Origin of the sequence: Micromonospora sp. NPDC005172, from assembly GCF_040608555.1 — a bacterium.
Taxonomy (GTDB): domain Bacteria; phylum Actinomycetota; class Actinomycetes; order Mycobacteriales; family Micromonosporaceae; genus Micromonospora.
The window spans coordinates 1-57,671 of sequence record NZ_JBEXIL010000015.1 but is presented as its reverse complement, the minus strand read 5'-3'; the positions used below and the strand labels follow the sequence as shown (position 1 = coordinate 57,671).

Here is a 57,671-nt window from a genome sequence, read left to right as displayed (position 1 = left end):
GGATCTCGCACCGCAACACCGGCAAGGCCACCGGCGATCCGGTCTGCGAGGCGCTGCTGGCCCGGGTCGCCGCCGACGAGAACCTGCACATGGTCTTCTACCGCAACCTGCTCGCCGCCGCCTTCGAGCTGGCCCCGAGTCAGGCCATGCGGGCCGTCGCCGACGTGGTCGCCGACTTCCAGATGCCCGGCAACGGCATCGAGGGCTTCGCCCGCAAGTCGGTGGCGATCGCCCTCGCCGGCATCTACGACCTGCGCCAGCACCGTGACGAGGTGTTGCAGCCGGTCCTGCGCCAGTGGGACGTCTTCAACGTGACCGGCCTCAACGCCGACGGCGAAGCCGCCCGCGAGCAGCTGGCGGCCCAGCTCGACGTGCTGGAGAACGCCGCAGCCCGCTTCGAAGAAAAGCGCGACGCAAGAGCAGCCCGCCTCGCTACCCGCTAAACCCAACCCGCCCCGCCCCCCGTCCCCGCCCCCGCCCCCCGCCCCCCGCCCCGTCGATCTTGCACTTTCTGTCGTCGCAAATCAGGGCACAGCCCTCGTGTCGACCACTGAAACTGCAAGATCGGCGGCGAGGGGGCGGGGGTGGGGTGCGGGAGGGGAGGGGGGTTGGGGGTTTGGGGTCAGGGGAGGGGGAGGATCAGGCAGGTGCTTGTCGCGTGGGCGACCAGGCGATTGTCCGTGTCGGTCAGGCGGGCTTCGGCCAGGGCGGTGCGGCGTCCACGTTGCAGGACCGTGCCCTCGCAGCGCAGCGTGCCGCTGGTGACGGTGACCGGGCGGAGGAACTTCACGTTGAGGTCCAGCGAGGTGTAGCCGACCCCGGCGGGCAGCGTGGTGTGCACGGCGCACGCGGCGGCGGTGTCCAACAGCGTCGAGAGGACGCCGCCGTGCACGGTGCCCAGCGGGTTGTAGTGGAACTCCTGCGGGACCAGCTCGACGACGACCCGCCCCTCGTCGGCCTCCAACCGAGCCATGTCGATCAGGTGCATCACCGGCGGCGCGGCCAGCTCGCCGGCGATCATCGCGCGGAGCATGTCGAGACCGCTGCGCTGGCCGACCTGGGCGGCGTTGGCCGCCGGGTCCGACCAGGTGAAGGTACGGCTTCGCGCCGGCTCCTGAGTCTGTGTCATGGACGCAGCCTGGCAGGGCGTTGCTGAGTCTGTCAACGAGACCTAGGCTGGTCGGATGAGGCCCGTGGCACTGGACTGGTCGGTGGAGAACTGCACCGTCTCCCGCGCGATGGAGATTCTCGGCGAGCGGTGGACCATGGTGGTGCTGCGGGAGGTCTTCAGCGGCGTACGACGCTTCGACGACATGCGTGTCCGCACCGGCGTGCCGAGGCAGGTTCTCACCAACCGTCTGGCCCTGCTCGTCGAGCGGGGCGTCCTGCGTCGCGAGCCGTACCGGGAGCCCGGCAGTCGACTGCGCCACGAGTACCGGCTGACCGAGATGGGCATGGCCCTCTGGCCGGTGCTGGTCGCCGTGCTCGGGTGGGGTGACCGCTACCTGGCCGACGCCGAGGGTCCGCCGTTGAGCGTCGAGCACCGTGACTGCGGCGCGCCGGTACGCGTCGAGCTGCGCTGCGCCGACGGGCACGCGGTCGCCGACGCCCGCGACGTACTGCCCCGCCCGGGCCCCGGGGCGCGCCGCCGTACCGCCTGACGTCGCCCGCCCGTCTCGGGGGCGACTCGGCGTCGCACGCCTCCACCCACGGGGTGGATCGGCGTCGTACCCGTCCGCCCGTTGTGGCATGGACGGCCTCCGTCGGCGGATGGTGTCCGAAAGAGATCCGCTGGTTCCCGGAGTGTGACGCCAGATGCCCGCGAGCGTGTCCGTGGTGTTGCGGCGGTGTCATCGATGGGGGTCGACGAATTCGGGCGAAACCTGGTCTTGTCAATGATCTTAAGTATGTGAATACTTCAGTTCACTCGACCGGTTTTCGCAGATCGGCCGGGTTGCCCTCGGGTCAGCCACCCCCGGCCAGACCCGCCTCTCCCGCCCAGGAGGTTTGTTACATGCGACCCACGAGGTCATCATTCCGCGTTGCGGCGACCGTTGCCGTGAGCGGAACCCTGGTCGTCGGCTCGCTCATCGGCGCACCCGCCCAGGCCGCCCCCGCCGCCTCGCCCGACGCCGGCGCGGCCCTGTCCGCTCAGCTCGGCGACCGCTCCGCCGGCTCGTACATCGACGCCAGCGGCAAGACCGTCGTCACGGTGACCGACGCCGCCGCCGCCCGCACGGCCAGCAAGGCCGGAGCGAGCGTCAAGTACGTCACCCGTGGCGCCGCCGAGCTCAACCGGGCGACCGCCGAGCTGGAGCGCTCGGCGAAGATCCCAGGCACCGCCTGGTGGAGCGACCCGATCACCAACCAGGTGGTCGTTTCCGTCGACAGCACCGTCACCGGCGCCAAGCTGGAGCGGGTCAAGGCCGCCGCCGCGCGCGCCAACGGCGCGGTGCGGGTCGAGGCCGAGGCCGGCGTGCTCAGCACTCGGATCTCCGGTGGCCAGGCCATCTACACCGGCGGCTACCGCTGCTCGCTCGGCTTCAACGTGCGCAGCGGCAGCACCTACTACTTCCTGACCGCCGGGCACTGCACCAACCTCGGCACCAACTGGTACTCGAACTCCAGCCAGACGACCCTGCTGGGCACCCGTACCGGCACCAGCTTCCCGGGCAACGACTACGGCATCGTGCGGCACAGCAACTCCGCGAACGCCGCCGGTAACGTCTACCTCTACAACGGCAGCTACCGGGACATCACCGGCTCCGGCAACGCGTCTGTCGGCCAGTCGGTGCAGCGCTCCGGCAGCACCACCGGCCTGCGCAGCGGCTCGGTGAGCGCGACCAACGCCACGGTGAACTACGCCGAGGGCTCGGTCTCCGGCCTGATCCGCACCAACGTCTGCGCCGAGGGCGGCGACAGCGGTGGCTCGCTCTTCTCCGGTGGCACCGCGCTCGGCCTCACCTCCGGCGGCAGCGGCAACTGCAGCAGCGGTGGCACGACCTACTTCCAGCCGGTCACCGAGGCCCTGAGCCGCTACGGCGTCAGCGTCTTCTGATCGACGTACCGCACGCGGGCCGCCGGAGCACTCCGGCGGCCCGCGTCGCGCGTCCGGGCTCGCCGGGGGTCGCCCTACGCGATCCGATCCGGTCCGTCGGTCGGCAGCAGCGGATCCGGGGGTACGACACCGGTCGCCGGCACTGCCGGCCCGAGCGACGTGGTGCCGGCGGCCCAGTCGAGGTGCGCCCGGCGCGCCGAGAGCACCGCCAGCAGCGGCCAGAGTGAGACGCCCACCGCCGTCGCCCGCTCGGCCAGGCCGGTCCGGGACCCGCTGGTCACCTCGAACGCGAACCAGCCGAACAGGGCGAGCAGCACGAGCGTCGCGCTCAACGCCACGCCGCGACGGAACGCCCAGGGCGGTTGCGACGCCCGTGGGTGCGCGATGTCCGGGCCGCGCGGTAGCCGAAGCGCCGATCCGGCGGGCCAGAGTGCCAGCGCCAGGACGGCGACGGTCGCCGCGATGCCGTGGCTGAGTGAGCCGCCGACCGTCGGCCGGGGAAAGGCGACGAGCGCGATTGTCGCCACGCCGCCGACGGCCAGCAGGAAGCGGCTGGGCAGACCGGCCGCGTGCAGCACGGCGGCGATCGCCAGGTAACAGCAGCCGAGCAGCACCAGCGCAGTGATCATGATCCAGGCGTCGGTGGCGTCGTGCCCGGCCAGTTCGCTGATGGTGTCCCGGACCGGGTCGTACCCGGCGGGCTGCCGGGCGCCGGCGACCGTCCAGCCGCCCACCAGCAGCACCGGCGCGGCGACCGCCGTGGCGACGCCCCAGTTCGGTACGGCGCGCATCTGGCCACGGTAACCGGCGTGAAGGGCCCGAAGAGCCGGGTTCGCCGGCTCGCCCACCAGCGAATCACGCCGGCCTGACGGGTGCCCCGGAGCGCAGCGGGTCACCCCTGACAGAATGCGGGGTGAGGACTGTTCCACGATGAGGAGTTGCCAGCCGTGATCCGTACCCACAATGCCGGAAGCCTGCGCGCCGCGGACGCCGGCTCGACGGTGACGCTCGCCGGGTGGGTGGCCCGCCGACGCGACCACGGCGGCGTCATCTTCGTCGACCTGCGCGACGGCTCCGGCGTGGTCCAGGTGGTGTTCCGCGAGGAGGACGCGCACGCGCTGCGCAACGAGTTCTGCGTGAAGGTCGTCGGCGAGGTGACCCGCCGCCCGGCCGGCAACGAGAACCCCGACCTGCCCACCGGTGAGGTCGAGGTGACCGTCACCGAGCTGGAGGTGCTCTCCGAGGCCGCGCCGCTGCCGCTGCCCGTGGACGACCAGGTCGAGGCCGGCGACGACATCCGGCTCAAGTACCGCTACCTGGACCTGCGCCGCAGCGGCCCGGCGAACGCGCTGCGGCTGCGCTCGCGTGCCAGCCATCTCGCCCGGGGCGTGCTGCACGAGCGGGACTTCCTGGAGATCGAGACGCCGACGCTGACCCGCTCGACGCCCGAGGGTGCCCGCGACTTCCTGGTGCCGGTGCGGTTGCAGCCAGGCAGCTGGTACGCGCTGCCGCAGTCGCCGCAGCTGTTCAAGCAGCTCCTGATGGTCGGCGGCATGGAGCGGTACTACCAGATCGCCCGCTGCTACCGCGACGAGGACTTCCGCGCCGACCGGCAACCGGAGTTCACCCAGCTCGACATCGAGATGTCCTTCGTGACCGAGGACGACGTGATCGACCTCGGCGAGGCGATCGTCTCGGCGCTGTGGAAGGACCTGGCCGGGCACGAGATCACCCGGCCGATCCCGCGGATCACCTGGCACGACGCCATGGCCCGGTACGGCTCGGACAAGCCGGACCTGCGCTACGGCGTCGAGCTGACCGAGCTGACCGACTATCTGCGCGGCACCGAGTTCCGGGTGTTCGCCGGCGCGATCGACGCGGGCGGCTACGTCGGCGCGGTCGTGATGCCGGGCGGCGCGAGCCAGACCCGCAAGGAGCTGGACGGCTGGCAGGACTGGGCGAAGGCGCGCGGCGCGCGGGGCCTCGCGTACGTGGTGCTGGACGCCGAGACCGGCGAGGCACGCGGCCCGGTGGCGAAGAACCTCTCCGCCGAGCACCTGGGCGGGCTCGCCGACGCGGTCGGCGCCAAGCCGGGCGACGCGGTGTTCTTCGCGGCGAGCGCCACCGCCCGGGAGGCGCAGGAGCTGCTGGGCGCGGCCCGCGTCGAGATCGCCAAGCGGTCCGGCCTGATCGACGAGAGCGCCTGGGCGTTCTGCTGGGTCGTCGACGCGCCGATGTTCGAGCCGGCCTCCGACCAGGGGAATGGCGCGGCGGGCGGCTGGACGGCCGTGCACCACCCGTTCACCTCGCCGAACTCGGAGTGGGTGGACCGGTTCGAGGAGGCGCCGGACCGCGCCCTGGCGTACGCGTACGACATCGTCTGCAACGGCAACGAGATCGGTGGCGGCTCGATCCGTATCCACCGGGGGGACGTGCAGCAGCGGGTCTTCGACCTGCTCGGCATCACCCCCGAGGAGGCGCAGGACAAGTTCGGCTTCCTGCTGGAGGCGTTCAAGTACGGCGCCCCGCCGCACGGCGGTATCGCGTTCGGCTGGGACCGGGTCTGCATGCTGCTGGCCGGCGCGGACTCCATCCGTGAGGTCATCGCGTTCCCGAAGACCCGTGGTGGCTTCGACCCGCTGACCGGCGCGCCCACCCCGATCACCGGCCAGCAGCGCACCGAGGCCGGCATCGACGCCAAGCCCAAGCCGGCCGCCACCGCCCACACCGGCACCGCCGGCCCGGCAGCCCCGGTGGCCGACCCGGTCTGACCCCCGGCCCCCGCACCCCCGGCCCCTGCTTGGTTGATCAAGAGGTTTGCGTCATCATCGCCCCGCGAGATGACGCAAACCTCTTGATCGTCGATGGGGGAGTGGGCTGGAATGCGGGTTCTTGTTGTCGGGGGCAGCGGGTTTCTGGGTCGGGAGGTCTGTCGGCGGGGGGTCAGCGCCGGGTTCTCGGTGGTGGGGACGTATCACTCCGGGTCCGTCGGGGTGGCTGGTGTTGACGGGCGGCGGCTGGACGTGACCGACCGCGCCGCCGCGCGCGCTGGTCGCCGAGGTGCGGCCGGACACCGTGGTCGCGACCCCCTACCGGTACGACGACTGGACGGTCACCGCCGACGGGGCCGCGCACGTCGCCCTCGCCGCCGCCGAGGTGGGGGCGCGGCTGGTGCACCTGTCCAGCGACGCGCTGCACGGTGGCCGTCCCACGCCGTACGCCGACGACGACCCGCCCAGCCCGGTCAACGCGTACGGGGCCGCGAAGGCGGCGGCGGAGACCGCTGTGCGGGCGATCGACCCCGGTGCGTACCTCGCTGATCCTCGGGGAGGGCAGTAAGCAGATCCAGCTCTGCCGCGAGGCGCTGGCCGGTCGGGCCGTTCTGTTCACCGACGAGTTCCGCTGCCCGGTCGACGTCGGCGACCTGGCCGACGCCGTGCTGGAGTTGGCCGGCTCGTCGTACGCCGGGCTGCTCAACGTGGCCGGCGCGGACGCGGTCAGTCGGGCCGAGCTGGGTCTGCTGGTCGCCGAGCGGTTCGGTCTGGACGCGACGGGCCTGAAGACCGCCACGGCCGCCGCCGCTGGCGTGGTCCGCCCCTGCGACGTACGCCTCGACTCCGCCCGCGCCGCCGGTCTGCTGCGGACGCGGCTGCGCGGGGTTCGGGAACTCCTGACCTGACGTCCTGCACACTTCCTATGCACAACTCTTGTGCATAGGAAGTGTGCAGAGATAGTGTGCAGTCATGGCGAATGACGAAGCGACCCGGCGGCCCGCCCCGCGGGAGGTGCGGATCGACAAACGGCAGGTCCGGGTGCTCGCGCACCCGCTGCGGATGCGACTGGTCGGTGCCCTGCGGGTGAGCGGGCCTGCCACCGCCACCACCCTCGCCGCGCTGCTCGGCACCAACACCGGCGCGACCAGCTATCACCTGCGCCAACTCGCCGAGGTCGGGCTGGTCACCGAGGATCCCGACCGGGGCAGCGGACGGCAGCGCTGGTGGCAGGCCGCGCACGACGTCACGAGCTGGGAGCCGAGCGACTTCGACGACGACCCCGACGCCCGTGCCGCGATCGAGTGGATCCAGGGCGACCAGGTGCGACTCCTCGTCGAACACGCCGATCGCTGGTTCGCCACCCAGCACGAGTGGTCCCCCGCCTGGCGGGACGCCTTCGGCATGGGCGACATCTTCCTGACCGTCCCGCCCGAGCGGCTGGAGGCGCTCAAGGCGGAGGTGTGGCAGGTGCTGGAGCGGTACCACCGGGAGGCCGAGTCGGTCGACGCGGCCGAGCCCGCCGACCCGCAGGCCCGCCCGGTGCAGGTCTTCCTGGCCGCCTACCCCCTGCTGGACGGTCCCCGATGAGCGCGAGGAGTGAGCCGGGGTTGCGAGCCCCGCAGTCGCGAATCGGGGTGGCGTCGTGAGCGCGCTGACCGTACGCCAGGTCCGGCGTCGTTACCTCACCCTCTACGGCCTGCGCTGGCTGCCCACGGGGTTGATGATCCCGGTGATGATCCTGCTGATGCAGGAGCGCGGCCTGTCGCTGCCGCAGATCGGCCTGGTCAGCACCGCGCAGGGGCTGCTGGTGCTCGCGCTGGAGCTGCCCACCGGTGGGTTCGCCGACGCCCTCGGCCGCAAGCCGGTCCTGCTCGCCGCCGGAGCCCTCAACCTCGCCTCCCTCGCGGTGTTCGCGGTGGCCGACTCGTTCGCCCTGTTCTTCCTGGTCTGGGCCCTGCAGGGCGTCTACCGCGCGCTGGACAGCGGCCCGCTGGAGTCCTGGTACGTCGACGCGACACTGGCCGCCGACCCGCAGGCCGAGTACGAGAAGGGCCTCGGGTACGCAGGCACCGTCGTCGGTGTGGCCATCGGCGGCGGCGCGCTGCTCAGCGGTGGCCTGGTCGCGCTCGGGCCGGTCGGTCCGGTCAGCGCGCTCACCGTGCCGGTGCTGGCCGCGATCGTCGCCCAGGCGGCCGCATTCGTCGCGCTGCTCGTCCTGCTGGTCGAGGAGCGGCCGGCCACCGGGGTCGCGGCGGTGCGGGCGTCGGTGGTCCAGGCGCCTCGGATGATCGGCGAGGCGGTCGGGCTGCTGCGCCGGTCCCGGGTGCTGCTGGCCCTGGTGGCGGTGGAGCTGTTCTGGGGCTTCGGCATGGTCACGTTCGAGTCGTTGCTGCCGGTCCGGCTCGCCGAGGTGATCGGCAACCCGGACCGGGCCGCCGCGCTCCTCGGGCCGGCCAGCTCGGCCGCCTGGATCGCCAGCGCGGCCGGCGCGGCACTGACCCCGCTGCTGCTGCGCTGGTTCGGGGCGGCTCCGGGCGCGGCCCTGCTGCGCATCCTGCAGGGCGTCACGGTGGTCGGGATGGGGCTGTTCGCCGGGCCGGTCGGCGTGCTGGTGGCCTACCTGGCCTGCTACGCCGTGCACGGCGCGTCGAACCCCCTGCACAGTGGTCTGCTGCACCGCCAGGTCGACGGCCCGTACCGGACCAGCGTGCTCTCGCTGAACTCGATGATGGGACAGCCGGCCGCAGCGTTCGGCGGGGTGGTGCTGACCGCGCTCGCGGCCGCCACCAGCGTGGGTACGGCGATGGTGGTCGGCGCGGTCGTGCTGGCCGTCGCCGCTCCGCTCTACCTGCCCGCCTGGCGGGCCGCCTCCGACCCGGCCGGCGTTCGGCCCGCGTCGGACCCGGCTGTCCCTCGGCCCGCGTCGGACCCGGCCGGCGAACAGGTCGCGGTGAACCCGGCCGGCCCTCGGACCGCCGACGCCCTGCCCGGCCCGCGCCGCGACGGCACGGACCCCACCGCCGCCGTTCCGGTCGAGCGGCGTTAGCGCTCGGGGCCGAGGCGGATCGAGGTACGGGACAGGGTGCTGGTGAAGCCGAGGCGACGGTAGAGACGGACCGCCCCGACGTTGTCCGGGTAGACGCCCAGCGCGACGGTGTCGTGCCGGGACAGCAGCGCCCGGGTCATGCCGGCGGTCAGCGCCGCGCCCAGCCCTCGACCGCGCTGGTCGGGGGCGACCGTCAGGCCGGCCAGGAACCCGATGTCACCCCGGCTGCGGTCCGCGCCGCACGCCACCACACGGTCGCCGGCTCGGATGCCGTACCAGTCGACGACGGTCGGGTCGCCCGGACGCGTGGTGGTGCTCGGGAACGCCTCGTCGACGAGCGCCTCCAGCGCAGGGCGATCGGCGGCGGTCAGCCGTACGACCCGCTGCTCGTCCGGCTGGCGTGGGGGAGCGACGGTGGTCCAGTGGAAGTCCCAGTCGACGTGGTGGGCCACCGCCACCCGCCCGACCGCCAGAGCGGGGTCGAATCGGGGCAGGTGCAGCCGGTGCTCCGGCCGTAGCAGCCCCTCGGCGACCAGCGAGGCGCAGAAATCCAGCACCGGTCCGGCCGGGCCGACGGCGTCGGCGCCGAAGCCGCGCTCGGGTGGCAGCAACCACAGCACGGCGCCGCCGCGCCGCCAGCCGCGCGCCGGGATGCCCGGCGTGAGCGAGAGCCGGACGAACGGATGCGCGTCGGCGGCGGCCAGGATCGTGGCCCGGTCGTGGAGCGCCTGGTCCTCGATGATCATGCTGGTCAGCCTAGGAGCCGGCGTACCGGGCGACCGCGCCGGGCCGCCAGTGCGCCTCGCGCCTCGCGCCTCGCGCCCGAGATCAGCACAACTTCCGGGATGTTGCTGCCTCAGCGGCGCCGGAAACAGCAACATCCCGGACGTTGCGCGGATCTTGATGGGGGAGCCGTCCGCACCCGATCCACGGTGGAGATTGGCGAGCCGACCGATTGGGTACATCACGCGCCGACCCACTGGGAACCCCCACCGGAGGACCGACATGCTCGCCATTCTCGCGGCCATCGTCTTTGGCTTCGCACTGCTGCTCGACCTGCTCGACACCGACTTCGGCGCGCCCGACCTGTTCAACTGGAACACCCTCGTACTCATCGGCCTCTTCCTGCTCTCGCTCTACCTCGGCGGCGTCGGCAGCGGCCCGCGCGGCGGTGGCGGCGGTGGCGGCGGTCGCTGGTACCGGGGTCGCCGTCCCGGTCGTGGCTGACCGAGACCGATCAGCGGTGGCCCGGCCCGCAGCGCGATTCCAGCGTCGCGGGTCGGGCCCGGTACTGTCTTCGTGATGGAGTCCGACGCTCTCTTCTCCCTCGGTGCCCCCACCGGGTCGCGCGGCGCGCCCGAGGGTCCCGCCGGTGTCGACGGCTTCACTCCGGTAGCGGACGATTCGCCCCTGCCTGTCCGCATGCGGCCCGCGAGCCTGGACGAATTGATCGGGCAGGACCACCTGCTCGCCCCCGGCGCGCCGCTGCGGCAACTGGTCTCCGGCGGCGCCGGGATGTCGGTCATCCTGTGGGGACCGCCGGGAAGCGGCAAGACCACCATCGCGCACCTGGTGGCCGGTGCCACCGACCGCCGCTTCGTCGCCCTGTCGGCGCTGTCCGCCGGCGTCAAGGACGTCCGCGCGGTGATCGAGACGGCCCGCCGCCAGCGCCGTTCGGGCGGCCCGCAGACGGTGCTGTTCATCGACGAGGTGCACCGGTTCAGCAAGACCCAGCAGGATTCGCTGCTCGCCGCCGTCGAGGACCGCACGGTCACGCTGCTCGCGGCGACCACCGAGAACCCGTACTTCTCGGTCATCTCACCTCTGCTCTCGCGGTGCGTGCTGCTCACCCTGCAACCGCTCGACGACGATGCCGTACGCGGCCTGCTGCGCCGCGCCGTCGCCGACGAGCGTGGCCTCGGCGGCACGCTCACCCTGGCCGCCGAAGCCGAGGACCATCTCGTCCGGCTCGCCTCCGGTGACGTCCGCAAGGCGTTGACCGCGCTGGAGGCGGCGGCCGCCTCCGCCTCGGCCCTCGGCGTCGAGCGCATCGACCTGGCCACCGCCGAGCAGGCGGTCGACGTGGCGGCGGTGCGCTACGACCGTGACGGCGACGCCCACTACGACGTGGTCAGCGCGTTCATCAAGAGCATGCGTGGCTCGGACGTCGACGCCGCGGTGCACTGGCTGGCCCGGATGCTGGTCGCCGGTGAGGACGCCCGGTTAATCGCCCGGCGGCTGGTGATCTTCGCCAGCGAGGACGTGGGCATGGCCGATCCCACCGCGTTGAGCGTGGCCACCGCCGCCGCGCACGCGGTGGAGTACGTCGGCCTGCCCGAGGTGCAGCTCAATCTCGCCCAGGCCGTGATCCACCTGGCCACCGCGCCGAAGTCGAACTCGGCCACCACCGCGATCGGCGCGGCCATCGCCGACGTACGGGCCGGTCGGGGTGGTTCGGTACCCCGGGGTCTGCGCGACGCGCACTACGCCGGTGCCCGCGGTCTGGGTCACGGCACCGGCTACCGATACCCGCACGATGACCAGCGCGGCGTCGTCACCCAGCAGTACGTCCCCGACGACCTCGTGGGCGTCGACTACTACCAGCCCGGCCCGCACGGTGCGGAACGGTCCGTGGCGACGCGGCTGCCGTTGCTGCGCCGGATCGTACGCGGGCTGCCGGCACCACCGGCCCGCCCGGAAGCCCCGACCGCCGCGCCACCCGCGGCGACCGCCGTAGCCGGGTCGTCCGACGGCTCACCGGTAACGCCGCAGGCCGCGCCAGCGCTTGCCGTTCGGAACGGTCGGGCGGCGACGGGTGTGGACGGTCCCGGCACGACGCAGGACGACGGCACGAACGCCGCAGGAGAGGGTCAACAGTGAGATCGCGTGGTGCGGACCGCCCCGACGAGGGCCCGGACGAGCGGCGTGATCCCCGCGCCAAGGGCCGCCGCTGGGGTCGAGGGCGAGCCGAGGCCGAGCCGGAGGAGCCGGTGGCCGGCGAGGAGTTCGGCTGGATCGACGACCTGCGCTCGGCCAAGCAGCAGCGCGGCGAGTTGAGTCCGGACGGCATGCCCGCCGAGCCCGTACCCCCGCGTACCGGCCTGCCCACGCCGCCGGACGCGCCGCCCGGCCCACGTCGCCCGGACGCCGAGGCCGCCGGGGCGCGCCGCCCGGTCGACGGACCCTGGCCGGGCGAGGCGCCCCCACCCGATCGTCGCCCGGACGCCCGCCCGCCCGCCGATCGGCCGCCTGTCGAGCGTCCGCGTGATGCCGGGCCGCCCGGCGTCCCCGACCAGCCGGCATCGCGTGGCCCACAGCCGGTTCCCGGTGTCGGCCCGCACCCCGCCGCCCCGCCCCGCACACCGCCGGCCGCCCGTCCAGGCGCGGGTGACCCGGCGAACCCCGCAAGCTCCCGCCCGGCCTCCGGCGCTCCCACCGGCCCGACGCGACCGCGTCCGACCGTGGGCCCGTCCGGCCCGCCCCCGGGGTCACCGGCCGCGGGTGCTCCGACCAGCCCCCGTCCAGAGATTCCCGCGCCGACCGGCCGGGCGGAAGCCGTTCCGCCGCTGCGCCGGCCGGACGCCGTACCGCCGGGTCGTCGACCCGCGCCCGATCCGAGTGAGGGCGGCCGGGCGCGCAGCGGTGACGGACTGCCCCCGCCGGGACGGCGTACGACCGAATCGGCCCGCCCCGCCGCCGGCGCTCCCCGCTTCGACGGGCCTGCGCCCGGCGTCGTCGCGCAGGTCGCCGACGGTCTGCGACCCGACCCCGCGATCGCTCATGACCCGCGTACGGCCCGGCGTCGTCCCGGGCCCGTCGACCCGGGGGCACCGGAGCCAGGCCGCCCCGCCGGGGGCGGCCACCGCCGTGCCGCCGAACCGGACGAGCCGGTGGTGCCCCGCTCGGGTAACGCTCCACCGTTGCCCGGCGCGACGCCCACCGGCGCTGTCCCCACCGGCGGCACGGCCACCGATGGCACCGGTCGCCGTCGAGCGGTAGCCGACGAGCAGGACCGACGCGTGCCGACCGGCGCTGAGCCGCAGCCGGACCTGCGGGACCGTCCGGAACGACCGGCCGACTGGCTGCGCCAGGCCGGCCGGTTGCCGCACACCGACCCGGGCCTGCCGGTGGTCAACCGCCGAGGGAACGCCCCACCGGCCGGCGAGCGGCCCGTCGGCCGACGGGCCGCCACACCGCCTGCCGGTGACCTGAACGACCGCTCCGGTGGTCCGCTCGCCGTACCCGATCCGGCCGCGGAGCGTGCCACCGGCCGCCGTGCCGCCGGGCCGCCCGCCGACCCGGGCGCGGACGCGCCCACCGGCCGCCGGGCCGCCCGTGCTCCGGAATCCACCGGCGAGCACCCGACCGGTTCGGTGTCGCAGCCGTCGGTTGCTGGTGAGCGTCCCGTCGGCCGCCGGGGTGCCCCGGGGACCGCCCCGGACCCGATCAACCGACGTCGCCGCCCGTCAGCCGACCCCGCTTCCGAGGGACGGCCCGGCCCGGCGGGCGAGCGCGGCGACGACCCGTACGCCGGTCCGCCCGGCGGCGGACGACCCGCGCCCGGCGCTCCCGTGCGGGGCGCCCGCTCCGGCCCGCCCGGCGGTCGGGCCCGGCTCGCGCCCGGTGACGCGCCGGTCTCCGGCGCCGGCCGCCGTGGGCCCGACGGTGCACCCCGCCCCGACGTCGCCAACACCGACGGTCCGGCGCGTTCGGCGGTGCCGCCGGGTGCCGGCCCCGACGGTCCGTCCCGGTCCCGCCCCGACGGTCCGGCGCGCGCCGCTGTTCCGCCGGGCGGTCCGGACGCCGCGGCCCGCGCCGCTGCCCCACCCGGAGTCGATCCGCAGCGTGCGGCCCGTGGGGCGGCACGACCGGGCGTCGGTCCGGATGGTCCACCTCGGCCCGGTACGGCCCGGCCGCGCCCGGACGGCCCGGCGCGCGCTGCCGTCCCGCCGGGCGTCGGTCCGGATGGTCCGTCCCGTCCCGACGGTCCGCCACGTCCGGACGGTCCGGCGCGCGCCGCCGTCCGCCCGCCAGGGGTCGCCCAGCCACCTGGCGGTGACGTCCGTCCGGGCGCCGAGCAGACTGGCCCCGGGTCGCCCGTGGCCGCCCGTGCCGCTGCCCCGCGACCGGCGGACCGCGCTGCCGGCCGGGCCCTGCCGCCGCCTCGCGAGGGTGTCCGCCCCGAGCCCACCGGTGTCGCCAGCGTGCCGCCGTCCGGCCGTCCCGGCGAGCCGGTCGCCCGCGCCGCCGTCGTGCCCCCGGCCACGGCGGGTCCGCTGGACCGGCCGCCCTCCGAGCCGACCGATGGGCCGCCGGCGCTGCGCGCGGCTGGCCACGACGGCTCGGACGACGACGATGCGGCCCCGGGCGCCCGATCCGAGCAGCACCGGCAGTCGCGTGAACGACGTCGGCTGCGGGTCGCCGTCCTGGCGCTGGTCAGCGTCGTGCTGCTCGGTGCGGTGCCACTCTTCTTCGGCATCCGCACGCTGGGCAGGGACCCGGTCTTCGACAATCTGGACCAGCTCGCCGTGCCCGCGTGGGCCGCGACGAAGACGGTCGACGACGTCAGCGGCAGCCGCTGGTGCCTGCTCGACTGTCGGCTACGCGAGCGCACGGTCACCTCGGAGAAGTCGCCGGAGGAGACGGCGACGGTCTACGAGGAGGCGCTGCGCAACGACGGTTGGCGACCGTGGAAGGTGAGCCGCTGCCCCGAGCAGGGGACGAAGGGCAGCTACACGTGCTGGCGTCAGGACGAGCTGACGCTTGACCTGTGGGTGCGCGCGCCGGCCTGCGTGCCGCCGCCGGTCGACGGGGAGCCGGCGATCGTGCCGTCACCCGCACCGTCGGCCGCTGCGGGGGAGTGCACCGGCTCGTTGGTGTCGGTGAAGGTGCGCAACGCGATCGACGACGAGCGGACCAGGCCGCAGCCCAGCACCGATCCGTCACTGACCGGGGAGGATCCGTTCCCGACGGTCAGCGGCGATCCGCTGGGCGACGTGACACCCTCACCGTCCTGAGCCGCTCTCCATCACGGACGGTAGGGTCTGGGGCTGGCGGACCCACCCGCGCCCGTCGACGGGCGACGGCCCGGTGGGTTCGGTGGGCACCACGGTTGTTGCGTTCCGAGGACGTCGGGTCCGGCGGAAATCTGCTTGAGGAGGACACGCGTGGGCGACATTTTAGAGGTCGCGGCGCTGATCGCGGCGAGCGCGTTCGCGGTGCTGGTGCTCATCCTGACGCTGCCGATCCTGCGGCTGCGGCACACGGTGGACGCCACCACCCGGATGATCAACGACCTCAACGACCGGACGGCACCGCTGCTCGGCGACGTCAACACCACGGTGAAGAACGTCAACATCGCTCTGGAGCAGGTGCAGACCTCGCTCGACGGTGTGAACCTGCAGCTGGCCAAGGTCGACACGATGACCAGCCACGCCCAGAACGTCACCGCCAACGTCGCCAACCTGGCGACGGTGGTCTCCGCCGCAGCCGCGAACCCGCTGGTCAAGGTCGCCGCGTTCGGCTACAGCGTGCGCCGGGCCGCTGCGAGCCGTCGGCACGCCGAGACCGAGCGCGAGGTGCGCGACACCATCAAGCAGCAGCGGCGGGCCGCCCGGCGCGGCAACCGCTGACCGGCCCGGCCACAGGAGGTAGCACGACATGAAGCGTCTGTTCTGGCTCGGCATCGGCGTGGCCGTGGGCGTGGTGGTGGTCCGCAGGGCGACCCGGACCGCACAGGCGTACACCCCGGCCGGCATCGCCAGCTCGTTGTCGGAATCCGCTGGCAGCCTGGCGGAGTCGGTGCGTAGCTTCGTGGAGGACGTCCGGGTCGGGATGGCCGAGCGCGAGCAGGAGATCCACCAGGCGTTCGTCCAGGGCGAGGCGTTCGACGACCAGTTCGCCGAGCTGCGGGAGTCCCCGCGGATCGGCGATCGAGAGATTTTTCCGGAGGAACACCAGCGATGAAGACGGCGGAGATCAAGCGGCGGTACCTCGCGCACTTCGAGGCGAACGGCCATGCCGTGGTGCCGTCCGCTCCGCTGCCCGCCATCAGCGACCCGAACCTGTTGTTCGTCAACGCCGGCATGGTGCAGTTCGTGCCCTACTTCCTGGGCCAGCAGACCCCGCCGTACCAGCGGGCGGTCAGCGTGCAGAAGTGCATCCGTACCCCGGACATCGACGAGGTCGGCAAGACCAGCCGGCACGGCACGTTCTTCCAGATGAACGGCAACTTCTCCTTCGGCGACTACTTCAAGGCCGGGGCGATTCCGCTGGCGTGGGAGTTGTCGACGAAGCCGGTCGCCGAGGGTGGTTACGGGCTTGATCCGGAGCGGATCTGGCCGACGATCTACCTGGACGACGACGAGGCGTACGAGATCTGGCGGTCGGTGGGTGTGCCGGCCGAGCGGATCGTGCGTCGGGGCAAGGCGGACAACTTCTGGTCGATGGGCATCCCCGGGCCGTGCGGTCCGTCGTCCGAGCTGTTCTACGACCGGGGCCCGGAGTACGGCGCCGAGGGTGGTCCGGCGGTCGACGAGGACCGGTACATGGAGTACTGGAACCTCGTGTTCATGCAGTTCGAGCGGGGTCCGGGCACCAACAAGGAGGACTACCCGATCCTGGGTGAGTTGCCGGCGAAGAACATCGACACCGGCATGGGCCTGGAGCGGATGGCCTCGATCCTGCAGGGCGTCGACAACCTGTACGAGATCGACGAGGTCCGGCCGATCCTGGCGCGGGCGGCGGAGCTGACCGGCAAGCGGTACGGCGCGCACTCCGGGCACGTGGCGAGCGAGTCGCACCCGGACGACGTGCGGCTGCGGGTGGTCGCGGATCACGTGCGGACCGCGCTGATGCTGATCGGTGACGGTGTGACCCCGTCGAACGAGGGTCGCGGGTACGTGCTGCGGCGGATCATGCGTCGGGCGATCCGGTCGATCCGGCTGCTGGGCTGGCAGGACCGGGCGCTGCCCGAGCTGCTGCCCGTCGCGCGGGACTGCATGGCGCCGTCGTACCCGGAGCTGGCGACCGACTTCGACCGGATCGCGCAGTACGCGTACGCCGAGGAGGAGGCGTTCCTGTCGACGCTGCGTGCCGGGACGACGATCCTGGACACGGCGATCGCCGAGACCCGCACGGCGGGTGGCACGGCGTTGTCCGGGGCGAAGGCGTTCCAATTGCACGACACGTACGGCTTCCCGATCGACCTGACCCTGGAGATCGCGGCCGAGCAGGGCCTGAAGGTCGACGACGAGGGCTTCCGCCGACTGATGGCCGACCAGCGTACCCGTGCCAAGGCCGACGCGCAGGCCCGCAAGACCGGGCACACCGACGTGTCGGCGTACCGGTCGGTGCTCGACGAGGGCGGCCCGGTGACGTTCACCGGCTACAGCGAGGTGGCCCGCGAGTCGCGGGTGCGCGCGCTGCTGGGCTCGGACGGGCGACGGGCGGCGGCGACCGAGGGCGAGACCGTCGAGTTGGTGCTCGACACGACCCCGTTCTACGCCGAGGGCGGCGGCCAGCAGCCGGACCACGGCATCATCACGGTCGGCGACGGTCAGGTCGAGGTGCTCGACGTGCAGCAGCCGGTGCCGGGCCTGATCGTGCACCGGGCCCGGGTGATCCGGGGCGAGGTGCACCCCGGCGACACCGGCTACGCCGAGATCGACGCCACCCGTCGACGGGCGATCTCCCGGTCGCACACCGCCACCCACCTGGTGCACCAGACCATGCGCAATTTCCTCGGCGAGTCGGCGACCCAGGCGGGTTCGCTGAACGCGCCGGGCCGCCTGCGGTTCGACTTCAACACCCCGACCGGTGTGTCGCCGACCGTCCTGCGCGACGTGGAGCAGCAGGTCAACGAGGTTTTGCTCGCCGACCTGGAGGTGCACGCCTTCATCACCTCGCTGGACGAGGCGCGGCGGATCGGCGCGATGGCGCTCTTCGGCGAGAAGTACGGCGAGGAGGTGCGGGTCGTCGAGGTGGGTGACTACGCCCGCGAGCTGTGCGGCGGCACGCACGTGGCCCGCTCGGCGCAGCTCGGTCTCGTGAAGATCCTCTCCGAGTCGTCGATCGGCTCCGGTGTGCGCCGGGTCGAGGCGCTGGTCGGCATGGACGCCTTCGGCTTCCTGGCCAAGGAACACCTGCTGGTGTCCCGGCTGGCCGAGCTGTACCGGGTGCCCAACGACCAGGTCGCCGACCGGGTGGAGCAGACCGTCACCCAGCTCCGCGACGCGGAGAAGGAGCTGGAGAAGCTGCGCGCCCAGCTCGTGCTCGGCGGGGCGGGTGCGCTCGCCGCGCAGGCCAAGGACGTGCGCGGAGTGGCGTACGTCGGCACCGAGGCGCCGGAGGGCGCGGCCGGTAACGACGTACGGACCCTGGCGCAGGAGATCCGCGGCAAGATCGACCCGGCGCGACCGGCGGTCGTCGCCGTGGCGGCCCGGGCGAACGGCAAGGCCTCGCTGGTGGTGGCGGTCAACGCGGCGGCCCGCAGTCGGGGCATCGCCGCGTCGGACCTGGTGAAGGCGGCGTTCTCCGGGCGCGGCGGGGGAAGCCCCGACCTGGCCCAGGGTGGCGGCCTGCCCGCGACCGAGGCGCCGAACCTCCTGCTCACGGTCGAGAAGGCGATCACCGAGGCGTGATGGACAGTCAGTGTCGACCAGGGCGGGCCATTCGGTCCGCCCTGGTTCGTCGACAGCCTACGGGTGACCGACGGTGACCGGGTTCACACGGGGCGTTCGCCTCGGTGTGGACGTCGGTCAGGTGCGCGTCGGCGTGTCGCGCTCCGATCCGCACGGGGTGCTGGCCACGCCGGTGGTCACCCTCGCCCGCGACCTCACCGCCGCGCCGGACGCGGTGCCGACCGACATTGCCCAGCTCGCGGCACTTGTGGTCGAGCACGAGGCCGTCGAGGTGGTCGTCGGTCTCCCGGTCAACCTGGCCGGTAAACACGGCCCGGCGGCGGTCAGTGTCAAGGCGTACGCTGACCGATTGGTCAATGTGATAGCGCCGATCCCGGTAACGCTTACCGACGAGAGGATGTCGACCGTGGTCGCTTCTCGTAGGCTTGCCGAGCGTGGCGTTCGTGGCAAGCGTCAACGTGCGGTTGTCGATCAGGCGGCCGCGGTGGAGATCCTGCAGAGCTGGCTGGATGCGCAGCGGAGGCGGACGTAATGATCGACGATCTGGACCTTGGGTTCGACGAGCCGGAGCGAGGTGAGAAGGGCCGGCACCGGCGTAGCTTCCGCAAGCGCAAGGGAGGCTCCGGCGGCAGCCGGGGCAAGACGTTCCTGGCTCTGTTGATGGCCCTGGTTCTGCTGGGTGCCATCGGCGGCGGCGCGTTCTACGGGTTCGACCGGATCCAGAACTACTTCGTCACGCCCGACTACGACGGCGCCGGGTCCGGTGAGATCACCGTCGAGATCAAGAACGGCGCGTTGCTGGCCGACATGGCCGACGCCCTGGTCGCGGCCGACGTGGTCAAGAGCCAGAAGGCGTTCATCGAGGCCGCCGAGGCCAACTCGCGCAGCAAGAACATCCAGCCGGGCACGTACAAGCTGCGCAAGCAGATGAGCGGCGCGAGTGCCGTGACGGCCATGCTCGACCTCAAGAACAAGATCGTCAACGGGTTGACCATTCCCGAGGGTCGCACCAGCAAGAACATCTACAAGCTGCTCTCCGACAAGACCAAGATCCCGGTCAAGGAGTTCGAGGCCGCCGCGAAGGACCCGGAGGGGCTCGGCGTCCCGGACTGGTGGTTCAAGCGCGACGACGGCAAGAAGGTCGTCAAGTCCGTTGAGGGCTTCCTCTACCCGGACACGTACGAGATCCCGCCGAAGGCCACCGCCGAGAGCATCCTCAAGCTGATGGTGGACAACTTCCTCTCGGTGACCGGTGAGATGAAGTTCGCCGACCGGGTGCAGAAGGAGCGCAAGGTCAGCCCGTACGAGGCGTTGATCGTGGCGTCGCTGGCCCAGGCCGAGGCCGGTAACAAGGACGACCTCGGCAAGGTCGCCCGGGTGGCCTACAACCGGGCGTACGGCGAGTTCCCGTGCAACTGCCTGGAGATGGACGTCACGGTCAACTACTACCTGGAGTCGATCGGCAAGCCGACCAAGTCGTCGAAGCAGATGACGGCGGCCGAGTTGGACGACCCGAAGAACCCCTACAACCGCAAGCTGTCCGGCATGATCCCGACCCCGATCAACAACCCGGGCAAGCAGGCCCTGGAGGGGGCGATGGCCACGCCGGTGGGCAAGTGGCTGTACTTCGTGGCGATCGACAAGCAGGGGCACTCGGCCTTCGCCGAGACATACGCCGAACACCAGCGCAACGAGGCCAGGGCCCGGGAGGCCGGCATCATCTGACGCTGCACACCGCGAAAAGGCTCCCTTTGCGGCGACCGGAGACATCGGTCGCGCTGGAAAGGGAGCCTTTTCGCGTCAGATCACCTGGGGTGCCACGGTCAGTGGCTCGTCCCCGTCCACGTGCCGGTGCGCGGGTTGAGGAACGTCAAGCAAATACCATCGCCACCGCCGGTGCTGGCTGGTGCGGTCGTCCGTGCGGTCGGTAGGGTCGAGGCGACGTGTACGAAGGGGCGGACATGACGCGGACCGGGACGGCCCGTCGGGCCGCGGTGCTGGGCAAACCCATCGCACACTCGCTCTCCCCGGTGATCCACACCGCCGGGTACGCCGCCGCCGGGTTGACCGGGTGGTCGTACACCCGGATCGAGTGCGCGGCCGCGGAGCTGCCGGATCTGGTCGCCGGCCTGGGCCCGGAGTGGGCCGGGCTGTCGGTGACGATGCCGGGCAAGGAGGCGGCGCTCGCCGTGGCCGACGCCGCGTCGCCCGTCGCCGTCGCGGTCGGCGCGGCCAACACGTTGGTACGCCGACAGGACGGCTCCTGGTACGCGGACAACACCGACGTCGGCGGCATGGTGGACGTGCTCACCGACGCCGGCGTCACCGCCGGCGCGGCGATGACCGTGCTCGGTGCGGGCGGGACGGCCCGCGCCGCGCTCGCCGCCGCCGCACGGTTGGCCTGTTCGTCGGTGACGGTGGTGGCCCGTCGGGCCGAGGCGGTCGAAGGCCTGCGACCGGTCGCCGAGGCGGTCGGCGTTGCGGTGAGCGCCGGCGCCTGGGTGGACGCCCGCCGCCACCTCGCGGCCGACGTGGTCGTCTCCACGGTGCCGAAGGGGGTGGCCGACTTCCTCGCCGGTGAGGCGGACTGGCACGCCGGCGGGGTCTACTTCGACGCGCTCTATGACCCGTGGCCGACCCCCCTGGCGGCGTCCGCGCTCGGGGCCGACGTGCGGGTGACGTCTGGACTGGATCTCCTTCTGGCTCAGGCGGTGGGCCAGTTCGAACAGTTCACTGGCGTACGCGCCCCGGTGGAGGCCATGCGCGCCGCGTTGAAGTCGGCCCGGCCCGACTGACACCCGGAGGTCCAACCTCTCCTTCCATCGACGACGGGCACCTTCGTGTGGCGTGCGCCCGTGGGCTGCACCTATGTCCGGTGCCCTCAGCTCTGGAGCGAAGCGGTAAATATCCGGGTTCGCCGTGAACCAAGGCCGGATCTGGCCCGTTTGGGGGCACGGCGATCTGGCTGTACGGGTGGGGGTGAGTGGGGATGAGTCAAGCGGGTCTTGATGGCGGGGCAACCGCCTGGGTGTTGGTGTCGGCCGTCTTGGTGCTCTTGATGACGCCAGGAGTGGCTTTCTTCTACGGTGGCATGGTTCGCGCCTCCAACGTCGCCGGAACCGTGATGCAGGGTTTCATGACGATCGGTGTCGTCACGGTCCTGTGGTTACTGCTCGGTTACTCCCTGGCCTTCGGGCCGAGCAACTCGGTCGTCGGCGGGTGGTCATTCGTCGGGCTCACCGATCTCGCGGCCGAGGTACCGGGGATCGACCTCGCCGGGGTACCGCCAATGGCCTTCGTGCTGTTCCAGATGATGTTCGCGGTGATCACCCCGGCGCTGATCCTCGGAGCTGGGGCGGAGCGATGGCGTTTCAGTGCCTCGATGATCTTCGTCGCGCTCTGGTCTCTGTTGGTCTACGCGCCGGTGGCGCACTGGCTGTTCTCGCCGCTTGGTTGGGCGCACCAGCTCGGCGCGCTCGACTTCGCCGGTGGAGCGGTGGTACACGCGAACGCCGGTGCGGCGGCGCTTGTCGTCGCTGCGCGTCTGGGGCGTCGGGCGCGCGCGGAGCACCGTCCGCACAACCTGCCGATGATGCTGCTCGGCACGGCGCTGCTCTGGGTCGGCTGGTTCGGCTTCAACGGGGGTTCGGCGCTCCGCGCCAACGACCTGGCCGTGCTCGCGGTCATCAACACGCAGGCGGCCGCCGCAGTGGCGATGATCGCCTGGGCGCTCGTGGAGCGACTTCGGTTCGGCAAGCCGACCACGCTGGGGGCCGCGTCCGGGGCAGTGGCCGGCCTGGTCGCGATCACTCCGGCGGCCGGGTACGTGACGCCTACGAGTGCGCTGCTGATCGGTCTCGCGGCAGGCGTCCTGTGCCACTTCGCAGTGGGGCTCAAGGCGCTCCTCCGACTCGACGACGCGCTCGACGTTGCCGCCGTCCATCTGGGCGGCGGGTTGATCGGCGCGCTCTCGGTCGGCCTCTTCGCCACCGCTTCGGTCAATCCTGGAATAGCGAACGGCCTGTTCTACGGGGGCGGGTACCGGCTGCTCGGAGTGCAGGCGCTGAGCGTCGGCGTGGTGGTCGTGTACTCCGCGGTGGTCTCCTTGATCATCATGGTCTTCGTGTCTCGGATTCGCGGCAACCGCATCGGTGGCCGCGCGGAGAGCGTCGGGGTGGACCTGTCACAGCATGGCGAGACCCCGTACGCGTTCCCGTCGACGCCGCAGCCGGCGGTCCGGTCGTGACCAAGCCAGTTGCCCTCCGCCAACGGCGTGGGCCATGGATCGCAGTCGCGTTGCTGCTGATCACCGTTCTGACCACGGTGTACGCGATGCTCGCCGTGCAGTCGCGCCGCCAGATCGACGCCGACGCAGCTCGGGTCACGAGCGAGCAGCAGGGATTGCGCTACCTGCGGGCAACCACCGACCTGATCAGCGAGTTGACCCGGCTCAGGGCGCAGACGGTGCGCAATACGGTGGTCAACCCCGGCGCGATCCAGCGGGCGGTCGGCGAGCTCGATGCGCTCGACGGACGCGAGGGTCAGGCGCTCGGCCTTGGCCAGCGTTGGTCCGGATTACGTCCGAAGGTCAAGCAGCTCGTGGACGACAGGCCGACCGGGCGTCAAGCGCTCGACCGGTACAGCGAGGTGCTCACTCTCGCGGTGGACATGGCCGCCAAGGTATTGCGTCTCGCACATCTGAACGGCAGTGCGGACAGCTACGGCAGCTTCCTTGCCGATGCGAGTTTCGTTCAGCTGCCCATCGTGCTGACCGGCGCGAATCTGGTGGCTGACCAGGCTTACCTCGGTGACAAGTCCGGGTCGACCGCGGTCGCCATCGCGGTGACCCGCGCGCAGGTGGCGGCTGCGGCCGCCGCGATTGAGGCCGGTCTGCGGGTCGTGACCGAAGCGGCTGGTCACGCTGCGCTGATCGAGCCCCTGGACTCGTTCCGCGACACCGTCAGCCGGTTCGGCGACACTGCGCTGGCCGGTACGGCCGGGAAGAACGCAAGCGCTGCCATGGCGGTACAGCTGCAGGACGCGAGCCTGAACGTGGCCGACGCGATGTCCAGCGAGCTGGATCGGCTACTCAAGGACACCGTTCGCTCCCTCGACAGGCTCCGGCAACAGCAAATGGCTATGGTGATCGTCGGGGCATTGGTTGGGCTGCTGCTGTTCTGGTGGGCGGTGCCCGCCCGCGAACGGGAGTCGGGTGACGAGCGGGACGAGGAGGTTGGCACGCAGCCGATCGCCGACATCGCGTCCCTGTCCGTCGCGATGCCGGAGGTTGATGCTCGGGAACTGCTCGCAACCGAAGAACTGCTTCGAGTCGGGCGCGGGGTACGACCTCGAGCGGATGACGAAGAGTTGTCAGATGCTTAGCGGACTCCGCGTTACGCAGCGACTCAGTCTCCTCTCGCTGCTGTCGGTGGCCGTGGCGCTGTGCGCCACCGTGCCGCTCGTCGCGCGGGGCATCGACCAGGCGCGCTCGGCTGCCGTCGTCGCGGACAGTGCGAAGACTGCGCGGTCGGTGAGTCGGCTGATCCGGGACCTACAGCGAGAGCGCCTGCTCGTCGTGGGACGGCTCGGCGGAGCGCCGGTCGGGCACGATGCGCTTCCTGTGCAGATGCAACAGGTGGACGACAGCTGGGAGAGCGTGGCACGTGTGCTGCCGTCCACCGCCGGCACCGAGCTCCGTACGGTGCTGGACCAACCGGGTCGCCTGCGAGAGCTTCGCGCCCCAGGTTCGGCGGGCGCCCGCGACGCGGCGAAGCTCGCCCTTGGCTACGACGATCTGATCCGGGAACTGCTCGATGGTCTACGGCTGACCGCCTCAGCAGGTGTCGACGCGTCGGGGCTGCGACGGACGGCGGCGGTGGATTCCCTGCTGCGACTGGATGAGGCGACCAGCCAGAGCCTCACCGCGGTGCTACTCGAGCTGGTGGACCCGAGCGAAGCCCAGCGGTGGGCGGCCTCGGCGGAGTCTGCGGCGGTGGTATATCGGGAGATTTTCCGGCAGCAGGGGGACGCGCACCACCAGGCGTTGGTAGCTGCGGCGGAGACAGGACCAACGTTCGGGCGAGCACGAGCGGCGGTGGCCGCTGTGACGAGTCGTCGCGCATCAGCACGGGTTCCTCCGATCAGTCGGCAGATGTCGATGGTTGAGGCTGCGCTCTCCACTCGGCAGGAGGTCCAGGACGAGATCACCCGCGATACGACGCAGCGGGCGGTGGACGCCGCCGTCGCTGCCCGCCGCGCCGCCGGCCTGGAGGTCGGGGTGGTCGCGGGACTGCTAACCGCGATCTGGCTCTTCGCTGTCGCGGTGAACAGGTCTGTGGCACGGCCCCTGCGGCGGATGACGCGCGCGGCCAACGCGGTAGCCGACCTCGCTGCTCACCAGATGACACGGATCAACGAGCTCGAGTACGACGAAGATGAACGTCAACCCAAGTTCGCCGCCGTGATGCTGCGGTCGGCTGATGAGATCGGCGAACTCGCATCAGCGTTCAACCGTGTGCAGGCGACCGCAGCGCTGCTGTTGCAGCAACAGGCACTCAACCGGCGCAACGTGTCGATGATGTTCGTCAACATCGCGAACCGCACTCGTAGCCTGGTCGAGCGGCAGGTAGCTCGTATCGACCAGTTGGAGCGCGACGAGTCCAGTGAAGAGCGGCTTGCCCAGTTGTACCAGTTGGACCACCTGACCAGCCGGCTCCGGCGGGGGACCGAGAGCCTGCTCGCGATCGCCGGCCGACGGGACGATGAGCAGTTGGGTGCGCACTCCCCGACACCTTTGATCGACGTCATTCGCTCCGCGATCGGCGAGATCGAGCGTTATGAGAATGTTCACCTGGAATCGGTGGCCAACGCAACGGTGGCGGCGGGTGCCGTGGCCGACCTGACCCTGATCCTTGCCGAGTTGCTGGAAAACGCGACATCATTCTCGCCGCCGTCCGCGCCAGTCGTCGTCTCGGCGAGCCTGACTTCGGAGTGCATGATTCGCATCGTCGACTCCGGTATCGGCATGAGGCCGGCCCGGATCGTCGAGGAGAACAGTCGACTTGTCTCGGTGGGACGGCCTGACGTCGCGCCGACCACCATGCTCGGATTGATCGTGGTGGGGCGGCTGGCCCGGAGGCACGGGATGACGGTACGGCTGATGCCGTCGCCGGTCACCGGGGTGACCGTCGAGGTCACGGTTCCGCAGCACATGTTGTTGCACCTGAACGTTGATCAACCGGCGGCCCGGCCGCCGCGAGGAGGGGCTGAGCCCGCGCCGGTGCGACGGGCAGCGCCGAATGCCCCCGCCCTCACCCCCGTCGCCGTGGGTGTCGAAGCGTCGCCTCGACCGCTGACCGAGGCGTTCGGTGACCGTGCCTTCAACTGGTGGACTGGCCGGTTGGACGCTGCTGCCGAGACGCCTGGCCATCAGGTTCGGCTGCCAACTGTTCCGCGTGGTGGTCAGCCCGAGACGACACCACCCCGAACGGCACCAGATTCGGAAGCTGCCGAAGTGCGTGCTGGGCTGCGGCGACGCCGGCCGGGTGCAACCCAGGCGACCCTGGACTGGGATGGTCCGGCCCGGTCCGAGCCCGCAGGTTGGAGCGGGCAGCACGAAACTCCGCCGTACCCATCCCGACGTCCGGAGGTGGAGCGCGCCGAGTTGGACGAGATGGTCCGTGCGGAGGCGCGAGCTGCGGGCGCGGTCGAGCCCGGTCCGCGTGGGCCAGGTCGTGACACGCAGACGTCAGCCGGGCGGGCCGCGGATATCGGGCCATTGCCGCCGCGCGTTGTCGACTTCTCGACGGCTCGCGGGACCGCGCAGGTCAGCCCCGGTGGTTTGCAACGGCGCCGCCCGGGAGAGCATCTCAACCTGGAGTTGGCCGAGGAACTCAGCGCCGACACACGCTATCGGGCGGCAGAGCCACCCACCGAAAGGCTGAGCGTGCGGCGTGATCCCGAGGCCGAACGGGCAGCACTCGACGATTTTCACGATGGGCTCGCTCGGGCGGCGACCCTCCACAACAACCGGAGCGGACGATGACAGCAGGCGGGCACCAGACAAGCAACGAGGCGCAGCAGTTCAACTGGCTGCTCGAGAGGTTCGCCAGCGATACCGCGGGCGTCCTGGAGGCGATCGCGGTCTCCTCCGACGGGTTGCTCGTGGCGCTCTCCGCCACCCTCTCTCGCACGGACGCCGACCGACTCTCCGCCATCACCTCCGCCCTCTCGAGCCTGGCGAGCGGCACCTCGCGTGTGTACGACCTCGGTGCCACGAACAAGGTCATCATCGACATGCAGCGGGGCTATCTGCTGGTCAGCGCTATCAACACACGTTGTTCACTCGGAGTGCTCGCGCAGAAGGACGCCAGCCTGGGCAACCTCGCCTATGAGATGGCGGTCTTCGCCAATCACGCCGGCCCGGTACTCACGCCGCAGCTCATTGACGAACTGAAGCTCACGGTCCGGGTCTGACCGGGGTGGTCGCGGACGGGGCTCACGAGACGGCAGGAGCACGACATCGCCAGGTGTCCCGGGTGCGGCCTTATCTGCTGACCGGCGGTCGAGTACGCCCCATGGGGGTGACGTTGAACATGGCAGCGCAGGTGATGGCTACCCGCGACGGCCTGCTAGGGGCGTCCCGCCTGCACTACGAGCATCGGGACATCGTGGAGTTCTGCAGGGAGTGGGTAGCGATCGCCGAGATCTCCGTCCACGTCGGGCTGCATCTCGGAGTCACGCGAGTACTGGTCGCCGACCTGATCGCGCTGAAATTTCTCACCACTCGCGGATTGGACCTCCCCGAGGACCGGCAGACGCAGATCATCGAAAGGGTTATCCGTGGACTTACCGCAATTCGCTGACCCGGCTGCCGAAAGCGCCCGGCCGCCCGTACCGGTGAAGATCGTCATCGCGGGTGGTTTCGGAGTGGGCAAGACCACTGCGGTCTCTCAGGTCTCCGAAGTTCCCGTGCTGACCACCGAGGCGCCGATGACCGAGGCCGCGGCCGCACTCGACCGCGCCGAGGAGGTGCCGGACAAGACGACCACGACAGTTGCGCTGGACTTTGGTCGCATCACCATCGACGACGAGATCAAGTTCTACCTCTTTGGCACGCCGGGCCAGGACCGTTTCGGTTTCATGTGGCGCGATCTCACCGAGGGGGCGCTCGGCGCTCTGGTGATTGTCGACGCGCGTCGCCTCGACGACTGTTATCCAGCAGTCGACTATTTCGAGCGAACCGGCATTCCCTTCGGGGTGGCCGTCAACCTGTTCGACGGCATGTTGACCCATGATCTTGACGATGTGCGGTGGGCTCTGGCGGTCTCCGACGACACGCCGCTGATCACCTTCGACGCCCGCGACCGTGGATCGGTGCTGGATGCACTGCTGGTGGTGCTGCGCCGCAGTCTGACGATGCCGCGGCGGGTGGGCCTACCGGTCGACGTTGCGGGCCTGTGAGTGAGGGCCCGATGCTGCTACCCCGCCGCGCCTCCGGGAGCGACTAGCCTTCCGCGAGCTTTCTTAGCTGAGAGTTAAGACGCGCTTACGGAAAACTGTCCTACCGACGACATGCCCTGGTCATCGATACGCTGCTGACGGTTATCGCACCAGACACAGGGAGTTCTCCTTGACCAGGCATGGACTGCACCGCATCACCCGGTTCCGCAACGGCCCCCGACGCAAGGCGATCGCCATCGGCGTCGTCGGCGGTTCGGTGGTGGCCGGCATCGTGGCGACCATGATGCCCCTGTTGGCAAGCGACGACCTGTCGATCCGCGCGGTGGCCGACACCACCGCGACAGTGGTCTCCCAGGACGGCGACAACTCCACCAAGGGGACCCTGGCGACCTGCGCGGCGCGCTGCGACGGCAACCCGCGCGGTGGTCGGGAGGCGGTCGTCGAGTTCGCGGTGACCACGCTCCCCGCCGCCGCCGTCAACGTCCGGGCGACCCTGCGCATGCACGCCTGGCAGCAGTTCGCCGCCACGGTGACCGCGCACGCCTCGTCGGTGAGCGCCCGCGAGGCGCGGCCGGCCCCGGCGAAGGCGGGAGCCGTGCTGGACACCGTGTCCGGTGTGGCCAAGGGCGCCAACGAGTGGGACGTCTCCAAGCTGGTCACCGGCAACGGCACCTTCACGGTGTCGCTGGCCCAGACCGGCCTGGAGACCCGCGTCTACTGGGCCTCGGTCGAGAACCGCAACACCGATCTGCGGCCCAGCCTGGTGATCAAGTACGACCTGGGCAGTGGGCCGACGTCGGCGCCGACCACGCGACCGGCGCCGCCGCCCTCGCCGACGGTCGCGCCGACGACAGCAGCACCCCGGCCCACGCCGACGGTGGCCCCGACGCGTACGCCGACGCCGACCGGGAGCCCCACCCTCCCGTCCGGCAAGTGCGGTCAGGTGTCCGACACGCTCGTGCCCTCCTGTGGCGCCTGGTGGGGGATGTACTCACCCGCCAACGCCGGCAGCGGCTGGGACCACGGTAAGGCGATCACCGACGTGGAAGCCCAGGTCGGGCGCAAGTTCGACATCGTGCACCGGTACCACGACTTCTCCAACGCCGGCAGCAACGGGGCGTTCCCCGACGCCTACGAGCAGGAGCAGATGCGCCAGGGCCGGCTGATGTTCTTCGCCTGGGAGTCGCGCGACTTCTCCGCCGGCACGACGCTGAAGTGGTCCGACATCTACAGCGGCCGGCAGGACGCGACAATCGACGCGGTCGCCGGTCGCATCCGGGCCGCCAAGGTGCCGGTGTTCATGGGCTTCGACCACGAGCCGGAGGACGAGCCGGGCAAGGGGAGCGACGCCGAATTCGTCCAGGCCTGGAAGTACGTGTACGAGCGGTTCGCCAAGGCGGGCGCGGACAATGCCGTCTGGGTGTGGACGATGATGGGCTGGTCCGGTCACTACTCGCGGTACGCCGGCCTCTACCCCGGTGACCGGTACGTCGACTGGGTGGCCTACGACCCGTACAACTTCCACGTCTGCAACGGCAGCACGGTGTGGAAGAGCCCGAGCACGACAGTGGACGGCTTCTACCGGTGGCTCGACGAGAACGGCATCGGTGCGGGCAAGCCACGGATGCTCGCCGAGTTCGGTACGAACTTCGACGCCAAGGACCCGGGCGCGAAGCAGCGCTGGTTCCAGGAGTTCCCGGCGGCCCTGAAGGCGCACCCGAAGATCAAGGCCGCCATCTACTTCAATTCGCCGGGCATGACGACCCGCACGGCGACCTGTGACATGACGATGAACCACGAGGCCTCCGCCGTGGCCGGGTTCACCCAGGCCGGCAAGGACGACTACCTGCGGCAGCCGACCGGGGGGAGCCGCTGACACGTGTGACGACACTGTGAACACAGCCGCCGTTCATCGGAGATCTACCAGCTGATCTTCCGGCGTTCTGTCGGCTAGCAGATTCACGCACCGCCCAATCGGCGGATGCGCCTACCAGGCTGGGCGAGGCACGCTACCTCGGGTTCTCATCCATCTTGGAGGCGTAGCGTGCCCACACTCTCGCACTCATGGCGTTTGTCAGGTCGACGTCGTACCCGGGCGGGGGTGGTCGCGCTGGCGGTCGCCGCCGCCGTGCTCAGCGCCCCCACGGCCTCCTCGGCGGCGGTGGTACCGGCCCCCGGAACCGCGACCCTGGTGTCGGGGAATCCCGCCGACATCACCCCGCACGCCCGCGACGGTGAGACCCGCGCCTTCGCGCAGGTCGGCAACACCGTGTTCGTCGGCGGCAGCTTCACCCAGCTCCGGCAGACCGCCACGTCCGCGTGGGTCACGCAGCGCTACCTCTTCGCGTACGACCGCACCACGGGCACGATGTCCACCAGCTTCCTGCCGGTGCTCGACGGCGCGGTCAACACGCTGCTGGCGGGGCCCGGTGGCACGCTGATCGTCGGCGGCGCCTTCAAGAACGTCAACGGGGTCTCCCGCAAGAACCTGGTCGCGCTGAACCCGAGCACCGGCGCGATCATCGACAGTTGGGTGGGCCGCTCCGACGGCGGCACCGTCCGGGATGTGGCGCTGTCGGGCAACTGGCTCTACGTGGCCGGCGCGTTCAACTGGCTCAACGGCACCGCGCACGCCGGTCTCGGCCGGCTGAACGCGACCACCGGCGCGATCGACCCCACGTTCTCCGTCGACGCCACCGTCGGGCGGCACAGCACCACCTCGTACGTGTGGACCATCGACGTCACCCCCGACGGCAACACCCTGGCGGTCGGCGGCAACTTCACGCTCCTCAACGACCTGCCGCGCAACCAGATCGCGCTCGTCGACGTCTCCGGCACCCCGACGGTGCTGGACTGGAGCAGCGAGAAGTACGTCGCGCCGTGCGCCGCCCCGACGACCTTCGTGCACTACGTGCAGGACATCAAGTTCGGCGAGGACGGCACCTGGTTCGTGGTCGGTAGCAACGGTGGTGGTGGCTGGCCGACCGCGTACTGCGACGCGCTGGCCCGCTTCGAGACCGCGGCGCGCGGCACCGGTCAGGTCGGCACCTGGATCAACTTCACCGGCAACGACACCATCACCTCGGTCGAGGTGGCCGACAACGTCATCTACCTTGGTGGGCACTTCCGCTGGTTGAACAACCCGAACGCCAGCGACAACGCCGGTACGGGCGCGATCGACCGGCTCGGCATCGGCGCGGTCACCCCGGCCACCGGCATGCCGGTGAACTGGAACCCGCGTCGCAGTGGCAGCGCCTCGATGCCGTCCGGCACCACCGCCTGGGGCTCGTCGGTGCCGGTGCTCTGGCGCGGCTCGGACGGTCTCTACTTCGGGCACAACTCGGACGGCATGGGCGAGGAGTACCACGGGCGGCTCGGTATGTTCCCGCTCGCCGGCGGTCGCACCTTCACGGCGAAGAATCCGCCGAGCGGTAGCAGTGGCTACCTCTATCTGGGCACCGGCGCGGGCGCCGTGTCGAAGGTGCCGTTCGACAGCGCGACGCTGGGTGCGGCGACCACCGTCAGCCAGCCCACGTACACCGCGTCCGGCGCGACCTGGCGGGTGGACGACCGGATCTACTGGGCGCACACGGTGGCCGGTACGCCCACCGGTAGCCGGATCGACGTCTCGTTGTTCAACGGCGGCGCGATCGGCTCGCCGTGGGAGGCGTCCGGCTACAACGACTGGTTCAACCCGGCGGCTCTCACCGGCGCCTTCTATCTCGACGGTCGGCTCTACTACACCCGTACCGGGGCCAACAGCCTCTACTACCGCTACTTCGAGATCGACGGCAGCTACCTCGGTGCCACCGAGTTCGCGTTGCCGACGAGTGGTGTCACCTGGTCGAGCGTGCGTGGCATGGCCTGGGTGGACGGTCGGATCGTCTACGGTGCGACTGACGGCGGGTTGCGCAGCGTCCCGTTCGACCCGACGGCCGCGCCGGCCGCTGTCGTCAACGGCACCGCGACGACGCTCATCGCCGCAGCGACACCCGAGTTGTCCTGGTCCGTCCCCTCGATGTTCTTCTCCGTACAGTGACGGTCAACCAAACGTAACGGAGGATCGGTAGATTGTTCACGTCGGGTCGGCGGCGGTACCACCGCCGCCGGCCCCGCGATGTGGGGAGGGGTCGTTGGTCGGCGGCGCTGGATTCCGCGCGAAACGGGCGGTCCACCTGGTTTTCGCGTTCAAACGCGCCTGGTACAGGTTGCGTTACCGGCGGTTGACCCTCGGGCGGGACGTGCAGATCCGAGGCCGGATCAGGTTGCGCAGGGGCGTACGGGTCAGCATCGGCGACCGTACCCGCCTCAACAAGTTGGTCCGCTTCGCCGGCCCCGGCGAGGTACGCGTCGGCGCCGACTGTCTGCTCAACGCCACCTGGATCGGCACCTGGACGTCGGTGACCGTCGGGGACCGGTGCCTGCTGTCCGACTGCGAACTGCTCGACAACGACTTCCACAATCTGCCGCCCGACCAGCGACACGCGCCACCGGGGCCGGCCACCCGCGCCCCGATCGTGCTGGAGGAGAACGTGTGGGTCGGCGCGCACGCCCTGGTGCTCAAGGGGGTCCGTGTCGGCCGGGACAGCGTCGTGGGCGCGGCAGCGGTGGTACGGACCGACGTGCCGCCGGGCGTCGTCGTGGTGGGCAATCCTCAACAGACGGTGAAGAAGTTCCATGACTGACGCGACACCCGCCTCCTGGCCGCCCGCCTCGTCGAGCCCCGATGCCACCCGCGTCGTCACACTCTCCGACCTGCTGCGGGTGCCGATGCACCGGCTGCGCCTGGTGGCCGCCGTCGCTCTGGTCGGCCTGCTCGCCGCCCTGGGCTACGTGCTGCTGGTGCCGGCGGCGGTGACCGCCAGCGCGGTCGTGGCGGTCCGACCGGTGGTCACCGACGCCTTCACCCCCAGCGGCGCCGGCGCCGACCGCGCCGTCAACATGAACGTGGAGAGCGGCCTCGCCACCGGCACCGAGGTGGTCCAGCGGCTCGCCAACGCCCTCGGGGCCGCGCCGCGTGACATCCGCAACGGCCTCGAGGTCGAGGTGCCCACCGGCGGGCAGATCCTGCGCTTCACCTATCAGACGCACGACGCGCAGCGGGCCGTGCAGGGCGCCAACCTCGCCGCGCAGGCCTACCTCGACGTGCGACGCGCCATGTACGAGCAGCAGCGTGCCGAGATGCTGCGCTCCTACGACGCCAGCATCACCAAGGTCGTCGCCCAGCAGGCAGCGGTGCAGAAGCGCGCGAGCAGCGCCAAGGGCACCGCCGCCGGCGATGCGGCACTGGCCGAGCTGTCCGGCATCAACAACCAGCTCACCCAGCTCAACGCGGCCCGCACCGAGATCGCCGCGGTCGACATCAACCCCGGCTGGGTCACCCAGACCGCCGAACAGGCGCTGGTGACCTCCGCCGGGCACCGGCCGCTCTACCTGGTCGCCGGCCTGCTGGGCGGCGCGCTGATCGGCGTCGTGCTGGCGTACGCGTGGGAGTCCGCGGACCGGCGGGTCCGCTCGGTCACCGACGGCCGTGCGGCCACCGGCCTGCCACTGCTCGGCACGGTACGCAGGCCGCCGTTCCGGGGCAGTCCGCGAGCGGTCGACGCGGACATCCGCTACGTGGCGATGGCGGTCGCCGAACGGGTGCGCCAGCCGGCCCGGGTCGCGCTGGTCACCTCCCGCGAGGACGCCACGGCGCTCACCGCCGGGCTGGCCGTGGCGCTCGCCGCCGACGGTCGGGAGGTCTTCGTCGCCGACGACAGCGGCCGCATCGAGCGCCTGCGCGCCGGCGTCCTCGCCGACCGTGGGCGGCTGCCCGTCGACCCGTCCCGACCGCTGGTGCCCAAGCCGCGCCCGGCCGGCACCCCGGCGGCGAGCGGTGCTTCCGCGGAGAACCCGGCACCCCGGCGGCCCTCCCCGCATCCGCCCGGCGCACGTCCGTCCACCGATCCGGACGCCACGCTCACTCTGCCCCGGGTCGCGTCGGCCCGCCCCGACAACGGAAAGCCGGCCTCGGCGGACGAGGTGACCGTGGGGGTGGGCAGCGTCCGCTTCGGCACCTGGCGGCAGGGCGCCGACCATGGTCTGGTGCTGTTCAACGCGCCGCCGGCGGAGTCCGACGAGCGCGGCGTGGCGGTCGCCCGGCAGGGCAGCGCCGTGGTGGTCATCGAGCGGGACCGCACGCGCCAGAGCGACCTGCGGCGGCTCGTCGAGCGGCTGCGTGCTGCCGGAGTCACCCCGCTGGGCTTCGTGCTCACCCGCAACGGCCGGGCCTGATCGGTGTCGGTCACCCGCGCCCCGGCGACCGAGCAGCCACCCGGCGGCACACCGACCGCCGCCGCGCCGCCGCCGACACCGCCTCCGGCCCGGTTGCCGCTCTGGCCCCTGGCGTTGATGTTCGGGCTCGTGCCGCTGTGGTGGTTGCTCGGGGCGTTCTACCTGGGCTGGCCACTGCTGGGCGCACTGCTGCTCGCGTTGCTGCTCGCCCGGGGCCGGGTGCCGCTGCCTCCGGCGGCCGGCATCTGGCTGCTGTTCCTGGCGATCGTGGTCGTCAGCGCCACGCAACTTCCCTCGCCGGCCTCGCTGCTGACGTTCGCGCTGCGTCTGGCCTTCTACCTGACCGCGTTGGTGGTCGGCGTCTACGTCTACGTCGCCGCCCGGGAACGGGCCGACCTCGTGGCGGTGCTCACCCCACTCTGCGCGTTCTGGTTCGCGCTGGTGGTGCTGGGCTGGCTCGGGGTGCTGGTGCCCCGGTTCGCGTTGGCCACCCCGATGGAGGTGCTGCTGCCGGCCGGCGTCGCCCGTACCCCGTTCATCCAGGACATGGTGCACGTGACCACAGCGGAGTACAGCCCCCGCTCGCTCAACCCGATCTACCGGCCCGCGGCGCCGTTCGCGTACACCAACAACTACGGCAGCGCGTACGCGATGACGCTGCCGTGCGTGGTGGCGTACACCATGCTGCGCCGTCGCGGGCTGTTGCGGTGGACGCTGCTGGCGTCGTTGCCGCTGTCGTTGGCCCCGGCGTTCCTCACCCTGAACCGGGCGATGTTCCTCAGCCTCGGCGCGGGGCTCGCGGTGCTGGGGGTTCGGGCCAGCCTGCGCGGCAACGTCCGCGTCGCCGCGTCCATCGTCGGCGTGGTGGTGATCGGAGGGTTGGCCACGCTCGTCATCCCGATCACCGAGTTGATCAACAAGCGCGTCGACTCCAGCGACACCAACACCGACCGGTTGTCGCTCTACACCGAGGTGATCCGCCGGGTGCAGGATTCCCCGTGGCTGGGCTACGGCGCTCCGGTGAACGTGGACACCGTCTCGGCGGACGCGCCGATCGGCACCCAGGGACAGCTGTGGATGGTGCTGTTCAGTCACGGCGTACCGGCGCTGCTCTGTTTTCTCGGTTGGTTCGTGGCCGCCGCGGTGATCTGCGCGCGGGCGACGTCGGCGGCCGGTCAGTGGCTGGCGGTGGTGCCGGTGGTGTGCCTCGTGCAGATCCCGTTCTACGGCATGGCCAACCAGAACCTGGCGGTCGCCTTCTTCGCGGTCGGCTTCGCCATGGCGCTCACCGAACGCGAACGCGCGCCCCGCCCGCAGCCGTGGCATCCGCCGCTCGCGCCTGCCCTGGCGGCGCCGGCATGACCGCCGCCACCCGGGAGCCGGCCGGCGTCGGCCGGGACGGCCCGTCGGGCGGCGCGGCTCCCGACACCGGCGCGGTCGAGACGCGCCGCAGCGCCCGCAGCGGGGTGGCCGGGCTGCTCGGCGCGGCCACCAGCGGCCTGTTCGGGTTCGTGCTGGCCGTGGTGATAACCCGGGGGTACGGGACGGCCGGCGCGGGGGCGTTCTTCGCCGCGATCGGCGTGGTGACCGTGGCCACCGCGGTCTGCACGCTCGGCGCGGAGACCGGTCTCATGTGGGCGGTGCCCCGGCGGCGTCTCGGCGTCCGGGGGGACGCGGCCCGGGTGCTGCCGGTGGCGCTGATCCCACCGCTGCTGGCCGGGTTGGTCGTCGCCGTCGGGGGAGCGCTGAGCGCCGACGCGCTCGCCCCCCGCCTGCTGAGCGGGTCGGGCGACGAGGGCCACGGGTTGCTGACGCTGACCTTCGCCGCCGTGCCGGTGGTGGTGGCGATGACCCTGCTGCTGGCCGCGTTGCGCTGCGTGCGACCCATCCGCGCGTACGTCGGCGTGCAGTTCCTCCTGCTCCCGGTAGCCCGCCCGGCGCTGGTCGGCGCCGCCGCGCTGGTGGGTGGCGGCCTGCTCGCCGGCATGACCGGCTGGTTGGTGCCGGCGGCGCTGGCCCTGCTGGTCTGCCTGGTGCTGGTGGCCGGGCCGCTCGGGCTGGGCCGGGGCGCCGCGTGGCGGCCGGACCGCGCCGACTGGTCGACGTTCTGGCGCTTCGCGCTGCCGCGGGCCGCCTCGGCGGCCATCGACGCGGGCAGCATGTGGGTGGGTGTGCTGCTGACGTCGGTGCTGGCCGGACCGACCGACGCGGGTGTGTTCGGCGCGGTCGGCCGCTACGTGCTGGCCGGCCAGCTCGCCATGCAGGGCCTGCGGGTCGCGGTGTCACCACAGCTGTCCCGGCTGCTCGGGCGCGGCGAGCGGGCGGCCGCGGCGGCCGTGCACCGGCACCTGACCATCTGGGGGCTGGTGCTGTCCTGGCCGGTGTACCTGCTGCTGGCGGTGTTCGCGCTGGCGTTCCTGCAACTGTTCGGCCCGGAGTTCACCGCCGGTGTGCCGGCGATGACGGTGCTGGCGCTGGCGATGCTGGTGAACACCGGCGTGGGCAACGTGCAGAGCCTGCTGCTGATGGGCGGGCGCAGCGGGCTGCACCTGGTGTCCACCCTGGCCGGGCTCACCGTGACCGTCTCGCTCGGGCTCTGGCTGATCCCCGGTCACGGCGCGACGGGCGCCGCCCTGGCGTGGGCCGCCGGCATCGCCACCGAGAACCTCACCGCCGCCGGCTTCGCCCGGTCGGTCATCGGCGAGCCGCTGGTCGACGCCGCGACGCTGCGCGCGGCGGCGGCCACCGTCGGCGGTGTGGGGATCGCGGCGGCGGTCGGTGTGCTGGCGGGGGGACGTGGCCTACCCGGCCTGGCGGTGGCACTCGGTGTGCTGCTGGCCGGTTGCGTCGGCTTGTTGACGTTGCCCCGGGTGCGCGCCGGCATCCGGGTGACCATGAGGCAGATCCGTGGGTCCGACGAGGCGGCCACGGCCGCCGGGTCGGCCCCGGCATCGACGAGAGGCAGGTGAGGGCCGTCGTGGCGTCCATCCGTGACCGGGTCAAGCAGTTGGTGCCGACCCAGGTGACCACCCGGGTGAGGGAGTCCCTGGTCGACTACGGGGTGCGCACCAGTGACCGGCGACCCCTGCCGGACTTCCTGATCATCGGCACCAAGCGGGGCGGCACCACCTCGCTGTGGAACTACCTCATCCAGCATCCGCTGGTGCCCCGGCTCTTTCCCGCCTGGAACACCAAGTCCGCGCACTACTTCGAGGAGCACTGGGGTCGCGGCGAGGCGTGGTACCGCTCGCACTTCCCGACCGAGCGGCAGCGCGAGGCCCTCGCGAAACGGCACGGCGGGCCGGTTCGCGTCGGCGAGGCCGCGCCCCTGTACATGTTCCACCCGCTCGCCGCGCAGCGGGTCGCCGCGCTGATGCCCACCGTGAAGCTGATCGTGCTGCTGCGTGATCCGGTCGAGCGGGCGTACTCGCACTGGAAGGAACGCCGCACGCACGGCATCGAGCCGCTGGACTTCGCCGCCGCGCTGGCCGCCGAGCCGGAGCGTACGGCGGGGGAGCGGGAGCGCCTCATGGCCGAGCCGGAGGCGTTCAGCGAGGCGTACGACTGGTACACGTACCGGGCGCGGGGGCGTTACCTGGAGCACCTGGAGCCGTGGCTGGACCGGTTCGACCCCGCCCAGATCCTCTTCCTGCCCAGCGAGGACCTGTACCGCGACTCGCGCGCCACCTATCGGCGCACCCTCGACTTCCTCGGGCTGCCGCCGTACGAACTGCCGGACTTCAAGGTGTACAACGACCGGCGCTCGGCACCGCTGGAGCCGGCGGTACGCACCGAGCTGACCGAGTACTACCGCCCGTACAACGACGCTCTGCGTGAGCGGCTCGGGTTGGCACTCGACTGGGCGGACCGGGCGGCGTGACGACCGGGGTCGCCCCGGCCACGGACCCCCGGTCGCGGGCGGACGGGCTGGGCTGGGTGAGCCGTGCGGTGTTCCCGGACGACCGGGTCCAGCTGACCGTGGACGCCGCGGTGCCGGCCGGGCAGCGGACGGTGGCCCGGTACGCCGTGGTGCCGTCGGTGGCGCGGGCGCGGTTCCTCGTACCGCTGGGCTCGCCCCGGGCCGGCGCGGCGTCGCTGCTGGCGTACAACGCGCTGCGGCCACCGCAGGTGCGGGCCCTGCGGGCGGCGCTCGGTGGGCTGGCCCGCTTCGGTGCGGCGGGCCTCGCGCCGTTCCCCACGCTGACCGTGTCGGTGCCGGTGGGGGCGTCCGTCGCCGACCTGGTGCTGACCGAGCGGCTCGCCGCCGCGCTGGGCGGCATGCCCCTGCTGGCCGCCTGTGGTGTGCGTCCACCGGACCCGAACGTCAAGCCCACGCTGCAACTGTTCACCGTCGACGGTCGCCCCCGCGGCTACGCGAAGATCGGTTGGAACGACGCCACCCGCGCCCTGGTCACCGCCGAGGCCGGCGCGCTGCGGGCGCTGCGCGCCGTGACCGGTGTGCCCGACCACCCGGTGCCGCCGGGGCTGCTCACCGAGACGGCATGGGCCGGCCAGGTCGTCGCGGTGATCGAGCCACTGCCACCCGACGTACGCGGAGTGCCGGTCGACGACCCGCCGCGGATCGCGGCGCTGCTCGCGGTCGCCCGCCGGGGCGCCGCCCCCGGTGTGCCCCGGACGCTGACCTCATCGACGTTCCTGGCGCGACTGGCCGCCCAGGCGGAGCGGGCCGCATCGACCGCGCCGGCCGGGGCGCGGGCGGTGGCGGGGGTCGCCGCCCTGGCCCGTCGGCACGGCGACACGAGCGTCGAGTTCGGCCACTGGCACGGGGACTGGGTGCCGTGGAACCTGGGCACGCACGACGGCCGGCTGGTCGCCTGGGACTGGGAGCACAGTGGTCCGGACGTGCCGGTCGGCTTCGACCTGGCCCACGACGCGTTCCAGCGCTCGTTGGTGCTGCGCGGCGAGCCGGCGGCCGTGGCCGCCGCGGCGGTGGACGCACACCTGGGCCGGCACGGCGAGCGGCTGGGCCTCGACGCGGCGGGGCGCGCTCTGGTGGCCGACGCGTACCTGCTGGAGATGTGGCTACGCACGTGGCGCCTGGCGGACGCCGGCGCCGGGTGGAACGCCGCGCTGCATCCCGCACTGTTGGACGTCATCGAGAAACGACATAGCGAGTGAACGGGAGAATTTTCGACGCCGGGTGCGCGTCGTAGCGTGACGACATAATGGCAGGTCGTGACGGCGGTCGATGGGCTGTGGGGTCGACAATGGGCCTGAGCACGCCGAAGAGAGATCGTCGCCTCCTCCGGTCGCGCTATTCAACGACCGGGAAACCTGTGATCTGCTTCTGCCTTGCGTGAATCGGAATTCCAAGCGGACTTGTGGGGAGTCGCGTGGACACGAACAACGACGACGAATCGCCGGTGCTGCTGCTGGTCGGATCCAGCGGTGGCCACCTGGCCCAACTTCTCGCCCTGCGGCCCTGGTACGAACGGTGGCGGCGCTGCTGGGTCACCTTCGACACCCCGGAGGCAGTGTCGCTGCTGACCGGCGAGGACCTGGTGCCGGCGCACCACCCGACCACCCGCAACGTACCCAACCTGCTGCGCAACGCGCGGCTGGCCTGGCGGGTGCTGCGGCGTCGGCGGGTCGCGGCCGTGGTCACCACCGGCGCCGGCGTGGCCGTGCCGTTCGTGGTGCTGGCCCGGCTGCGTCGCATCCCGACCGTCTACATCGAGGTGTACGACCGGATCGACACCCCGACGTTGACGGCCCGCCTCTGCCGCCCGTTCCTGTCCGCGATGCTCGTGCAGTGGGACGAGCAGCGCCGGCAGTACCCGGAGGCCACCGTCGTCGGGACGCTGCTGTGAGCGGGGAGGCGGGCACCACCCGCCGCGCCCAGTCGCACCGGCCCGACGACGCCGAGTCGTCCCGGCTGCCGCGCCAGCGCGACACGAACCCCGTCGAGCAGCTCCAACTGCTCGTCGCGGTCGGCACCGACAAGCACCCGTTCGACCGACTGGTGGGCTGGCTGGCTCAGTGGCACGAGAGCGCCGGCCCGATCGGGCTGACCGTGCAGCACGGGCACACCGCCGCGCCGCCCCTGCCCGGCGCGGTGCCGTTCCTCGGCCACGACGCCCTGCAACAGGCGATGGCGGACGCCGACCTGGTGGTGTGTCACGGCGGCCCGGCGACGATCCTGGAGGCGCGCCGGCACGGCCACCTGCCGATCGTGGTGCCCCGCGACCCGGCACGCGGCGAGCACGTCGACGACCACCAGCAGCTCTTCGCGCGTCGGCTCGGCGCGGCCGGGCTGGTGGCGCTCTGCGAGACGCGCGAGGAGTTGCACGATGCTCTCGTCGCCGGACAGGCCGACCCGTCCCGGTACGCGGTCCAGGCCGACCCGGCCGCGCACGAAGCCCGCCGCGCGGCCGTCGCCCGGGTCGGGCAGATCGTCGACGACCTGGTGGCCCGGTCGAGCCGGCACCGACCCCGCTGGCGGACCTGGCCGCGCGCCGGCCAGCCGACGAAGGAGACCCGATGACCCGCCAGCCGAGCGTCAGCGTCGTGGTGCCCACCCGGGACCGCCCCGAACTGCTGCGCGCCGCCGTGGCCGCGATCCTCGCCCAGGAGTACGCGGGCACGATCGAGGCCGTGGTCGTGTTCGACCAGTCCACGCCGGACGAGTCGCTGACCGGCCTGGGCGGGCCGGACCGGACGATCCGCGTCATCGCCAACGGACGCGCGCCCGGGCTGGCCGGTGCGCGCAACAGCGGCACCCTCGCCGCCGAGGGCGACCTGGTCGCGTTCTGCGACGACGACGACGAGTGGCTGCCCGGCAAGCTGGCCGCCCAGGTCGAGGCGTTGGCCGCCGACCCGAGCGCCGAGTTCGTCTGCTGCGGCATCCGGGTCAGCTACGACGGGCACACCGTCGACCGGGTGCTCGACAAGGACCGGATCACCCTGGACGACCTCCTGCGGGACCGGTTGACCGAGCTGCACCCGTCCACCTTCCTGATCCGGGCGGCGGCCCTGCGCGACGGCTTCGGCCTGGTGGACGAGGAGATCCCGGGCAGCTACGCGGAGGACTACGAGTTCCTGCTGCGCGCCGCCCGCAGCGCGCCTTTGATCAACCTGCGGACGCCGTCGGTGCTGGTGCGCTGGCACAAGCGGTCGTACTTCGCCCAGCGGTGGGACACCATCTCCGAGGCGTTGCAGTGGCTGCTGCGGCGCTACCCGGAGTTCGCCGGGCAGCCGGCCGGCGAGGCCCGGGTCACCGGCCAGATCGCCTTCGCGCGGGCCGCCTCCGGTGATCGGCGGGGCGCGTTGCGTTGGGCGCGACGCACCCTGCGCAGCAATCCCCGCGAGCCGCGCGCCTACCTGGCGCTCGCGGTCGCCGGTCGGGTGGTACGGGCCGACTCGGTGCTCCGCACCCTGCACAAGCGCGGCCGGGGCATCTGATCCGTCGTGCGAAGCCGCCCTGCGGACGGTCCCGGCCGTCCGCAGGGCGGGACGCGGCGGGCAGCGCGACGTGCCCGTCGCGCGCCGTGACAGACTGACCGCTGTGTTGCGCTGGTTGACTGCAGGTGAATCGCACGGCCCCGCCCTCGTCGCGTTGCTGGAGGGGGTGCCGGCCGGCATCGAGGTGAGCACCACCGAGATCGCGGGCGAGCTGGCCCGCCGCCGGCTGGGCTACGGCCGCGGCGCCCGGATGGCGTTCGAGCAGGACGAGGTCGAGGTGATCGGCGGGCTGCGGCACGGCGTCACGCTGGGCAGTCCGGTGGCGATCCGGGTCGGCAACTCCGAGTGGCCCAAGTGGCAGACGGTGATGGCCGCCGACCCCGTCGACCCCGACGAGCTGGCCCGACAGGCCCGCAACGCGCCGCTGACCCGCCCCCGGCCCGGCCACGCCGACCTGGCCGGCATGCAGAAGTACGGCCACACCGACGCGCGGCCGATCCTGGAGCGCGCCAGCGCCCGGGAGACCGCCGCCCGGGTGGCCGTCGGCACCGTCGCCAAGGCGCTGATCCGGCAGGCACTCGGCATCGAGATCGTCTCGCACGTCGTCGAGTTGGGGCCGGTGGCCGCGAAGCCCGGGCTACGGCCGACCCCGCAGGACGCCGACCGCATCGACGCCGACCCGCTGCGCTGCCTCGACCCGGAGGCCAGCGCCCTGATGGTGGCCGAGGTCGACGCCGCGAAGAAGGCCGCCGACACTCTCGGCGGCGTGGTGGAGGTGCTGGCGTACGGGGTGCCGCCGGGCCTGGGTAGTCACGTGCAGTGGGACCGCAAGCTCGACGCCCGACTGGCCACCGCGCTGATGTCCATCCAGGCGATCAAGGGTGTGGAGATCGGCGACGGGTGGCAGCAGGCCCGCTCCCGTGGCTCCGAGGCGCACGACGAGATCATCCCGTCAGCCACCGGAGTCCGTCGCGTCACCGACCGGGCCGGCGGTCTGGAGGGTGGCATCACCACCGGCGAGCCGCTGCGGGTCCGCGCCGCCATGAAGCCGATCTCCTCGCTCAACCGGGCGCTGGCCACCGTGGATGTCCTCACCGGCGAGCCGGCGACCGCCATCAACCAGCGCTCCGACGTCTGCGCCGTGCCCGCCGCCGCGATCGTCGCCGAGGCGATGGTGGCCCTCGTGCTGGCCGAGGCGGCCACCGAGAAGTTCGGCGGCGACTCGGTCGCCGAGATCCGCCGCAACGTCGCCGGCTACCTCGACGCGTTGGTCATCCGCTGATGGCGCCGGTCGTCGTCCTGGTCGGGGTGCCCGGCTGCGGCAAGACCACCGTGGGGCAGGCGCTCGCCGCCACCCTCGGCGTGGAGTTCCGGGACACCGACACCGACATCGAGCAGATGGCCGGCAAGAGCATCCCGGAGATCTTCATCGACGAGGGCGAGGAGCACTTCCGGGCCCTGGAACGGGCGGCCGTCGCTGCGGCGCTCGCCGCGGGCACCGGCGTGCTCGCCCTCGGCGGCGGGGCCGTCCTGGCCGAGGAGACCCGCGCCGCCCTGGTGGGGCACCGGGTCGTCCACCTGTCGGTGGAGCTGCCCGACGCGGTACGGCGAGTCGGCCTTGGCGCGGGCCGGCCGCTGCTGGCGATCAACCCGCGAGCCACCCTGAAGCACCTGATGGACCAGCGCAAACCCCTCTACGCCGAGGTCGCCACCGAAACGGTGGCCACCGACGGCCGAACGCCGGCCGCGGTCGTCGCCGAGGTCGCCGCCCTGCTTCCGCGCTGACCCCGGCCCGCCGGGGATCGGCGGCCCGGGCGGCGACCGGTGCGCTCGCCGCCCGGTGTGCGGGTCCCTGCTCAGCTCTGCGCGATCAGGTCGAGGACGTCGGCCAGCGCCTTCGGCTCGCTGAGCATCGGCCAGTGCCCGGTGGGCAGCTCGTGCAGCTGGCCGTCGGCCAGGCCGGTGAAGAACGGGTGCCCCTCGTCGATCATCTGACGCACCACGGCCAGTGGGAAGGTGCTCGCGACGAGCGCGGTCGGCACCGGACGGCCACCCGTGCGGCGTACCGGATCGGTAGCCGTCCGCAGGGGCTGTGCGGTGCAGCGTTCGCGCAGGAGGGACAGCGTCGACTCGTCCAGGCCGGCCAGGTTGGTCGGGTCGGTCGCCGGGTCCCAGGCCGGCGGTGGCAGCAGGTGGCCGCCGCCGATCGCCGCGCGCAGCCGCTGCTGCTCCTGCGGCGGCACCGTGTCGAACTGCGCCGTGCCGTCCGGAAGCGGCCCACTCTCCACGTAGACCACCCGGGCGATGCGGTCCGGGACGAGGTCGGCTGCCTGGGCCACCGGCATACCGCCGCCCGAGTGCCCGACCAGCAGCACGTCGTGCAGATCCTCGACCTCGATCAACGAGACGATGTCGGTGGTGTGCGTCCGCAGGGTCACCTGCGGCCCGGCGAGGTGCTGGCGCTCGGCCAACCCGGTCAACGTCATCGGGTACACGTCGTGCCCCTGCGCGCGCAGCAGACCGGTCACCTCCCGCCACGCCCAGGCACCCAACCAGAACCCCGGCACCAGTACGAACGTCGCCATCTGTCACTCCTTCTCTCGGTTACCGACCGACCGTACGATCGAATCCGGACAGAACCCGCCCGGTTTCGAGGAGTGGCCCGTTGTCTCATCCCGCCGGTCGGGTGCTGGCCCTGCTCGAGCTGCTCCAGGCTCGGCACCGGGCGACGGCAGGCGACCTCGCGAGCCGGCTCGGTGTGGACGAACGGACCGTGCGCCGCTATGCGGCCACACTGGTCGAGCTGGGCATCCCGGTGCTCGCCGACCGGGGCCGCCACGGCGGCTACCGGCTGCACCCGGGCTTCAAGCTGCCACCGCTCATGCTCACCGACGACGAGGCGATGGCCGTGCTGCTTGGCCTGGTCGTCGCCGAACGGGTCGGGCTGACCACCGAACTGCCGGCCACGGCGACCGCGCTGGCCAAGATCCGCCGGGTGCTGCCGGCGGCGCTCGCCGACCGGCTGACCGCCGTGCAGGAGCACCTCGGCTTCACCCTGCGGCGGCCCGAGCCCCAGGCGCGACCGGCGTCGGGCACCCTGCTGGCCCTGGCCACGGCCGCCCGGAACCGGCGGCGGGTGAGCCTGGACTACCGCTCGTGGCGCGGTGAGCGGTCGCATCGTGACCTCGACCCGTACGGGCTGGTCTTCCACGCCGGCCGCTGGTACGTCACCGGTCACGACCACCGGCGCGGCGAGGTGCGCACGTTCCGGCTGGACCGGATCGCGACCGTCACGCCGGGCACGGCGACGTTCACGGTGCCGGACGACTTCGACGCGGTGGCGTGGCTGACCCGGTCGCTGGCCGGCGTGCCGTATCGGCACGAGGTCGAGGTGCTGCTGGAAACCGATCTGGTCGCTGCCCGGCGACGCATCCCGGCCAGTGTGGCCGAGCTGACCCCCAGCGGCGACGGTGTGCTGCTCCGGGCCCGAGCGGAGAGCCTTCCCGGCATGGCGGCGCTGCTCGCGGGGCTCGGCTGCCCGTTCACCGTGCGCCACCCGGACGCGTTGCGCGCCGCCGTGGCCGAGCACGCGCGTCTGCTGGCCGACTGGGCCGCCCGGCCAGCAGGTGGACAGACGCCCTCGCCACGTCGTCCGCTGGACTAGGCTGCCGGCGATGGACGAGGTGACCCGGATTCCGGTCGGCGGCGAACGACCGTACGACGTGCTGGTCGGACGCGACCTGCTGGACGCGCTGCCCGGGCTGCTGCCCGGCGCGACCAGGGCGGCGGTGCTGCACACGCCCCCGCTCAAGACCCTGGCCGACGCTGTCGGTGAGCGGCTGCGCGCGGCCGGCGTCGACCCGCTGCCGATCGAGGTGCCCGACGCCGAGTCGGGTAAGCAGATCGACGTGGCGGCCGCCTGTTGGGACCGGCTCGGCGCGGCCGGCTTCACCCGTACCGACGTGGTGGTCGGGGTGGGTGGCGGCGCGGTGACCGACCTGGCCGGGTTCGTCGCGGCCTGCTGGTTGCGCGGGGTGCGCTGGGTGCCGGTCGCCACCTCGCTGCTGGGCATGGTGGACGCGGCCGTGGGTGGCAAGACCGGAATCAACACCGCCGCCGGCAAGAACCTGGTCGGCGCGTTCCACCCGCCGGTCGGTGTGCTCGCCGACCTGGCCACCCTCGACAGCCTGCCCGCCGTCGACCTCGCCGCCGGGCTCGCCGAGGTGGTCAAGTGCGGGTTCATCGCCGACCCGGTGATCCTGGATCTCGTCGAGCAGGACCTGGTGGCGGCCACCGACCCGCGCGGGCCGGTGGCCCGCGAGCTGATCGAGCGGGCCGTCCGGGTCAAGGCCGACGTGGTCGCCGGCGACCTGCGCGAGTCGGGCGTCCGGGAGGTGCTCAACTACGGCCACACCCTGGCGCACGCGATCGAGCAGAACGAGGGCTACCGCTGGCGGCACGGGCACGCGGTCGCGGTCGGCCTGGTGTACGCCGCCACGCTGGCCCGGCTCGCCGGCCGGCTGGACGCCGCGACCGCCGAGCGGCACCGGAGCGCTTTGACCGCGCTCGGCCTGCCGGTGAGCTACCCCGCCGACGCCTGGCCGCGACTGCTGGCCGCGATGCGGGTGGACAAGAAGGCGCGCGGCAGCCGGCTGCGGTTCGTGGTGCTGGACGGGCTGGCCCGCCCGGCGATGCTGGAGGGTCCGGACGACGCTTTGCTCGAAGCCGCCTACCGCGAGCTGGCCACTCCATGAGGGTGTACGTGCTGAACGGCCCGAACCTGGGCCGGTTGGGCACCCGGGAGCCGGCCGTGTACGGCTCGACCAGCTACGCCGACCTGGTGGCGCTGTGCGAGGCCACCGGTCGGGAGCTGGGGCTCGACGTGACGGTCCGGCAGACCGACGCGGAGCACGAGCTGCTCGGTTGGCTGCACGACGCCGCCGACGAGGACGCCGCCGTGGTGCTCAACCCGGCCGCGTGGTCGCACTACTCGTACGCGGTGCGCGACGCCTGCGCGATGCTGCGCGGGCCGCTGGTGGAGGTGCACATCTCCAACATCCACACCCGCGAGGAGTTCCGACACCACTCGGTGATCTCGGCGGTGGCGACCGGGGTGATCTGTGGTCTCGGCATCGACGGCTATCGTCTCGCGCTGCACCACCTGGCCTCCCGTCCGGCCTGACCGGTCAGCCTCCCGAATTTTCATCCACCGTTTTCACCGACCGTGAGGTCGTCCACCGGCGGTGACGTCACTGTTGGTTGTCGCCCTCCTCTCGCCTCGCGGGGCTCGCCCTGCTGGTGCACGCCCTTTGCTCTGCTTCAACCGGCGCAACACCTACTCTGACCTGCGGGTCCATTGATTGGTCGGCGTGCGGGCCGATCGCGGGTGCAGCACGGACCGTGACTGTTGCGTCCGTTGAAGCAGTGCAAAGGGGCGAAGGCGCGCGGCCGGGGCTGAGTCGAAGGTGACGGAAAGTAACCGTGCGTGCGCATCGGACATCCGTGCACGCGGACGGACGACCACGGCGGGTAACGCGCCTCGGCGCAGCTAGTAGACTCCTAGGGTCTGTCCGCCAATTGATGATCAAGGCAGGAAATGGCCTCCACCAACGACCTCAAAAACGGCCTGGTACTCAACCTCGACGGCGAGCTCTGGGCCGTCGTCGAGTTCCAGCACGTCAAGCCCGGTAAGGGTGGTGCCTTCGTGCGCACCACGCTGAAGAACGTGCTGTCCGGGAAGGTGGTCGACAAGACCTTCAACGCGGGCACCAAGGTCGAGACCGCGACCGTGGACAAGCGCACGATGCAGTACCTGTACGCCGACGGCGAGGACTACGTCTTCATGGATCTGGAGACGTTCGACCAGATCACCGTGCCCGGCGGCACCGTCGGGGAGGCAGCCAACTACCTGCTGCCCGAGGCGGAGGCGACCGTCGCCACCCACGAGAGCGTGCCGCTCTACATCGAACTGCCCACCAGCGTCGTGCTCGAGGTCACGTACACCGAGCCGGGTCTGCAGGGCGACCGCTCCACCGGCGGCACCAAGCCGGCGACCGTCGAGACCGGCGCCACCGTGCCGGTTCCGCTGTTCATCACCACCGGTGAGAAGATCAAGGTCGACACCCGCGACGGCCGTTACCTCGGCCGCGCCTGATGGCTGAGGGTCCCAAGCAGCAGATGCCGGCGCGCCGCAAGGCGCGCAAGCGGGCGCTGGACGTCCTCTACGAGGCCGACCTGCGGGATCGGCCGCCCGTCGAGGTCCTGGCCGGTTACCTCCAGCGCATCGAGCAGCCCCGCCCGGAGCACCTGGGCTACGCGGTGGGGTTGGTCGAGGGGGTCGCCGAGCACCTCGACCGGATCGACGAGTTGATCGCCAGCTACGCCGAGGGCTGGACCCTGGACCGGATGCCGGTCGTCGACCGCAACCTGGCCCGGATCGCCGTCTACGAGCTGCTCTACGTCGACGAGATCGACGACGCGGTGGCGATCAGCGAGGCGGTCGAGCTGGCCCGGCAGATGTCCACCGACGATTCGCCGCGGTTCCTCAACGGCGTGCTCGGCCGCATCGCGGAGTACGCCACCCGCTGACCAGCTCGCGTACCCGCGCCACGAAAAGGGCCCGTGCCGGACGGCACGGGCCCTTTCGGGTGAAGCGACAGATCAGGAGGCGAAGAACGCCCGGGGGTCGGCCACCAGCACGCCGTGCTCGGTGAGCCGCTCGATCAGGCCCGACGGTGAGGCGTCGTACACGATCGCGAGCGCACGGAGGTCGTCGGCGCGGATGGAGAGCACCCGGCCGTTGTAGTCACCGCGCTGCTGCTGGATGGCGCGGGCGTAGCGGGCAACGTAGGCCAGGTCCTCGGAGGCCTCGTCGTAGAGCCGCTCCAGGTCCAGGACGATCTTGCTGGTGGGCTCGTGCCGGACACCGCTGCCGTCGGGCAGCAGCTCCGAGACGGGCACACGGTAGAACTCGGCCAGCTCGGCCAGACGGGACACCGTCACGGCCCGGTCGCCACGCTCGTACGAGCCGACGACCACGGCCTTCCACCGCCCGTTCGACTTCTCCTCCACACCCTGCAGGGAGAGGCCCTGCTGCTGGCGGATGGAGCGCAGGCGGGCGCCCAGAGATTTGGCGTATTCAGAGGGCATTCGGACACTCCCAGTGCTGCTCGGGGTTCTCCCGTCGATCGCTACGGAGCGTGACGGTACGGGGAATGGGACACCTGGTCAAGTGGTCGTGACCTTACCGTTGGGGAGCGCCGGGGCGGCCATCGGCATTTGGTGGATCTGATCCGGGGGTCAGCGGCCGCCGTCGGTCGGTGCGGTGACCACTGGTAACGTGGCGTGAAGCCCCGGTCAGGGCGGCTCCTGCTCCCCGGCCGGTGGTGCCCGACATCCTTTAACGACCCGTCCCGTGAGGCGGGGAAGGAGGTCCGCCGTGGCGTACCCGCCGGCTGCCCGCCCGTCACCACCGCGACAACCCTCGGTGAAGGTGATCCTCGCCAGCGCCGACGTACAGCGGGTGGTCGACCGCATCGCCCACCAGATCCTGGAGAAGACCCAGGGCGCGGCCGACACCGTGCTTCTTGGGATTCCCACCCGTGGCGCCCCCCTCGCGCGGCGGCTCGCCGCCCGGATCAGCACCTTCGAGGACGTCGTCGTGCCGGTCGGTGTGCTCGACATCACGCTCTACCGCGACGACCTGCGCCGGCACGCCACCCGCGCGATCGGCCCGACCCAGGTGCCCACCGGCGGCATCGACGGCAAGAGGGTGATCCTCGTCGACGACGTGCTCTTCTCGGGGCGCACCGTGCGGGCCGCCCTCGACGCGCTCAACGACGTCGGCCGCCCGGCCTCCGTCCAACTCGCCGTCCTGGTCGACCGTGGCCACCGCGAGCTGCCGATCCGCGCCGACTACGTCGGCAAGAACATCCCCACCGCGCTCGCCGAGAGCGTCAAGGTGACGCTCGCCGAGACCGACGGGACGGACGAGGTCAAGCTCTTCGGGGGAGCCCACTCATGATCAAGCACCTGCTCTCCGGCGCGGACCTGGACGCCGACACCGCCACCGAGATCCTGGACACCGCCGCCGAGATGGCCACCGTCGCCGGGCGGGAGATCAAGAAGCTGCCCGCGCTGCGCGGCCGGACGGTGGTGAACCTCTTCTACGAGGACTCCACCCGGACCCGGATCTCGTTCGAGGCGGCGGCGAAGCGGCTCAGCGCCGACGTGATCAACTTTTCCGCCAAGGGGTCCAGCGTCGCCAAGGGCGAGAGCCTGAAGGACACCGCGCTGACCCTGCAGGCGATGGGCGCGGACGCGGTGGTCGTACGACACCCCGCCTCCGGCGCCCCGCACCGGCTCGCCAACTGGGTCGACGGGTCGGTCGTGAACGCCGGCGACGGCACCCACGAGCACCCCACCCAGGCGCTGCTCGACGCGTACACCATGCGGTCCCGGCTGGGCCGACTGGCCGGCCTGTCGGTCGCGGTGGTCGGGGACGTGCTGCACTCCCGGGTGGCCCGCTCGAACGTGCTGCTCCTGTCTACCCTCGGCGCGAAGGTCACCCTGGTCGGCCCGCCCACCCTCATCCCCGTCGACATCGCCGGAGCGCTCGCCCCCGGCATCGACGTGTCGTACGACCTCGACGCGGTGCTGCCGAACGTGGACGCGGTGATGATGTTGCGTGTGCAGCGGGAGCGGATGCAGGACTCCTACTTCCCCTCCGCCCGCGAGTACGCCCGCCGCTACGGGCTGGACGGCCCGCGCATGCGCCGCCTGCCCGAGCACGCCATCGTCATGCACCCCGGCCCGATGAACCGGGGGATGGAGATCACCCCCGAGGTCGCCGACTCACCCCGCTCCACCATCGTCGAACAGGTCACCAACGGGGTCTCCGTACGGATGGCTGTTCTATACCTGCTGCTCGGAGGGAACAACCGGTGACCGCGTACCTCATCACCAGCGTGAGCATCGTCGGCGCCGCGCCGACCGACCTGCTGATCCGCGACGGCGTCGTCGCCGAGGTCGGTCCGGGGCTGTCCGCGCCGGACGCCACAGTCATCGACGGCACCGGCCTCGTCGCCCTGCCCGGCCTGGTCGACCTGCACACCCACCTGCGCGAGCCGGGCCGCGAGGACGCCGAGACCGTCGAGTCCGGGTCACGGGCGGCGGCGCTGGGCGGCTACACGGCGGTCTGCGCGATGGCCAACACCTCGCCGGTCGCGGACACCGCAGGCGTGGTCGAGCAGGTCTGGCGACTCGGCCGGGAGGCCGGGCTGGTCGACGTGCAGCCGATCGGCGCGGTCACCGTCGGCCTGGCTGGCGAGCGCCTCGCCGAGCTGGGCGCGATGGCCGACTCCGCGGCCCGGGTGCGCATCTTCTCCGACGACGGGCACTGCGTCGCGGACCCGCTGCTCATGCGCCGCGCCCTGGAGTACGTCAAGGCGTTCGACGGGATCATCGCCCAGCACGCCGAGGAACCCCGCCTCACCGAGGGCGCCCAGATGCACGAGGGTGAGGTCTCCACCCGGCTCGGGCTGATCGGCTGGCCGGCGGTCGCCGAGGAGGCGATCATCGCCCGGGACGTGCTCCTCGCCGAGCACGTGGGCAGCCGGCTGCACGTCTGCCACGTCTCCACCGCCGGCAGCGTCGAGGTGCTGCGCCAGGCCAAGGCCCGCGGGGTACGCGTCACCGCCGAGGTCACCCCGCACCACCTGCTGCTCACCGACGAGCGTGCGGAGAGCTACGACCCGGTCTTCAAGGTCAACCCCCCGTTGCGTACGTCCGCCGACATCGCCGCGCTGCGCGCCGCGCTCGCCGACGGGGTGATCGACATCATCGCCACCGACCACGCCCCGCACGCCGTGGAGGACAAGGAGTGCGAGTGGGCGTACGCCCGGCCGGGGATGCTCGGCCTGGAGACGGCGCTGTCCATCGCACTGGACGTGCTCGGCCCCGAGTGGGACCTGATCGCCGAGCGGATGTCCCGCACCCCCGCCCGGATCGCGGGGCTCACCGGGCACGGCGTCGACCCGGCGCCCGGCGTACCGGCAACCCTGACCCTTATCGACCCGGCCGTCCGGCGCACCATCGAGCCGTCGGAGCTGGCCAGCCGCAGTCGTAACACCCCGTACGCCCGCATGACGCTGCCGGGTCGCATCGTGGCGACCTTCCTGCGCGGCGAGCCGACGGTCCTGGACGGAAAGGCCATCAAATGAGTAAGCGCAGGCCCGCGATCCTCGTGCTCGAGGATGGGCGCACGTTCCCCGGTGAGGCGTACGGCAGCGTCGGGGAGACCTTCGGCGAAGCGGTCTTCACCACCGGCATGACCGGTTACCAGGAGACGCTGACCGACCCGTCGTACCACCGCCAGGTGGTCGTGCAGACCGCCCCGCACATCGGCAACACCGGGGTCAACGGCGAGGACGACGAGTCCAGCCGGATCTGGGTGGCCGGTTACGTCGTCCGCGACCCGGCCCGGATCGGCTCGAACTGGCGGGCCACCGGCGGCCTCGAGGACCGCCTCGCCACCGAGGGCGTGGTGGGCATCAGCGGTGTGGACACCCGGGCGCTGACCCGGCACCTGCGCGAGCGGGGCGCCATGCGGGTCGGCATCTCCAGCGTCGAAAAGGACCCGCAGAGCCTGCTGGCCCGGGTCCGGCAGTCACCGCAGATGGTCGGCGCGGACCTGTCCACCGAGGTGAGCACCCCCGAGCCGTACGTCGTCGATGCGATCGGCGAGCACCGGTTCACGGTGGCGGCGCTGGATCTGGGCATCAAGCGCAACGTGCCGCGTCGGCTCGCCGCACGCGGGGTGACCACCCACGTGCTGCCGGCCTCGTCGAGCATCGAGGACCTGCTCGCCACGGGCGCCGACGCGATCTTCCTGTCGCCCGGCCCGGGCGACCCGGCCACGGCCGACGCCCCGGTCGCGGTGGCCCGGGAGGCGCTGCGGCGGGAGGTGCCGCTGTTCGGCATCTGCTTCGGCAGCCAGATCCTCGGGCGGGCGCTCGGCTTCGGCACCTACAAGTTGGGCTACGGCCACCGGGGGATCAACCAGCCGGTGCTCGACCGGGCCACCGGCAAGGTCGAGGTGACCAGCCACAACCACGGCTTCGCTGTCGAAGTGCCGGGCGTGGGGGTCGGTGCCGGCGCGGTGGTTCCCGACCAGGTGATCGACACCGACTTCGGTGGCGTGCGGGTGTCGCACGTCTGCCTCAACGACAACGTCGTCGAGGGGCTGCGGGCCGTGGACGTGCCCGCTTTCACCGTCCAGTACCACCCGGAGGCGGCGGCCGGTCCACACGACGCGGACTACCTCTTCGACCGTTTCGCCGAGCTGATCGAAGGCCGGCAGCACAGCAAGGGGCGCAGCAATGCCTAAGCGGACCGACCTCAAGCACATCCTCGTCATCGGCTCCGGGCCGATCGTCATCGGGCAGGCCTGCGAGTTCGACTACTCCGGCACCCAGGCGTGCCGGGTACTGCGCAGCGAGGGCATCCGGGTGAGCCTGGTCAACTCCAACCCGGCCACGATCATGACCGACCCGGAGTTCGCCGACGCGACCTACGTCGAGCCGATCACCCCGGAGTTCGTGGAGCTGGTCATCGCCAAGGAGCGGCCGGACGCGATCCTGGCGACCCTCGGTGGGCAGACCGCGCTGAACACGGCCGTCGCCCTGCACGAGAACGGCGTCCTGGAGAAGTACGGCGTCGAGCTGATCGGCGCGAACATCGACGCCATCAACCGGGGCGAGGACCGCCAGCTCTTCAAGGAGATCGTCGCCAAGGCCGGCGTACGTCTCGGCGTCGACGACCCGACCGGTCTGGTGCCCCGCTCCCGGGTGTGCCATTCGATGGACGAGGTCGAGGCGACCGTCGCCGAGCTGGGCCTGCCGGTGGTGATCCGGCCGTCGTTCACCATGGGCGGCCTGGGTTCGGGAATGGCGCACACCCCGGAGGACCTGGCCCGCATCGCCGGCGACGGCCTGGCGGCCAGCCCGGTGCACGAGGTGCTCATCGAGGAGAGCGTGCTCGGCTGGAAGGAGTACGAGCTCGAGCTGATGCGCGACCGGCACGACAACGTGGTGGTCGTCTGTTCGATCGAGAACATCGACCCGATGGGCGTGCACACCGGCGACAGCGTCACCGTGGCCCCGGCCATGACGCTTACCGACCGGGAGTACCAGCGCCTTCGTGACCTGGGCATCGCGGTGCTGCGCGAGGTCGGGGTGGACACCGGCGGCTGCAACATCCAGTTCGCGGTCAACCCGGTCGACGGCCGGATCGTCGTGATCGAGATGAACCCCCGGGTGTCCCGCTCCTCGGCGCTGGCCTCCAAGGCGACCGGCTTCCCGATCGCGAAGATCGCCGCGAAGCTGGCTATCGGCTACACCCTCGACGAGATCCCCAACGACATCACGCTGAAGACCCCGGCGGCGTTCGAGCCGACCCTGGACTACGTGGTCGTGAAGATCCCCCGGTTCGCGTTCGAGAAGTTCCCCGGCGCGGACCCGGAGCTGACCACCACCATGAAGTCGGTGGGCGAGGCGATGAGCCTCGGGCGCAACTTCACCGAGGCGCTGAACAAGGCGATGCGGTCGATGGAGACCCGATCATCTGGTTTCTGGACCACTCCAGATCCGCAGGGCGCCACCCGCTCGGACACCCTCGCCGCGCTGCGGATCCCGCACGACGGCCGGCTCTACACGGTGGAACGGGCGCTGCGCCTCGGCGCGTCGATCGCCGAGGTCACCGAGGCGTCCGGCGGCATCGACCCCTGGTTCCTGGACCAGATCGCCGCACTGATCGAGCTGCGGGCCGAGATCATCGACGCGCCGGTGCTCGACGCCGAGCTGCTGCGTCGCGCCAAGCGGGCCGGTCTGTCCGACCGGCAGCTCGCCGCGCTGCGCCCGGAGTTGGCGGCCGAGGACGGCGTGCGTGTCCTGCGGCACCGCCTCGGCGTGCGCCCGGTCTACAAGACCGTCGACACGTGCGCGGCCGAGTTCGAGGCCACCACGCCGTACCACTACTCGTCGTACGACTCCGAGACCGAGGTCGTGCCGTCGGACCGTCCGAAGGTGCTGATCCTGGGCTCCGGCCCGAACCGGATCGGGCAGGGCATCGAGTTCGACTACTCCTGCGTGCACGCCGTCCAGGCGCTGCGGACGGCCGGTTACGAGACCGTCATGGTCAACTGCAACCCGGAGACGGTCTCCACCGACTACGACACCGCCGACCGGCTCTACTTCGAGCCGCTGACGTTCGAGGACGTGCTGGAGGCCTGGCACGCCGAGGACTCGTCCGGCCGGGCGGCCGGCGGACCGGGTGTGGTCGGCGTGGTCGTGCAGCTCGGCGGGCAGACCCCGCTGGGGCTGGCGCAGCGGCTCAAGAACGCCGGCGTGCCGATCGTCGGCACCTCCCCGGAGTCGATCCACCTGGCCGAGGAGCGGGGCGCGTTCGGCGCGGTGCTGGCCCGTGCCGGGTTGCGCGCGCCGGCGCACGGCATGGCCACGTCCTACGACGAGGCCAAGACGATCGCCGACGAGATCGGCTACCCGGTGCTGGTTCGTCCGTCGTACGTGCTCGGTGGGCGGGGCATGGAGATCGTGTACGACGACCCGACGCTGCGCGACTACATCGGACGGGCGACCGACATCTCCGGTGACCACCCGGTGCTGGTGGACCGGTTCCTCGACGACGCCATCGAGATCGACGTGGACGCCCTGTGCGACGCCGACGGCGAGGTCTACATCGGTGGCGTGATGGAGCACATCGAGGAGGCGGGCATCCACTCCGGAGACTCGTCCTGCGCGTTGCCGCCGATCACCCTCGCGGGCTCGCACCTGGCCGAGGTCCGCCGCTACACCGAGGCCATCGCCCGTGGTGTCGGCGTGCGGGGGCTGCTCAACGTGCAGTACGCCCTCAAGGACGACGTCCTCTACGTCCTGGAGGCCAACCCCCGTGCGTCGCGGACCGTCCCGTTCGTCTCCAAGGCGACGGCGGTGCCGCTGGCCAAGGCGGCGGCCCGGATCGCGCTCGGCGCGACCATCGCCGAGTTGCGCGCCGAGGGACTGCTCCCGGCCACGGGGGACGGCGGAACGATGCCCGCCGACGCGCCGGTCGCGGTCAAGGAGGCGGTGCTGCCGTTCAAGCGCTTCCGGACCCGCGCGGGCAAGGGGATCGACTCGCTGCTCGGCCCGGAGATGAAGTCGACCGGTGAGGTGATGGGCATCGACACCAACTTCGGGCACGCGTTCGCCAAGAGCCAGTCGGCCGCGTACGGCTCGCTGCCGACGGCCGGGAAGATCTTCGTCTCGGTGGCCAACCGCGACAAGCGCGGCATGATCTTCCCGATCAAGCGGTTGGCCGACCTGGGCTTCGAGATCGTCGCGACCGCCGGCACGGCCGAGGTGCTGCGCCGGCACGGCATCGCCTGCGAGCAGATCCGCAAGCACTACCAGGCGGGCGAGGGCGACGACGCGGTGTCGCTGATCGGCGGCGGCCACGTGGCACTCGTGATCAACACGCCGCAGGGCTCTGGTGCGAGTGCCCGCTCGGACGGCTACGAGATCCGCAGCGCTGCCGTGACCGCGGACATCCCCTGCATCACCACGGTTCCCGGCGCGGCCGCGGCCGTGATGGGCATCGAGGCGCGCATCAGGGGCGACATGCAGGTCCGGCCCCTGCAGGATCTGCACGCCACCCTGCGAGCGGCGCAGTGACGCTGTTCGAGCGGGTCGTACGGCCGCGGTTGTTCCGTCTCGGCGGCGGTGACGCCGAGACGGCGCACGAGTGGACGCTGCGGCGGTTGGCCGCCCTGTCGCGGCGTCCGGCGGCCCTGGCCGCGCTGCGGGCCAGGTACGCCGTCGACGCGCCGCGCACGGTGTTCGGCGTGCGGTTTCCCAACCCGGTCGGGCTGGCCGCCGGCATGGACAAGGACGGCGCGGCACTGCCGGCCTGGCCTGCGCTCGGGTTCGGTTTCGTCGAGGTGGGCACGGTGACGGCGCACGCCCAGCCGGGTAACCCACGGCCCCGGCTGTTCCGGCTGCCGGCCAGCGAGGCGGTGGTCAACCGGATGGGCTTCAACAACGCCGGCGCCGCCGCGTTGGCCGTCCGACTGGCGGCGCTGCCGCGCCCGCTCGGGGTGCCGTTGGGCATCTCCCTGGGTAAGTCCAAGGTGACACCACTCGACGAGGCGGTCGAGGACTACCTCGCCTCGTACCGGGCCCTGCGTGGGCACGGCGACTACTTCGCGGTGAACGTGTCCTCACCGAACACCCCGGGTCTGCGGTCGCTGCAGGACCGCGCCCACCTGGACGCGCTGCTCGGCGCGCTGGTGGGGGAGAAGCCGGTGCTGGTCAAGATCGCGCCGGATCTGACCGAGGCGGCGATCGCCGAACTGCTGGAGGTCTGCCTGGCCCGGGGCGCCGCCGGGGTGATCGCCACCAACACCACCCTGGCCCGTACCGGGCTGGCCCCGGCCGACTCCGCACGCGGTGCGGAGACCGGTGGCCTGTCTGGTCGACCGCTCACCGGCCGCGCGCGGGACGTGGTGGCCTTCGTGCACTCCGAGACCGGTGGCCGGCTGCCCATCGTCGGGGTCGGCGGAGTGCTCGACCCGGACGACGCCACCCGCATGTTCGACGCCGGCGCCTCGCTGGTGCAGCTCTACACGGGCTTCATCTACCGGGGGCCGGCCCTGGTACGCGCTGCGGCCCGCGCCGCGGCCCGCGCGAGCGACACGGCGTCGACACCGGCTCCCGCCGCCGGCCGGTGATCCGCCCCCGGCCCGGCGTCACCGCCGGGCCCGTGTGTCGGTCGGCCGGGGACCGCGACAGGTCAGTGCGCCCTTTGCTCTGCTTCAACGGAGGAAACGGCAGGCGTCCGGTATCCGGACATCCAGTGTCGCCTCCGCTGAAGCAGAGCAAAGGCGGCGGGTGGGAGGTTCGGTCCGCCCGCCCGGGCCGCCGCCCGGGCCGCCCCCCGGC

50 protein-coding genes and 1 pseudogene (1 of these 51 running past the window's edge) are annotated in these 57,671 nt (G+C 72.0%); 46 read left to right on the top strand and 5 right to left on the bottom strand.

What is annotated here, in order from left to right; genetic code table 11:
* Positions 1–443, top strand: the final stretch of a protein-coding gene (locus ABZV06_RS13150; protein ID WP_355621135.1) for an acyl-ACP desaturase. The gene continues 499 nt to the left of window position 1, outside the view; 443 of the gene's 942 nt are visible here — the last part of the coding sequence; its start codon lies off the left edge, out of view; its stop codon occupies positions 441–443.
* A 179-nt stretch (positions 444–622) separates the two neighbouring features.
* Here the strand turns inward: ABZV06_RS13150 and ABZV06_RS13145 are convergent, their stop codons facing one another.
* Positions 623–1,129, bottom strand: a complete 507-nt coding sequence (locus ABZV06_RS13145) for a PaaI family thioesterase (RefSeq protein ID WP_355621132.1) — start codon at positions 1,127–1,129, stop codon at positions 623–625.
* A gap of 55 nt (positions 1,130–1,184) precedes the next feature.
* On the opposite strand from ABZV06_RS13145, the gene ABZV06_RS13140 reads away from it, so the two are divergent.
* Both ABZV06_RS13140 and ABZV06_RS13135 read left to right on the top strand, forming a co-directional pair.
* Positions 1,185–1,661, top strand: coding sequence for a helix-turn-helix domain-containing protein (locus tag ABZV06_RS13140; RefSeq protein ID WP_355243036.1), 477 nt, complete (start codon positions 1,185–1,187; stop codon positions 1,659–1,661).
* A 353-nt stretch (positions 1,662–2,014) separates the two neighbouring features.
* On the top strand, positions 2,015–3,058 hold the full coding sequence (locus tag ABZV06_RS13135; protein ID WP_355243039.1) for a S1 family peptidase: 1,044 nt from the start codon (positions 2,015–2,017) through the stop codon (positions 3,056–3,058).
* A 74-nt stretch (positions 3,059–3,132) separates the two neighbouring features.
* Here ABZV06_RS13135 and ABZV06_RS13130 read toward each other — a convergent pair whose 3' ends face one another.
* Positions 3,133–3,849, bottom strand: coding sequence for a DUF998 domain-containing protein (locus tag ABZV06_RS13130; protein ID WP_355243042.1), 717 nt, complete (start codon positions 3,847–3,849; stop codon positions 3,133–3,135).
* A gap of 156 nt (positions 3,850–4,005) precedes the next feature.
* Between ABZV06_RS13130 and aspS the strand changes: the two genes are divergently transcribed.
* The 4 genes and pseudogenes from aspS (at position 4,006) to ABZV06_RS13110 (ending at position 8,878) form a co-directional block, all read left to right on the top strand.
* Complete coding sequence (gene aspS / locus ABZV06_RS13125) at positions 4,006–5,829, top strand: aspartate--tRNA ligase (protein ID WP_355621129.1); 1,824 nt, start codon at positions 4,006–4,008, stop codon at positions 5,827–5,829.
* Between the two features lie 111 nt (positions 5,830–5,940).
* A pseudogene (locus tag ABZV06_RS13120) lies at positions 5,941–6,737 on the top strand (sugar nucleotide-binding protein).
* Between the two features lie 64 nt (positions 6,738–6,801).
* Complete coding sequence (locus ABZV06_RS13115; RefSeq protein ID WP_355621126.1) at positions 6,802–7,419, top strand: helix-turn-helix domain-containing protein; 618 nt, start codon at positions 6,802–6,804, stop codon at positions 7,417–7,419.
* A gap of 55 nt (positions 7,420–7,474) precedes the next feature.
* Positions 7,475–8,878: an MFS transporter gene (locus ABZV06_RS13110; protein ID WP_355621123.1), complete on the top strand. Its 1,404-nt coding sequence runs from the start codon at positions 7,475–7,477 to the stop codon at positions 8,876–8,878.
* On the opposite strand, the gene ABZV06_RS13105 is transcribed toward ABZV06_RS13110, so the two are convergent.
* On the bottom strand, positions 8,875–9,624 hold the full coding sequence (locus ABZV06_RS13105) for a GNAT family N-acetyltransferase (protein ID WP_355621120.1): 750 nt from the start codon (positions 9,622–9,624) through the stop codon (positions 8,875–8,877). The two genes, ABZV06_RS13110 and ABZV06_RS13105, sit on opposite strands and share 4 nt — an antisense overlap.
* Before the next feature lie 259 nt (positions 9,625–9,883).
* On the opposite strand from ABZV06_RS13105, the gene ABZV06_RS13100 reads away from it, so the two are divergent.
* The 28 genes from ABZV06_RS13100 (at position 9,884) to ABZV06_RS12965 (ending at position 43,464) form a co-directional block, all read left to right on the top strand.
* Entirely contained in the window at positions 9,884–10,105 is a 222-nt protein-coding gene (locus tag ABZV06_RS13100; RefSeq protein WP_355243064.1) for a hypothetical protein, read from the top strand.
* A 75-nt stretch (positions 10,106–10,180) separates the two neighbouring features.
* Positions 10,181–11,758: a replication-associated recombination protein A gene (locus ABZV06_RS13095; protein ID WP_355621117.1), complete on the top strand. Its 1,578-nt coding sequence runs from the start codon at positions 10,181–10,183 to the stop codon at positions 11,756–11,758.
* A gap of 2,438 nt (positions 11,759–14,196) precedes the next feature.
* Positions 14,197–14,895, top strand: coding sequence for a hypothetical protein (locus ABZV06_RS13090; protein WP_355243313.1), 699 nt, complete (start codon positions 14,197–14,199; stop codon positions 14,893–14,895).
* Positions 14,896–15,045: 150 nt separating this feature from the next.
* Positions 15,046–15,510, top strand: coding sequence for a DUF948 domain-containing protein (locus tag ABZV06_RS13085; protein ID WP_355243069.1), 465 nt, complete (start codon positions 15,046–15,048; stop codon positions 15,508–15,510).
* Positions 15,511–15,538: 28 nt separating this feature from the next.
* Positions 15,539–15,844 (top strand): hypothetical protein, encoded by a 306-nt coding sequence (locus ABZV06_RS13080; protein WP_355243072.1) that lies wholly within the window; start codon positions 15,539–15,541, stop codon positions 15,842–15,844.
* Entirely contained in the window at positions 15,841–18,519 is a 2,679-nt protein-coding gene (gene alaS, locus ABZV06_RS13075; protein WP_355243075.1) for an alanine--tRNA ligase, read from the top strand. The genes ABZV06_RS13080 and alaS overlap by 4 nt, the downstream gene beginning before the upstream one ends.
* Positions 18,520–18,592: 73 nt before the next feature.
* Complete coding sequence (gene ruvX / locus ABZV06_RS13070) at positions 18,593–19,051, top strand: Holliday junction resolvase RuvX (RefSeq protein WP_355243078.1); 459 nt, start codon at positions 18,593–18,595, stop codon at positions 19,049–19,051.
* The gene (gene mltG, locus ABZV06_RS13065; protein WP_355243081.1) at positions 19,051–20,244 is read left to right on the top strand and encodes an endolytic transglycosylase MltG; all 1,194 of its coding nucleotides are present in this window, start codon (positions 19,051–19,053) and stop codon (positions 20,242–20,244) included. The genes ruvX and mltG overlap by 1 nt, the downstream gene beginning before the upstream one ends.
* Before the next feature lie 236 nt (positions 20,245–20,480).
* Complete coding sequence (locus ABZV06_RS13060; RefSeq protein WP_355621114.1) at positions 20,481–21,314, top strand: shikimate dehydrogenase; 834 nt, start codon at positions 20,481–20,483, stop codon at positions 21,312–21,314.
* Positions 21,315–21,508: 194 nt separating this feature from the next.
* On the top strand, positions 21,509–22,765 hold the full coding sequence (locus ABZV06_RS13055) for an ammonium transporter (protein ID WP_355243087.1): 1,257 nt from the start codon (positions 21,509–21,511) through the stop codon (positions 22,763–22,765).
* A 50-nt stretch (positions 22,766–22,815) separates the two neighbouring features.
* Positions 22,816–23,901 carry a hypothetical protein gene (locus ABZV06_RS13050; RefSeq protein WP_355621111.1) on the top strand — a complete coding sequence of 362 codons (1,086 nt, stop codon included), beginning with the start codon at positions 22,816–22,818 and terminating at the stop codon, positions 23,899–23,901.
* Positions 23,894–26,563 (top strand): nitrate- and nitrite sensing domain-containing protein, encoded by a 2,670-nt coding sequence (locus ABZV06_RS13045; RefSeq protein ID WP_355243093.1) that lies wholly within the window; start codon positions 23,894–23,896, stop codon positions 26,561–26,563. The genes ABZV06_RS13050 and ABZV06_RS13045 overlap by 8 nt, the downstream gene beginning before the upstream one ends.
* Positions 26,560–26,994: a roadblock/LC7 domain-containing protein gene (locus ABZV06_RS13040; protein WP_355243096.1), complete on the top strand. Its 435-nt coding sequence runs from the start codon at positions 26,560–26,562 to the stop codon at positions 26,992–26,994. Before ABZV06_RS13045 ends, ABZV06_RS13040 begins: the two co-directional genes overlap by 4 nt.
* Positions 26,995–27,056: 62 nt before the next feature.
* On the top strand, positions 27,057–27,383 hold the full coding sequence (locus ABZV06_RS13035; protein ID WP_355243099.1) for a DUF742 domain-containing protein: 327 nt from the start codon (positions 27,057–27,059) through the stop codon (positions 27,381–27,383).
* Positions 27,361–27,981, top strand: coding sequence for an ATP/GTP-binding protein (locus ABZV06_RS13030; protein WP_355621108.1), 621 nt, complete (start codon positions 27,361–27,363; stop codon positions 27,979–27,981). Before ABZV06_RS13035 ends, ABZV06_RS13030 begins: the two co-directional genes overlap by 23 nt.
* Before the next feature lie 169 nt (positions 27,982–28,150).
* Positions 28,151–29,857 carry a glycosyl hydrolase gene (locus ABZV06_RS13025; protein ID WP_355621105.1) on the top strand — a complete coding sequence of 569 codons (1,707 nt, stop codon included), beginning with the start codon at positions 28,151–28,153 and terminating at the stop codon, positions 29,855–29,857.
* Between the two features lie 225 nt (positions 29,858–30,082).
* Entirely contained in the window at positions 30,083–32,020 is a 1,938-nt protein-coding gene (locus tag ABZV06_RS13020) for a hypothetical protein (RefSeq protein ID WP_355621102.1), read from the top strand.
* 94 nt (positions 32,021–32,114) lie between these two features.
* Positions 32,115–32,666, top strand: coding sequence for a DapH/DapD/GlmU-related protein (locus ABZV06_RS13015; protein WP_355621099.1), 552 nt, complete (start codon positions 32,115–32,117; stop codon positions 32,664–32,666).
* Positions 32,667–32,751: 85 nt separating this feature from the next.
* Positions 32,752–34,257: a lipopolysaccharide biosynthesis protein gene (locus tag ABZV06_RS13010; protein WP_355621253.1), complete on the top strand. Its 1,506-nt coding sequence runs from the start codon at positions 32,752–32,754 to the stop codon at positions 34,255–34,257.
* Positions 34,258–34,350: 93 nt separating this feature from the next.
* Positions 34,351–35,619, top strand: coding sequence for an O-antigen ligase family protein (locus ABZV06_RS13005; RefSeq protein ID WP_355621250.1), 1,269 nt, complete (start codon positions 34,351–34,353; stop codon positions 35,617–35,619).
* Complete coding sequence (locus ABZV06_RS13000; protein ID WP_355243111.1) at positions 35,616–37,226, top strand: lipopolysaccharide biosynthesis protein; 1,611 nt, start codon at positions 35,616–35,618, stop codon at positions 37,224–37,226. Before ABZV06_RS13005 ends, ABZV06_RS13000 begins: the two co-directional genes overlap by 4 nt.
* An 8-nt stretch (positions 37,227–37,234) precedes the next feature.
* Complete coding sequence (locus ABZV06_RS12995) at positions 37,235–38,137, top strand: sulfotransferase domain-containing protein (RefSeq protein ID WP_355621247.1); 903 nt, start codon at positions 37,235–37,237, stop codon at positions 38,135–38,137.
* Entirely contained in the window at positions 38,134–39,396 is a 1,263-nt protein-coding gene (locus tag ABZV06_RS12990) for a hypothetical protein (RefSeq protein WP_355621096.1), read from the top strand. Before ABZV06_RS12995 ends, ABZV06_RS12990 begins: the two co-directional genes overlap by 4 nt.
* 215 nt (positions 39,397–39,611) lie before the next feature.
* Positions 39,612–40,088 (top strand): UDP-N-acetylglucosamine--LPS N-acetylglucosamine transferase, encoded by a 477-nt coding sequence (locus tag ABZV06_RS12985; RefSeq protein WP_355243117.1) that lies wholly within the window; start codon positions 39,612–39,614, stop codon positions 40,086–40,088.
* The gene (locus tag ABZV06_RS12980; protein WP_355243120.1) at positions 40,085–40,762 is read left to right on the top strand and encodes a glycosyltransferase; all 678 of its coding nucleotides are present in this window, start codon (positions 40,085–40,087) and stop codon (positions 40,760–40,762) included. The genes ABZV06_RS12985 and ABZV06_RS12980 overlap by 4 nt, the downstream gene beginning before the upstream one ends.
* Positions 40,759–41,679, top strand: a complete 921-nt coding sequence (locus tag ABZV06_RS12975; protein WP_355243123.1) for a glycosyltransferase family 2 protein — start codon at positions 40,759–40,761, stop codon at positions 41,677–41,679. The genes ABZV06_RS12980 and ABZV06_RS12975 overlap by 4 nt, the downstream gene beginning before the upstream one ends.
* A 103-nt stretch (positions 41,680–41,782) precedes the next feature.
* A complete protein-coding gene (gene aroC, locus ABZV06_RS12970) occupies positions 41,783–42,961 on the top strand; it encodes a chorismate synthase (RefSeq protein WP_355243126.1) in 1,179 nt (392 codons plus the stop codon).
* On the top strand, positions 42,961–43,464 hold the full coding sequence (locus tag ABZV06_RS12965) for a shikimate kinase (protein WP_355243129.1): 504 nt from the start codon (positions 42,961–42,963) through the stop codon (positions 43,462–43,464). The genes aroC and ABZV06_RS12965 overlap by 1 nt, the downstream gene beginning before the upstream one ends.
* Positions 43,465–43,535: 71 nt before the next feature.
* On the opposite strand, the gene ABZV06_RS12960 is transcribed toward ABZV06_RS12965, so the two are convergent.
* Positions 43,536–44,264: an alpha/beta hydrolase gene (locus tag ABZV06_RS12960; protein ID WP_355243132.1), complete on the bottom strand. Its 729-nt coding sequence runs from the start codon at positions 44,262–44,264 to the stop codon at positions 43,536–43,538.
* 80 nt (positions 44,265–44,344) lie between these two features.
* On the opposite strand from ABZV06_RS12960, the gene ABZV06_RS12955 reads away from it, so the two are divergent.
* The 5 genes from ABZV06_RS12955 (at position 44,345) to nusB (ending at position 48,267) form a co-directional block, all read left to right on the top strand.
* Positions 44,345–45,343, top strand: a complete 999-nt coding sequence (locus tag ABZV06_RS12955; RefSeq protein ID WP_355243135.1) for a YafY family protein — start codon at positions 44,345–44,347, stop codon at positions 45,341–45,343.
* A gap of 10 nt (positions 45,344–45,353) precedes the next feature.
* On the top strand, positions 45,354–46,433 hold the full coding sequence (aroB, locus tag ABZV06_RS12950; RefSeq protein WP_355621094.1) for a 3-dehydroquinate synthase: 1,080 nt from the start codon (positions 45,354–45,356) through the stop codon (positions 46,431–46,433).
* A complete protein-coding gene (gene aroQ, locus ABZV06_RS12945) occupies positions 46,430–46,861 on the top strand; it encodes a type II 3-dehydroquinate dehydratase (protein ID WP_355243141.1) in 432 nt (143 codons plus the stop codon). Before aroB ends, aroQ begins: the two co-directional genes overlap by 4 nt.
* A 414-nt stretch (positions 46,862–47,275) precedes the next feature.
* A complete protein-coding gene (efp, locus tag ABZV06_RS12940) occupies positions 47,276–47,833 on the top strand; it encodes an elongation factor P (protein ID WP_355243144.1) in 558 nt (185 codons plus the stop codon).
* Between the two features lie 23 nt (positions 47,834–47,856).
* Positions 47,857–48,267, top strand: a complete 411-nt coding sequence (gene nusB, locus ABZV06_RS12935) for a transcription antitermination factor NusB (RefSeq protein ID WP_355243328.1) — start codon at positions 47,857–47,859, stop codon at positions 48,265–48,267.
* 72 nt (positions 48,268–48,339) lie between these two features.
* Here the strand turns inward: nusB and ABZV06_RS12930 are convergent, their stop codons facing one another.
* Positions 48,340–48,828 carry a transcriptional regulator gene (locus ABZV06_RS12930; RefSeq protein ID WP_007458348.1) on the bottom strand — a complete coding sequence of 163 codons (489 nt, stop codon included), beginning with the start codon at positions 48,826–48,828 and terminating at the stop codon, positions 48,340–48,342.
* Between the two features lie 289 nt (positions 48,829–49,117).
* Here ABZV06_RS12930 and pyrR point away from each other — a divergent pair, with 289 nt between their 5' ends.
* Genes pyrR through ABZV06_RS12900 form a run of 6 tightly spaced genes read left to right on the top strand, consistent with a single transcriptional unit; the run spans position 49,118 to position 57,460 of the window.
* Positions 49,118–49,702: a bifunctional pyr operon transcriptional regulator/uracil phosphoribosyltransferase PyrR gene (pyrR, locus tag ABZV06_RS12925; RefSeq protein WP_355243147.1), complete on the top strand. Its 585-nt coding sequence runs from the start codon at positions 49,118–49,120 to the stop codon at positions 49,700–49,702.
* Entirely contained in the window at positions 49,699–50,625 is a 927-nt protein-coding gene (locus ABZV06_RS12920; RefSeq protein ID WP_355243150.1) for an aspartate carbamoyltransferase catalytic subunit, read from the top strand. Before pyrR ends, ABZV06_RS12920 begins: the two co-directional genes overlap by 4 nt.
* On the top strand, positions 50,622–51,899 hold the full coding sequence (locus ABZV06_RS12915) for a dihydroorotase (RefSeq protein WP_355243153.1): 1,278 nt from the start codon (positions 50,622–50,624) through the stop codon (positions 51,897–51,899). The genes ABZV06_RS12920 and ABZV06_RS12915 overlap by 4 nt, the downstream gene beginning before the upstream one ends.
* Positions 51,896–53,065: a glutamine-hydrolyzing carbamoyl-phosphate synthase small subunit gene (gene carA, locus ABZV06_RS12910; protein ID WP_355621091.1), complete on the top strand. Its 1,170-nt coding sequence runs from the start codon at positions 51,896–51,898 to the stop codon at positions 53,063–53,065. The genes ABZV06_RS12915 and carA overlap by 4 nt, the downstream gene beginning before the upstream one ends.
* Complete coding sequence (carB, locus tag ABZV06_RS12905; RefSeq protein ID WP_355243159.1) at positions 53,058–56,405, top strand: carbamoyl-phosphate synthase large subunit; 3,348 nt, start codon at positions 53,058–53,060, stop codon at positions 56,403–56,405. The genes carA and carB overlap by 8 nt, the downstream gene beginning before the upstream one ends.
* A complete protein-coding gene (locus ABZV06_RS12900; protein WP_355243162.1) occupies positions 56,402–57,460 on the top strand; it encodes a quinone-dependent dihydroorotate dehydrogenase in 1,059 nt (352 codons plus the stop codon). The genes carB and ABZV06_RS12900 overlap by 4 nt, the downstream gene beginning before the upstream one ends.
* The last annotated feature ends 211 nt before the right edge of the window (positions 57,461–57,671 follow it).

Bases quoted from the DNA above. Each gene is read 5' to 3' on its own strand.
- ABZV06_RS12960 (WP_355243132.1), bottom strand. From the start codon at position 44,264: ATGGCGACGTTCGTACTGGTGCCGGGGTTCTGGTTGGGTGCCTGGGCG.
- ABZV06_RS13045 (WP_355243093.1), top strand. From the start codon at position 23,894: ATGCTTAGCGGACTCCGCGTTACGCAGCGACTCAGTCTCCTCTCGCTG.
- ABZV06_RS13040 (WP_355243096.1), top strand. From the start codon at position 26,560: ATGACAGCAGGCGGGCACCAGACAAGCAACGAGGCGCAGCAGTTCAAC.
- ABZV06_RS13095 (WP_355621117.1), top strand. From the start codon at position 10,181: ATGGAGTCCGACGCTCTCTTCTCCCTCGGTGCCCCCACCGGGTCGCGC.
- ABZV06_RS13140 (WP_355243036.1), top strand. From the start codon at position 1,185: ATGAGGCCCGTGGCACTGGACTGGTCGGTGGAGAACTGCACCGTCTCC.
- ABZV06_RS13100 (WP_355243064.1), top strand. From the start codon at position 9,884: ATGCTCGCCATTCTCGCGGCCATCGTCTTTGGCTTCGCACTGCTGCTC.
- ABZV06_RS12975 (WP_355243123.1), top strand. From the start codon at position 40,759: ATGACCCGCCAGCCGAGCGTCAGCGTCGTGGTGCCCACCCGGGACCGC.
- ABZV06_RS12920 (WP_355243150.1), top strand. From the start codon at position 49,699: ATGATCAAGCACCTGCTCTCCGGCGCGGACCTGGACGCCGACACCGCC.
- carA (WP_355621091.1), top strand. From the start codon at position 51,896: ATGAGTAAGCGCAGGCCCGCGATCCTCGTGCTCGAGGATGGGCGCACG.
- ABZV06_RS13010 (WP_355621253.1), top strand. From the start codon at position 32,752: ATGCACCGGCTGCGCCTGGTGGCCGCCGTCGCTCTGGTCGGCCTGCTC.
- ABZV06_RS13135 (WP_355243039.1), top strand. From the start codon at position 2,015: ATGCGACCCACGAGGTCATCATTCCGCGTTGCGGCGACCGTTGCCGTG.
- nusB (WP_355243328.1), top strand. From the start codon at position 47,857: ATGCCGGCGCGCCGCAAGGCGCGCAAGCGGGCGCTGGACGTCCTCTAC.
- carB (WP_355243159.1), top strand. From the start codon at position 53,058: ATGCCTAAGCGGACCGACCTCAAGCACATCCTCGTCATCGGCTCCGGG.
- efp (WP_355243144.1), top strand. From the start codon at position 47,276: ATGGCCTCCACCAACGACCTCAAAAACGGCCTGGTACTCAACCTCGAC.
- ABZV06_RS13145 (WP_355621132.1), bottom strand. From the start codon at position 1,129: ATGACACAGACTCAGGAGCCGGCGCGAAGCCGTACCTTCACCTGGTCG.
- ABZV06_RS12965 (WP_355243129.1), top strand. From the start codon at position 42,961: ATGGCGCCGGTCGTCGTCCTGGTCGGGGTGCCCGGCTGCGGCAAGACC.
- ABZV06_RS13080 (WP_355243072.1), top strand. From the start codon at position 15,539: ATGAAGCGTCTGTTCTGGCTCGGCATCGGCGTGGCCGTGGGCGTGGTG.
- ABZV06_RS13115 (WP_355621126.1), top strand. From the start codon at position 6,802: ATGGCGAATGACGAAGCGACCCGGCGGCCCGCCCCGCGGGAGGTGCGG.
- aroB (WP_355621094.1), top strand. From the start codon at position 45,354: ATGGACGAGGTGACCCGGATTCCGGTCGGCGGCGAACGACCGTACGAC.
- ABZV06_RS13060 (WP_355621114.1), top strand. From the start codon at position 20,481: ATGACGCGGACCGGGACGGCCCGTCGGGCCGCGGTGCTGGGCAAACCC.
- ABZV06_RS13000 (WP_355243111.1), top strand. From the start codon at position 35,616: ATGACCGCCGCCACCCGGGAGCCGGCCGGCGTCGGCCGGGACGGCCCG.
- mltG (WP_355243081.1), top strand. From the start codon at position 19,051: ATGATCGACGATCTGGACCTTGGGTTCGACGAGCCGGAGCGAGGTGAG.
- ABZV06_RS13055 (WP_355243087.1), top strand. From the start codon at position 21,509: ATGAGTCAAGCGGGTCTTGATGGCGGGGCAACCGCCTGGGTGTTGGTG.
- alaS (WP_355243075.1), top strand. From the start codon at position 15,841: ATGAAGACGGCGGAGATCAAGCGGCGGTACCTCGCGCACTTCGAGGCG.
- aroQ (WP_355243141.1), top strand. From the start codon at position 46,430: ATGAGGGTGTACGTGCTGAACGGCCCGAACCTGGGCCGGTTGGGCACC.
- ABZV06_RS13105 (WP_355621120.1), bottom strand. From the start codon at position 9,624: ATGATCATCGAGGACCAGGCGCTCCACGACCGGGCCACGATCCTGGCC.
- ABZV06_RS13130 (WP_355243042.1), bottom strand. From the start codon at position 3,849: ATGCGCGCCGTACCGAACTGGGGCGTCGCCACGGCGGTCGCCGCGCCG.
- ABZV06_RS12930 (WP_007458348.1), bottom strand. From the start codon at position 48,828: ATGCCCTCTGAATACGCCAAATCTCTGGGCGCCCGCCTGCGCTCCATC.